Genomic DNA, 56,267 nt, shown 5'->3' with positions numbered 1-56,267 from the left:
ACGTCGCTCAAGACAGGAACGGTCTTGGCAACTGTGCGGTATCCGTCGGTCATGGAGCGTGGCACGTGGAGCGCAGTAAACGGCGGCAAGCCACGCTGGTGCGCTTCGGTGTGGACGCTGATGCGGAGTTGGCGTGCATCGATTCGCATCGTCTTCGTGAGGATGGCCAGATCGACGAGATCTTTCGTTCGGGTGGAGGCCTGGCCGCCGTAGGTCGATACGGTCGCGCACACCTTGTCGGCGATCTGGTCCTCGACCGCGATGGCCTGGTAGACCACGGCCGGTCCCAGGCGCGACATGTCGAGCCTGAATGCTGGAGTAATGATGTCCAGGGGTGCGGCAGGGGTGCGCTTGTGGATGGCCAGGTCGACTCTGAGGGGGTTCCGGGTGCCGGCGCCTCGAACGGTGACGCTGAATGTGATGGCCGCGGCGTGGAGCTCGGGCTGATTGGGGCCGCCGCTGTCGCGGTGGCTGACATAGCGGAACTCGAAATGATCGCCCAGGTCGATGCTCGCGGCTGAGGCGAGTTGGGCGATGGCGGCGTCGATACTCATCTCCGCCGTCTCGAGGTCCACATCGGTCGTGCTCCGCGATTGGGGAAGCCGAGCAAGCATGCTCGTGCCTCCTTTGAGTGCGAAGGGGCAATCGTCCAGAGAGAACACCCGGCAGAGAAAGCGATCGAAGACAGCCAGTTCGATGAGGCTCTGGACGGAAGACCCGACGCCGCTTCGGTACGCCGCGCGAGCCTTCTCCGTGATCGCGGAAAGCACCGCACGCCCATCTGGGTACGGGTCGCTGACGGTCATTGTTCTTCCCCTTCTATGCTGAGGTCTTCTGTCGCGCCGACTGTAGGAGCCGACGAGTTCCCAGTTGCGACTTGGAAGGCGATCGTGGGAGTGGTGATGTTTGGTAGCGATGCCGATATCTGCGCTGCGATGGATTTGGTGATGTGAGCCATCTGTTCACGCTGGCGCGCAAGTAGTGGGGCGAGCACGGTGTCTGTGATTTCGGACACGAGGCGACTCTGCTCCACGAGTACCGGTGCGATCATCCGCTCGATGTGTTCGCCCAGCTCGACACTCCCCGCCAGCTGGGGCTGTAGCCCGGCGACGATGGTCCTCAGCTGCTCCCGCACTGCCTGGCTGACGATTCCCTCGAGGGCAGCGCCAATAGCCGGCCGCTGCACGAGCGCACGCGCTGCGGCGATATCGTCGATCCCCGCGCTCCGGCGGAGTTGTTCCAGCAGAGCTGGGCCATCGCCTCGAGCGTGGCCGTATCGTGCGGCGAACGGGGTCAGCAGAAGGCCGAGGTGTTCGAGATCGACCGCTCGTTCACCCCGGGTCGCGTCGGCCAGCACGTCGCCGACCAGGGACAGGTCGCCGACCTCGTCGACCAGGTCGGCGACCGTTCGTTCGATGCTCGTCACCGGGAGGCCCCCGACAACCACAACGTCGCGGGAATCCAGCTGGCGCCGGCTGTAGACAATGTCGGTTCGTTGCGTTTGGCGCCGTTCGCTGGTGATCAGGCGATACGGGACTGGATTGATATCGCCGCACTCATGAACAGCTGCCGCGGCCGCCCCGCCCACCACAACTCCCGGGGTACTCACCCGATCCCACGCCAGCACCATGGGTTCGGTCGACATCCAGGCAGCGCGCAGATCATTCAGAGGAGCGACCGGCACTCCCCCGAGCCGGTACACGCCGTGGGCGAGTCGCTCGAGTCGCCCATCTCGTTCCCGATGCGAGAGATTGGCGCGACTCACACCCCTTGCCCGCGCCTGAGCTGTGGTGAATAGACCCCACTGGCCGGCAGCCAGTTCCTCAAGGATCGGTTCAACAACAACGCTCATACTTGGAAAGTATAACCTGAGTACGCTTTACAAGCAATTGCGTTCTGTAAAGACGGACCAGAAGGCGAATCCCGTGCGGGCGGGGCCTACGCGACACTGCGGCCCCAAGGTGGACTCGGGGCGATGGTTGCCGACTTCCGTCCTCGGCTGCACAAATTCCGCACTCGCATGCACAGCTCATTCACGCCACCACTGGCCTGGGCTCTGTGCCCATGAGGGTCCGGCTTGCGGGCGGCCCGCCTCAACCTGGACCGATCTAGTTGGGCTAGGTTGACTTGTGCCTCTCGTTACACTGAGCGTGTCGCTCGAACGAGCCTCATCACTATGTGCGGCCGGAGGTGCTGGCACGTTGCGCACTCCCCCCGTTGTGCTGCGATTTCCGTTCCAGGGCCGGTGGATCGCAGAGAACAGTCCGTCGAACCGTGTTCCCAGCCATGGCACCCATCTATTCGGCACGACATTCGCAATCGACTTCATCGCCATCGACGAACGAGGCCATTCGGCAAAGCACGGTTGGCGCTCCGTGCTAGCGACGGAGCCCCCCGAGGACTTTGTCGGATACGGCGCCCCGATCCTGGCGCCGGCATCGGGCACTGTCGTTGCCGCGGTCGACGGTGAGCTTGATCACGAGGCCCGGCGCTCGCAAGTGGCCTTGATTCCTTACGCGCTCTCCCAAGCGCGCCGAGTTCGAGAGGGCGTGCGCGCGATCGCGGGCAACCACGTGGTCATCGCGCTTGAGCCGGCCGGGCCTTTTGTGCTCATCGCCCATCTCCAGCGCGGATCGGTGAGCGCCGCAGTTGGATCAGTGGTCATGGTCGGCGAGAACATCGGATCATGCGGGAACTCGGGCAACAGCACGCAGCCTCACGTGCACGTGCAAGTCACGGACTCGACGACCTGGCCGACGGCGCGCGGCAGGCCGATCGTCTTTGAGCGCCCTCAGGTCAACGGTGGCAACTGGCTCCCGAGAAACGGGGAGGCCTTCACCGCCTCATGAATTGCAAAAGCACCCGGCCGATATTGTTCCCAAACGCCACTCCCCCGAAGATCGGGATCTCGGGGGGCGATGCCACCGAAGGAGCGGGCTCACTCCGACTTGGCCGGTGGCTCGAGAAGTACTGTGGAACGCATGACTCCAACGATGCCGATCGTCGTCTCTGCGACATCACCGACGTCCGCTGAAGCCAAGGACGTGTCGCTTCGGTACTACGAGGACATTGTGGGTCGCTACCACGGGCGACCCGCCTCTTGCGAGGAGACCCTGGACGCCCAGGCCGGATACCCCAGTGACGATCTGGTCGCACCACTCGGCCTCCTTCTGCTGGCCCGTCAAGGAGCGACCGTTCTCGGCTGTGCAGGAATGCGGGTGCGCCCCGGCGACATCGGCGAGGTGACCAGAGTCTTCGTGGAACCGGCGGCGCGGGGTAAGGGCGTGGGTCGCCTGCTCATGAAGGAACTAGAACGCAAATCCCGCGAACTAGGACTCGATGCATTGCGGTTGGACACACGAACGGACCTCGTTGAAGCGCGAAGCCTGTACGCGTCCCTTGGCTACGTCGAAGGAGCGCCACACAACACGGACCCATACGCGAACCACTGGTTCCGGAAAGAATTGGCGTGAATTCTGATTCTTGAAGGCCAGCGAAGGCCTTGGTCGGTTGGGACTGCCCCCGGTTTGGTTGACTCCTAACCTGTGAAGATTCGTCTTCGCTGGAAAGATGTCATCATGCCCAAGCCCTATCCACCCGAGTCCCGCCGCGATGTTGTCGCGGTCGCCCGGAAGCACGAAGCCGCGCTGAATCAGATCGCGAAAGACTTCGGGATCTCGGAGTCCTGCCTGGCGAATTGGCTGAAGAAAGCCGACGTCGAGGAAGGCGTCAAGCCGGGCGTGACCGAGAAGGAGTCCGAGGAACTGCGGGATGCCAAGAAACGCATCCGGCTGCTCGAGCAGGAAGCCGAGGTCATGCGCCGTGCTGTCGCGTATCTGTCCCGGGACGTCAACCCAAAATGATCTACCCGCTGGTCCTTGAACTGGCCGTCGACGGTGTCCCCGTCACGGTGACCTGCCGGGTGTTGCGCTTCTCCAAACAAGCGTTCTACCAGTGGAAACGCGCCCCCGTCTCCCAGCGCGACTGGGACGACGCCCACCTCACCAACGCCGCCTGGGATATTCACCGAGACGACCCCGCCTTCGGCTACCGGTTCATCTCCGACGAGCTCGGCCAGGCCGGCCTCACCGCGGGTGAGAACCGGGTCTGGCGGCTGTGCTCGCAGCAACGGCTCTGGTCCGTGTTCGCGAAGAAACGCGCCCTCACACGCAAGGCCGGCCCGCCCGTCCACGACGACCACGTCAAACGGAAATTCACCGCGACACGCCCGAACCAGCTCTGGCTCACCGACATCACCGAACACCGCACCGACGAGGGCAAGATCTACCTCTGCGCGATCAAAGACGTCTACTCGAACAAGATCGTCGGCTACTCGATCGACTCCAGGATGAAGGCGTCCCTGGCCGTCGCCGTCGCCGCCGCCCGGAACGCGATCGGCCAGCGCACCATCGACGGCACGATCCTGCACTCCGACCGAGGCTCCCAGTTCCGCTCCAACGCGTTCCTGCGGGTGCTGAAGAACAACGGCATCACCGGGTCGATGGGCCGCGTCGGCGCATGCGGCGACAACGCCGCGATGGAGTCGTTCTGCGCCCTGCTACAGAAGAACGTCCTCGATCGTCAGCGGTGGTCAACCCGGGACGAACTGCGCCTGGCGATGGTGGTCTGGATCGAGCGCACCTACCACCGAAAGCGCCGGCAACGCCGCCTCGGTAAGCTCACCCCGATCGAGTTTGAGACAATAAACGTTGCCCTCAAGGCCGCCTGAAACCACTAACCCTTTGAGTCAACTGAACTCGGGGCAGTCCCGGACGCTGGGTAGGGTTATGCCATGACTTTCGCAAACGTGGGAACACTCGGTGTAGTCCCCGGTAAACGTGATGAGCTGGTCGCTCATCTGACTCAGCGCAGCGACACCCTCAAACAGATCGGCTGCCTGGCTTATGAGGTAGGGGTCAGCGACGATGACCTCGACACGGTGTTCGTCGTGGAACTATGGGACAGCGCCGAAGCGCATCAAGCTTCGCTCGCCTTGCCCGAGGTCCAAGCATCTATAGCGACCGCAAGGCCGCTTCTGTCCGGCGCTTTTGGCGGGTTTCGCTTCAACGTCGTCGGATCACCACTACGCGACTGAACCGCGGCGCTCCAAGCGCACGTTCTGCGATCCACCGTCGGAACTCCTCAGCCTTCCCGTCAACCGTTCGGCTATCAGGCGTTCAGAGCGATCCCGGCCGCAGATCGTATGTCACCCATTTCGTCGAAGTGGCGGTCGAGTCATAAAGGCGCCGGGCACGAGTGTTGTCCTCCGCCGTGATCCAGCGGACGACTGAGCTGCCCTCACCGTCGGCCAATGAGGAGAGTTCGCTGAGTAGCGCCCGCCCGACGCCGGAACCGCGAGTGTTCGGGGACGTGAACAGATCGTCGAGGAAGATTCCCACGCTGCCAGTGGAGGGGCGGGCAAATCGTCGATAGTGCGCGAGTCCCACGAGGCGATCCCCGGAACTGGCAACGAAGGCATTGACTTCATGCGCGCCGTCGTTGATCCAAGTCCACACACGTTCAACAATGCTTTCATCAGGGGAAAGTGCGTAAAACGCTCGATATTCCCGATACAGTCCAGCCCACTCGGCGAAATCTGATGCCTGGATCCCGCGAACCGAGACCGTGTCGTCTGTACTCATCGCCCCAGAGTAGCGGCCCGCATTCTGTTCCCGATGGAGGCTAATTGCCCGGCCGCGGATCGGCGACCTAGAGATTAGTCAATCGCGTCAGCAGGGTCTCGGCTGCGCCGGTGATGCTGCCGACTGCGGAGAAGGTGAAGATACCAGCCACTCCCCAGAACCAGTAACGGTCACTCCGACCCGCTTTCATCCGGTTGAAGGCCAGCCACCAAGCCGCCACCGTCGCCAAGGTGGAGGCGATTACGGTACCGAACGCCATCCGGACGAAGTCTGCTGCGTCTGGAGCACCCCAGGAGTTGGTCGCGAGAACGATACAGAACGGAACGATGATCATCCCCACGAATCCGATGAGCACCGGAGACACAGCGCGTCGTTTCTGAGTACTCGTCTGGGTTGTCATGCGGTGAGTCTCGCAGGTCTCGCCCCGACAGACGACGCAATCGTTCCCGCGATCCGCAAGGGGTTCCCAAACGCCACTCCCCCGAAACTTCGGGACCTCGACCATTTGGTGCTGGATGTGCGTCCGTCGAGGTCCGGCTTACGGGCACGGCCGCCATCGTGAGTGATACTGCGGCAACCCGAGCGCATGGTTCGCGATTATGCGCACCCACCGCGCAGCGCCACGCACCCAGGCGGTCATTCTGAGAGTCCTGCCGGCGCTTTCGGACGCGGTCCTGTCTCCCGCGACACGTTCTTCTGCCAGGGACGACGCCCCAGCCGAATCGAAGACCTCTTGCTAACCTCAGCGCCATAGAGCAGACAAGCACCACGACCCACGCTTATCTCAGTGCTGCCACGCTCACCGGGACGGTCAGGGAATGAAGAACTCTTCGGCACGGCGGGTCTATGCGATCGTGGGCGCACTCGTCCTACTTGGTATCGGATTCGTTTTCACCGCTCTTTTTTCATACTTCATTCGCTACTCACAAGTCGACTCACTCATCGGCAGCATCGACAACGACCTCTATCTCCGACTGAGCCAGATGTTCGCAGCCGAGAAGGCGCTCCTGACTTTGGGCGGGATTGCGTTCAGCGCGGGCATCGTGTTGGCGATCTTCGGCACCGTCAGATTCCGGCACCACACCGCCGTGGGCTGAGGCATTCGTTCAAGGCCGCACGTTTCACCTCGTCCGGCCTGCAGCTCAGCCCCGCCCGTCGCCGGTTCCCGTGCGGAACATCGTTGGGAGCCCCGCCACTCGCCCCACTCGCCCAACGAGTTCAGGGAGACGTCGGCCTACGGGATGCACGTGCCCGCCGTGAGTACGATCGGGCCATGGCACATATCGAAGATGATGGCCGCTCCGGCGGGGAACCCATCCGTCCGGCACCGCAGGATCCACCCCTTCAGGCGCTACTGCCTGGCTTGGACCGACTTACAGCATCATCGTTTCGGAAGGGAACCGTCAGCCGCCGGAGAATCAATCGTGCGATTCTCTTGTTGGTCGCCGTGGCGGGCGTCACTGCTGCGCTCATCACTGCGAGCGTCGTGCTCTGAAGGTTCCCCGAACGCCTGCTTCGCAGGTGACTGAGCGCGCCTCCTGAGCAAGTGATTCGCACTAGAGCATGCTCGTAGAATCAGGTTTCCGGAGCATTGCGGAGCGGCCGAAAGCGGCGACCATCTATTGGAGCGATCACATGAAAAACGGCAAATACTGGGCGGTGGCTGCAGCCCTCACGGTAATGCTCGGAGTCGCCTTGTTCACTGCTGAATTCGACGCTCTGGGGAACGGGATCCTTTTCGCTGGCTACGGACTAGCAAGCGGACTTACATACAGGTTCCTGCACACCAAAGCACGCCCACCGGCCACCAAAGGCTGAGGATCGAAGAGGCGCATCGTCAGACTCCTCACCGCGGCGACACCGCAGGAGGTTCCCTTCGCCAAGCTATTCTCGGAGTCATGTTGAAGACTTTTGTTCGACAAGCGAGGGCCGACGATCTGGAACTTCTTGAAACGATCGAGAATGAAGCTGACGTGCTGTTCGCGACTGTGTTCTCGATAGACGGCTGGCGGCCTGCTCCTTCATATTTGAAGCCGTCACAACAGAAGGGCTTCATCCTCGTAGCCAGCGACAGCCCAGGAACGGATGCGATCGGGTTCGCACACGTCCTCGAAGTCCCTGGCAGCAGTCATCTCGAGCAACTATCGGTCAGGCCGTCCGCGGCGCACCGCGGGCATGGGCGCGCGCTCGTCGAAGCAGTCAAGAGCGAATCAAGACTGCGCGAATGCAAACGGGTCACCCTGCGAACGTTCGCGGATGTTCCATGGAACGCCCCCTTCTACTTGAGCTGTGGCTTTATCGGGCGTGATCCCGATTCTGATTTTCTTCGAGATCTGTTAGTAGCGGAGCAATAGCGAGGACTTGGGTACGGCCGGCGTGTTCAAATGAACTTCGACCTCACTGATGAGTTGCCCCGATAACCGTTCCTTTGAGGGCATTCTTCCGTTAGTTGCAGTCGGTACATTAAGTGTCCTGAGCCCCGTCGAACAGCTCCATTTTGCGGTGAAGAATCGTCGATTAATGATTAATTTCTGTCGGGGCACGTTCTAAAAAGACGTGGCGAACACTTCAGTTACAGCTCCACGTCGTCCGGCGGCATCGACGCGGGCACGATCCTGGCGGTGGTGTCCTTGCGGCGGTGGAGGTGTCCTTGGTCGGGGTCGCAGTCGCGGAAAGGCCCGTTGCTTTTGTCGAAGATCACCGCGGCGTGGCGGTCCCAGTGGTTGATCCACCAGGACGACACGGCGCCGGCGTCGCCGTCCATGACGCTGGCGTCGGCTTGCATGCTGGCTTGCCAGAGGGCCTTGAACCTGGCGACTACCTCCGGGTGTAGCCACCATTGGGTGCACCACGGTGTGGGTTTGGTGCCGACGACCTCGACGGTGGCGAGGTGACCGGTCAGCCAGTCGAGGAACATTTGGCGAACGTCGACCGCGTCCTCTTCAGGGCCGGTCGAGTCGTCGTCGTACTCAGCCATGAGCTGCGACCTCCGCTGCAGTGGTGTCGTCGGGAACCGCGACCGGTGCCGGCCTGGGGTTCGGTGTCCTGGTTGGTGTGCGGTTGATGGTGGTGGTGAGGGTTTTGTCGCGGAACCAGGGGACGGTGTTGACCATGACGGGGCGGCATTTGGAGCTGAAGACGATGGCGCGCCATTCGGGGAGGGATCCGAGGGCGGCGATGTCGAGGGTGTTGACCTTGCGGGTGTTGGTGGAGGTGGATTGGTGGCCGTCTTTGCTGGTGGAGCTGCCGTAGGTGATTTCGTCGTGTTCGCCGATGAGGGCGGCCAGAGAGCGGAGGAAGTCGTCGTCGCCGGATCCGCCGCCGAAGACGCGGGTGGCGGCGGCGTCCCAGAGGGTTTGCCAGCCGTCTTTCCCGAACGCGTCGATCGCCTGTGCGCGGGATTGGAAGTAGGAGTTGAGGATGATGCCCATCGATCCGTAGAAGGAATACACGGAGGGCAGTTCGGGCCAGCGGACGATGTTCGCGCACTCGTCGAGCTCCATCACCAGCGGGACCGGGAGCCGGCCGCCGTTTCGCTGCGCAGCGGTTTCGGCGGTTTTGCAGATGGCGCGGATGAGGGCGGTGAGGATGGCGCCGCCGGATCCTTCACCGTCTTTGGAGAGGAGCACGAGGGTGTCGGTGCTGGTGATGAACGCGGCCGGGTCGAATCGGCGGATCCCGATCGTGTCGGTCCAGGCGAGGAGGTCGTCGTCGGCGAGGGCGGACGCCATTCGCTGCGCGGTGGCGTAGACGCTGCCCTTGGTTTTGTCCGGCCAGCTCAGGATGCCCTCGATGGTAGAAGAGGGCCCGGTTTTTCCGTGGCGGGCGAGGATCTGCTGCACGCCGTACCCCTCAGCCCGGGCGATCCACGCGAACACCTGGGTGAGAGGTTCGTGCTCGAGGGCGGCCGCGTAGAAGAAGTACGCGAGCATGTCCCGCCCGGCGGTATCGAACTGGGAATCGCCGCCCCGGTCGGAGGCCTTCCGGGTGGATGCTTCGAAGATCGCGGCGAGCTCCCGGGCGTCCGCGGCGCTTCGGATGTAGTCGAGCGGGTTGAAAACGAAGTCGGGTTGCGGGTCCCGGCGGTAGATGCGGTTGGGGTCGAAGATGAATGCCTGGCCGTGGCCGGCCCGCCCGGCGAGGGCTTCGCGGACGCCGTCGACTTTGTTGGAGGTCATGATGGCGGCGCCGGGGGCTTCGAGCATGTGCCGGATCACGAGGGCAGAGGTTTTGCCGCGGCCGGTGCCGAACACGTACACGCCCAGGTCCCGCCACCCCTGAAATATCCACCGGTTTCCCCGTCCGACGAGGCGGCCGACCCGCTCCCCCGCCGGCAGGTTCACCGCGGCCGGGTGCAGCTGCGCGGCTTCCTTGGCCCGCAGCTTCTCGCGCAGCACGGCGGACTGCCGGGTCGTGGCCATGTGCCGCAGCGCCACGTTGTTGCGCTTGGTCGACGCCCACTGGGCCTGCTTGGCCAGGATGAACGCGAACAAGGCCACGGCGAGGACCAGGGCCGCCACGCTCGTCCAGGTTGCTGCGGGCGGCCAGGGTGCGTCCCGGAAGAGGAAGTCCCCCGCGAGGGCGGCGGGGTTCCAGGGATAGGTCGTGCCGGTGGGGGTGATCATTGCGCCGACGTGCACGGCCACGAGCAAGGCCAGGGCGGCGAGGAGGGCGAGGAGGCCGGTCATGATGCGGGCTTTCCAGTCGATCATCTGGTTCTCCTTGCCGACACGAACACGGTCTGTTGGTCTGTCTGGGTGGCGCGGTGCGCTTGGGTGTGGGGCATCAGTTGCTGAGTTTCATGGGGTCGGTGGTGTTGGGGTCGACGGCGATGTGGACGTGGTTGCAGTCGTCCCGGAATTGCTTCATCGACAGGTCCAGGCTCACGCCGGCGTCGGCGCGGCACTGGTTCTGGCCGGCGCCGGACCCGGCCGGCATGACTGGGCTGAGCGCCTTCAGGAGCTTCAGGGCGTTCGCGTCGGCACCGGTGGTGGGCATCCGGTCGAAGGAGTAGAAGTCGACGGCGTGCCCGCCATCGTTCGCGGAGTGCGGAGAGGAGAGGCCGGAGCCGAGTACTTGGCCGGTGCAGGCCCGGTTGATGTCCGAGAGCCCGACCGTGTCGAACATATTCGTAGCAATAGTGATCACTTGCAGGATGCGGGTGTCGATGCCGCAGTTCGGGCGGGTTTCGCCGTCGGCGATCCACCGGATCTCGCGCAGGTGATCCGGAGACAATCCGGTGATTGTGCCTGCGTCGATCTTGACCACCAGGGCCGCCGCCAACGCCCGCGCATCACTCCCAACCCCGGCCGCGCACGCTGCGTCCCCGGTCGTGAGAGCCGCCACGACCTCCTTCGCCTGGTCGTAGTAGGTCGTGTAGTGGTTCGGGTCGGCGTTGATCTGCACGGCGTGCGCCGCCTGGGTGGGCGCCAGCGTCTCCCAATTTGGGACTGTGACGAGGCGTTGGAAGAAGAACCCGGCGGCTTGGGTGGGGTTCATGCGTTCGGCAAGGGTGCCCCAGGTATCGCGTTGCTGGAACAGGCCGCGGGAGTCGGGTCCAACAGTGTCGCCGTAGCTGAGGTTGCGGAGCGCGGATTCGCCCATGGCAGTCATGACGGCGATGGTTTGCCCGTGCACGTTGACGCCCGCGGCCCGGCCGGCGTTCATGATCAGGGCAGCATTGACGAGCTGGTCGCCCTGGTACCCGGCGACCGCAGACCGTTCCGCGGCGCCCTGCGGGTTCGCCGCGACAGCCGCGCATGCCCCGGTGCCGGGGCCGCCGCCGGTGACGAGGAGCAGCCCGGTGAAGAGGACCACGAGCAGGAGCACCAGCCCGGTGCCGAGTATGCCTTTCTGCATGACGGGTTTAGGTGGTGGCGTTGCCGGCGGCCATGGCGGAGTCGGTGTTGGTGACTTCCACTTCCCAGTCCGAGCGGATGTGGCGGATGTGGGTTTCTGGGTTGGACCCGTACTTGAACACGCAATGCCCCGGATTCAACTGCATGAGGGTGGCGGCGGTGTCGGGGGCGAAGTTGAAGGTTTCTTGCGCCCAGCGGGCGTCTTCGGGGCGGTCTTGGCGGAAGGCGTACACGGTTTGGGCTTCTTGGACGACGGTGTAGCCGGGGCTGTCTGGGGGGATGTCGGTGCCTTTGTGCATGATGAAGACGTTGGAGATGCCGAGGGAGCGGGAGAGTTTCTGGTTGGATTTCACCAGTTGGGCGGAGGGGCCGCCGATCATGTGCCAGCCCTCTTCGTAGATCACGTTCGTCACAAACCCGCGCTCCTCACGCAGCCGCCCCATCAGCCACATGTTCCCGATCGCCATCACCGTCGGGATCGCGGGCCCGGCGTCGGGGAGCTGCGAAATGTCGAACGTGGTCAGCTTGTGGGACAGGTCGACTCTCCGGCTGGTTTCGCCGTCGAAGATGCCGGCGTAGGTTTCGAGGAGATTCTGCAGGCCGAACCGGATCGACAGGCCCACCTGGTGGAACCGCTCCGACGCCTCCCCCGACAACCCTTGATCCGTCGGCACCAATCCGAGGAATGGCATCAGGTCTGTGGTGGTCGCGGCCCGTCGGGTGTCCTGGAATTTCTCAAACAATAGTTGCAGGGCGTACCGGGTGGCTTTCTCTTCCCACTCCGTGGCGGGGGTGTCGCCCCGGGCGATGCGGGCGACAGCGTTGATCAGCAGCATCTGCCCTTGGAGGCCGGTGCCGCGGGCGATGAGGGGGTCCATCAGGTTGAAGCGGGTGCCGGTCCCGTCGGGGTCGAAGCGGAGGGGCTCGGTGCCCATGCGGCGGGTGACGCCGGCGTATTCGCCTTCGCCGCCCTCGTCCTTCTTGTCGAACACCACAGCCCGGTGATTCTTCAGCAGCAGGGGCCGCATCACCATGACCGTTTTAGTGAACGAGGACTTCCCGGACCCGACGGTGCCGATGATGAGGACGTTGGGTGAGGTCAGCTTCCGCGGGGTCGCGTTGTACGCGGTGGGGGCGTCGTGACTGATCATCGTCGACGAGAGCGTGTCAGTGCCATTGACGACCCCATCGATCCCGGTCGGTGCCCCAATGATGCCGGTGTTCAGGATCTCGGCCTGCCTGGTCGTTGACGGGGCCCCGGCCAGGCGGGGCGCGTACCAGCCGCGCGCCGCAGCCCCAGAAGAGGCCCGCAACACGGACCCGGGCCGCTCGAACGGCGGCACATCCACCGGCCGCCGCGACGACACAGGTGCGTCAGAAACCGCAGCGGCAGGACCAGTGGCATCCTCCTCGCCCGTGAGCACGGGCGACGTGGACACTGGGGTGAGGAAGATCTTCAGGCCGGGGACTGTCCCGTACCAGGGCTTCTTGGTGGGGGTGCGTTTGCCGTGCGCGGTGCCGGTAGCCGCGGGGGTGGCGGGGTTGGTGGGGGTCATGAGATGGCTTCCTTGTCGGTGCGGCCGGCGAGGCGGTTGATGGCCCGGGTTGCCAGGGTTGCGCCTGCTGGGCGGAGGCCCCGGCCGAGGGGCCAGGTGGTGCCGGAGGCGGCGGATTGGAAGGAGTCTTGCCAGTCGAGGTGTTCGATGCCGAGGCCGGTCGCGCACGCTTCCTCGAGCTGCCGGGAGGCGTGGCCGAGGTCTGCCCGGGTGGGGGCGGAAACAGTGACGAACCCGATCCAATCAACGCCATGATGGTGGGAACCGGCGGCGAGGTCCGCAGAGCGGCGCTGCGCAGCGGACATGCGGGTGGTGCTGTCGTCAGAGATGAGGCGCCCCTTCTGCTGGTCAGCGAGGACCCCGGCAAGGTCGCGGACGACGTCGGCGCGCGCTTTCGCTTTTGCCTGCCCGGCCGGGACCAGGTGCAGGTGGAAGGACACCGACCGGACGAAGGTCAGTTCCCTACCGATGAGGAGGTCGAGGGACCAGAGGGGGCTGCGGCCGGCGACGGCGAGGTTCTCGCCGTGGATGGCCGCGGTGCGGTGCCACCACGTCACCGGCGGCGACACCGGCCCGGCCTCGGTCATGACGAGGGAGGTGGGGTCGACGCCGTCGACGATGTGCGCGGAGAACTCGTCGCGGGACGCGATCCCAGAAAGGAGCGGGTCAACATTCCGGGTGAGGTCGATGGGCAGATGCGGGTTCTGCTGGTGCAACATCAGCGCCGTGGTCTGCTTCGCAGTCAGGGCCTGCACGTCGCCCATCCGTGCTTCGTTCAGCCCCTGTTCGGTGGCCTGAATCTGCCCGGCCATCAGCGCCCGCCAGGCATCGCGCCCTGGCCCGTATTTTGCGGCTGCGTCGGTGAATTGCTGGGTGAGGGGCCAGGACACGACCACGTAGTGGCGTTGCACCATCGCGTTGGCACTGGATTTCCGGATCACTTCGTCGTAGGAGAGCTTCTGCGCCTCAAACGACGCCCGCTGCGCCGTCGTCCAGGTTTCCTGAACGGGTTCCAGGCGGGTCTTCACCCACTGCTGTTGCCGTGCGGAGTCCGGCGGCAGAACCCGGGTGAGGGTTTGCACGTTCCGGATCAGGGAGGAGGGTGCGGCGCGGCGGGCCAGGAACTTGCCCCACGCGTTCGCCGCCCGGGTGAGGGCGGCGGCGGTTTCCATCCCCCGCAGCTGCCCGGACACGGAGAACGCGACGGACAGGTACGGTTGCTCACCGATCGGGGCGTGCCAAGCAATGCCGGGCATGTTCGAGGCGTATTGGAGCCAGCCCATGCCGTCGGCGCCGTCCGGGTTCGCCCGCATCTTCACCGCAGCCCGCTCCGCAACCTGCTTCTCGGCTTTCGTGCCGCGGAGGATGGCTTCTTGGAGCTGGTCCCACGCACCGACCTCGTAGGGCACGAACTCGTCCGTGCCGAGGCGCTTCCGGGCCCGGGCGCGGGCTCGCTTCCGGCGCCGCTCCAGGACCGTGCCGCGGTGGGTGCGGGCGGTAGTCAGCATCGTGATGCCCACCCCGGCGACGGCCACGATCAGGGCGGGGAGGCCGAGCCCTGAGACCATGCCGGCCATTCCGCCGGCGATGAACACGGTGAGGAGGATCATCCGGGTTTTGGAGGCGGTGCCGCCAAAGAAGCCGCGGTGGCCGGACTCGCCGCCGAGGTAACGGATGTGGGACTCCGGGGTGTCACTCACTAGACGGAGTCCTTTCCATAATGTTCGTCGTGGTCCTCGACCGGTGACACGGCCGCGTCGGTCACTGAATCGGTGACTTTCTTCGTCGCCTCAAACCCGGCCATCGCCCCGGCGGCGATCATCGTGGGAACCCCGATCGCAGCACCCGCACCGGTCGCGGACTCCGCTGCACCGGCGGTGGCCATGCCGCTCTCCGCAGCGACCGCGCCGCCGCCTGCGGCAGCGGCGCCGGCACCGACCGTGGCACCGCCAGCGGTGCCCACGGACGCGGCCTCAGAGATCGACGACGTCGCCGCCTCACCCTCATCGGCCGCCGACGCGCCACCGGAACTGCTGCTGCCTCCACCGCTGCTTGAGCTGCCCGCGGACGGCGAGCTGCCGCCGAAGTAGGAGCTGCTGCTGCCGCCGGAGCGTTCGGGGCCGTTGTCGCTGTATTTGGCGTCGGCTTGCTGCATGGACTGGGATCCGATGTTCGGGCCCACAGGTGCTGTTCCGCCGCCCCCGGTGGGGATGACGGGGGCGAACTTCGTCAGGGCGACGGGGGCGAGGCCGGCCATGAACAACGCCAGGATCGACACGACCAGGGTGACTGTTTTGGCGAGGCTGGGGGTGTCGGAGAACGCATCGACCTGGGCGCTCATCATGCTGTATGCGATCGCGAGTAAGAAGAACAGCAGCGGGTGGGACGCCAGGACCCCGAACCACAGGTACGCGATCTTCGACCCGAACTTCCGCTTCTGCGGGTCCACGATCCACACGAACCCGAGGGGGAAGAGGACGCCGGAAAAGTACAGAGTGATGAGTTGAACGATCAGCATCAAGAGCACGACGAGCAGGCCCAGGATCATGAAGAACATCAGAATCACGCCGAGGACAGCGCCGCCGGCCAGTCCCGATCCGTCTTCCTCGGAGAGCATCGTGGAGAACTTGGCCACGATGGTTTCGGAGTTGCTGGTGATGCCCCACTCGATCAACGAGTCAGACAGGGCGCCGAAGAACTTGACCAGGAACGCGCCGAGTGCGGGACCGAACATGGCACCCAGGATGAACGCGGGCCCGTAGAGGGTGAGGGACTCCCCCAGCTCACGGCCGGACTGATGACCGCGCGCCGTGCGCACGATCTGCGGAATCAACAGGGCCACGAACACGAAGATCGCTAGGGCAAACGACACCTGATAGGCCTGAATGAACCAATCCGCCGTCAGGTCCGGAAGCGTCGCCTGGGTCAACGCCGGTAACACCGTATCGGAGAGACCCTTCGCCGCCCCTTGCAACAGTTTGAAGGAGTTCCCGGCCGGGTCGGACCAGAAGTCAGCCACCCCCGCGACAGTCTTCACAGCGCCACCGACGCCATTGGCTATGTCTGCGACACCACAAGCGATTAGGCCGCCAGCGCATGGTTCGCCTGCTGCCGCGAGGACAGCCACTGCTTGCATCAGCACCCTGCCGTGTAGCGCGTGCCACCGGCCGCTAGCTTCGTCTGATCAACGGATGTGCCGGACTCGATACGCCATGCGTCGTCCTCCCAGACCAAGACGAGGCCGATACCCGTTGACCTGGTGGGGCTGAGCGCACCATCAATCACGTAGCCAAGGGCCAACTCAACGTTCACACGATCGGCGGTCGAGTCTTCCGTGATGCGCCACAACCCATTGGTGCTGGAAGTATGGAACGACCCGCCGGTTGCTTTGTAGTCAGCGATGATCGTGTTCCACTCGTCCGACTCATACTGGACGGCCACGTCTTTCCAAGCGGCAGACGCCGTGGAGGAGACGACCTCAGACCCGATGGTGTCGCTTTCCGAGGCCGGTGGGTTCGGGTATTGCCAGAGCCACCGGTAGACCGCTGTGGCGACTTCCACGGCCCCGTAGGTCGTGTGTTTGGCGTCGGTTTGGGCGGTCAGGACCATGTTGACGTTGCGGTCTTGTCCGCCGAGGCAGCCGGTGGGTGCGACGTCGTCCCCGATACCTCCGGGGCCAGCGGTGCCCGCAGGGATCGGTGTGGGGGTGGCCGTCGCGGTGCTGGGTGCGGCGTTGGGTGTTGGGGTGGGGCGGGTGGCGGTGTAGGCGATGCCGCCGCTGATGACGACGACGAGGACGGCGGCCCCGATGACGATGGGCCAGCGGCTACGGCCGGATGCTGTGACCATTCGCATGGTGGGACTCCTTGGGGTGCGCGTTGGTTGTGTGGGTTAGCCGGCGAATGAGAGGACGGCGCCGACGATGATGGCGAGGCCGGCGAGGGCGGCGAGGGAGATGCCGGCCCAGACTGCTTTGCGTCGGCCTTGGGCGTGGGCTTGTGGGTTGGGGTTGGTGTCTCCGGAGGCTCCGGCCATGGCGACGATTCCGAAGATCAGGTACCCGATGGAGACGAGGATGCCGATGGCCCAGAGCGCGGCGATGAGTTTTTGCCAGAGGGCGGTGAATTCGGCGCCGCCGAAGGAGAAGTCGGGCAGGATCCCGTCGAGGGGGTTCTCGATCGCCGCGTGGAGCAGGAGGTCGCGCATGGGGGTTAGGCCTTCCGGTTCTGTGTGGGTGCGGCGGAGACCGCGGTTTGCAGGTACCGGACCACGCTCGCGGCTGCTGCCACAAACGCGTCCCGGGTTGCAGGGTTGAGGCGGCTGAGGGTGAGTTGTCCGCGTTCGGCAATGTGTACGTCGTAGGGAATCTCGTGCAGGGCAGACACTCCGGCCTGGCTCAGGAGCCGTGCGACTTCTTCTCGGACGGCGTCGTTCTCGGGGCGGCCGTCGGTGAGGCGGATGGCGATGGCCCGGTTCGCAAGCTCGGCGGAGGGCCCGCCTTCTGCCCGGAGCTCTTCGAGGAGTTGGATTGCTTCGAGGACGGAGTCGCCGGCGTTCATCACGGGGATCACGAGGACGTCGGAGACGGACACGGCGCCGCGGAATGCGGAGGAGGTGGGGACGTTGCCGGAGTCCATGACACGGATGGAGTAGAAGTCGTCGATGACGTTGGAGACGGCGACGACGGATTCGCCGGTGAGGCGGTCGCGGCGGCCGGTGGATCCGATCACGGATGCGAATGATGTTTGTGGGGCGGTGTATCCGGCGAGGCGCCCTGCGGTTTGGACGTGGTCGACGTCGCGGACAAGTTCGCCGAGGCCGAGGAGGGGGTTGCCCTCGGCGCGGAAGTTCAGGGCGCCGGGGTCGTCGGAGACTTCGAGGATCGCAACCGACCCGCCGCGGATCGCGGCCAGCACTCCCCCGAGGAGCAAGGCGGTGGGAGTCTTGCCCGTTCCGCCCTTGGGGTTGTTCACTAGGACTGAGACCGCACGGGTCCAGGTCGCCTGCCGCACCGTGGTCTCATGAGCAGTCCGCAGCTCCGTGCGGCGTCGCTCCCCTAGCTCGGCGGTGCCCGGGCCGACCGGGAGTCCCAGGCTGGCCAGAGCGCCACGGAACCCTGTGGTGGCCTTGGTTGGAGTGCTCGACGCGGAAGCCAGGCCAGCGGCTGAGCCACCAAAGAGGACAGAGGTGCTGGCCAGGTCGGTGGGCGTCACGGGAGGCACCGACGGGGCCTCCTTCACGGCAGAAGCCTTCCCCGGGACTGGCGCCTGGGCTGGTTCATCGAGGACGGTGCCGAGAGCAGATGCGGTGCTCGTGGCCTTGCGTCGTGGGGGCGTGGGGATCGTGTGGATGGTGTCTTCCTCGATGTAGTCCCCGGCGCGGTCAGCCTCTCCAAAGACCTCGCTGGGGGCGGTGCGACCGGTGTCACTCATGGGCGGTATGTCCTCTCGAATTTCCACTAACTGGCATAGGGAATTAGGGAACCCCCGAGACCTTGACTAGTCTCTCGTCTTTTTTCTCATGGCCTCACCTGAACGGGGGGCGTGTTCCCTCTGCGCTTGTGGTCATAAACGCCTAAAACGCCGGGAATATGGATCGAATGGGCGGATCGCATGAAGCTTCGAACCTAACGCCAGCCACCGACATCAGCGGACCATTACAATTCGCAAAGGTAAATAGATGCATTTGCATTAACTTGATTCCGATCGTGGCGCGCCTGCGGGAGGGGTGATCCACGCCAGAATTGGGCGCATGGCCCGCGACGACAATTTGATGAGACATGCCCCTGAACGGGTGGCGTTGTTCCAGGAGTTGTTTTCCGCGCCGTCCCGCGTCCTGGTACTCCGCGCCCTGCTCCGCAAGCCACTCAGCTACGCCGAGTTGTTCGACGTCATCGGCGACACCATGAGTCGGCCCGCGGTGCATGCGGCCCTGATCGATCTCCGGGGTATGGGCTATATCGAGGACGATGCCCCTGATGGGGTCGTGCGCCGGCCTCAGGCAACGGTATTCACCGCGCGGCGAGATCTTGTGACCCGCGACTTCGGGCAGGTCCTCGAGTTCGTCCTGGGCTGACCACTCCCCCCTCGAGCACGAGCATCGGGCCAGCGTGGTGCACGACTTCGTCATAAGCTAATCATATAATGATTAGGGTTGACAGAGTCAACGATGGAAGAGGGCGGAGGTCGGGCAGAATGGCAGGATGCCCCGCTACGTGCGTCCCCCTCACGATGAACTCGTGGAGGCCGCGATCGACGCATTTGGAAATCGAGCTCGAGTGGCAATCCTCAAGCACATCCGCGAAAACGGGCCATGCACCCGCGCCGATGTCGCAACAGCGCTCAGTATCGCCCCGCCGACGGCGTCAAACCACCTGGCTGCCCTTGAGACTGCGGGACTCATTGAGTCCACTCCCCCGCGCAGCGAAGCCAGAAGCGGCCAGTGGGTGCGCTATACAGTCATCCCAGAACGCGTCACGGAGCTCTACGTCGCTCTTGGCGAGTTCCTCGGACAGTCAAGACTTTAATCAAGCCGCTCCCGCGCGTCGCGCACTCTTGAATGGGTTTAACGACAAGATCGTTTCCATGGCCGTTGCAAAGGGAAGCAGGATTCGTCGGGACCACACCCCCACGGTGTTGTTCCAAACACGAGTCGACCCCGCGATCCGCGCGGAAGTCAATCAAGCCGCAGCCGCAAGCGGCGTGTCCACCGGTATCTACCTGGAAGCGTTGCTGCGCCTAACTCTCGCGGAACAGGGCCAACTGCCTGTCCTCGACCTCATTCGCGACCCCAAAGAGGAGTTGCTCATCCCAGCCGCTTAAACGAAAGAGCCCGTCGCTTTCGCGACGGGCTACTGCAAGTTTCGTAGCTCAAACCCTCTGTGCTTGCCGGCCCGAGGTTCAAGCTAATCCAGATCAACAGCCCTCACGGGAGGTTTCTCTATGTCCCAGAGCATAGCGCACGTACCCCGAAATGCACCCGGAATTGTGTCCGGCGTGTCTGGCGTGTCCACTGAAGTGTGGACAGCGTGGGCTTTGACGCGCCGGATGAGTCCGCGCGATCAGGTGCGCGTGATGAAGCGCGACGCGTACGGGCGGGTGGACGAGAATAGTTACCCCCTGATCTACCGTGTTGGGCCGGCCGAACCCACGACGCCGTGGGCGATGAACCTGGCCGATGAGACCGGGTTGTTCCGGGTGCTGTGTTTTGACTTCGACGGTAAAGATAAGCACGGCGTCGATGCCGAGCTGATGGAGGAAGCCGTCGATGAGTGCGACGTGCTCTCCCGCACCCTGGATTCCCTCTCGATCGAGCATGTCGTGTGCCAGTCGTCTGGGACGGGTGGCCGCCATATTTGGCTCGCCCTCCACGGCGGTGCCCCGAAACTCGCTGTCGCCCCGGTGGCCAGTGCAGCGCGGGCGAACTTCCGCCGCTTGGACCACGGCATGCTCCTTAACGCTGTCACTGGTGCCGCGCGGCCGCCCTTGTCTCCGCACCGGGACGGCAGCTACTCCACGGTCCTCCGCGGCAACCTGAACACCCTGATTACCCCGTCGACCACGATTGCCGACTTGGCAGCCTTGGCCGCGGTGCTCGAGGCGCGGAAGCCTTCCCTCCGAGCGGAACACAGTCCCCCGTCGGGCCCGATCGCCACACGTCACCAGGCGCACCGGCCCCTCAGCGTGGCCGGCACCGCCCATATGGCCACCATCGATGGCGGCAGCAACCCGAGCTGGACCGGGTTCATGTGCCTGCTCTCGGCCGCGAACGCCGGCTGGCAGCTGGTCGATGTCGAGCACGCCATCAAGACGGCCCCCGGGCTGGAGCACTTCCGGACGAAGAACACCGGTCGCGGCGACCGCCGCCCCCGGACCGCAGCGGAGGCCCGTGCCCGGTTGGGCCGGCAGTGGGACAAAGCCCAGCAGTACGCCGCGCTCCAGCGCCCACTGCCGGCGGTGCGGGAGCCGCAGGACTTGTCGGAGTTGGACGCCATCGTGACCGACGTCGAAGCCCTCCTTACGCGCTTCCGGGTCAGTCCCGGACGGTGGGGCCGCACCGAAGCGTCCTCGAATCAGCAGACCATTCTCCGCGCCCTGGCCTACCTCACCCTGCAGACCGGCAAACGCACCGTCGCCGCCGCCATCCGGGACCTGGGCCCGATGGGCGGCCTCGGCCGCACCACCGCAGCCGACGCCCTGACCGCCCTCGCTGCTGCCGGTTACATCGAACGGGTCAGTGCGAGCGACGACGGCAACGCCGCCGAATGGCGCCTAGCCTCCACGTTCTCCACAGCTCCCAGTACAGTCCGGTCACAACCATTAAATAACCCCCGCCCCCCGCAGGAAATCCCGTCGTCGATAGGACGTTCTGCAGCTGAGCTCTTCAACACCCGCACCCATCTCGTTGCTTTACTCGAGGAACAACTCACCGACCAACGCCACGACCTCTTCACCCGCCGCGGCTTGGGACACCTTGCTGGCAAGCTCTACGCCCTGCTGCGTCAGCACCCGTCCCTCACCATTGATGCCGCTGCTCGTCTCCTGGGCGTTACCGCCCGGCACACGGCCACGATCCTCAGTCGCCTCCGGTGTCACAAGCTCCTCGTCGTTCACCGTGACGGGTGGGCGAGGTCGAAGCAGGATCTCCGGAACCAGGCGGCCTTGCAGCTCAACGTGCTGGGAACTCTCCTGGCTCGGGCGGAGCGTTATCGGATCGAACGAGAGGTGTGGGCGTGGTGGCAAGCCGAACTAAGCACCATGATGTCAGCGCCCCGGTCTCGGCCGCGGCGCCCGCATGTGTCGAGCCGGCCGTTGTTTGAAGCGAGCTCACCGGGTGAGCGGGTGTGGCCGAAGTATCCGCGGTCGAGTGATCAGCGTGGTGATCATCGTTCTGCGCGTGAGCTGGTGAATCTGGGTGTGTTGAGCCCGCAGAATCGTTGGCAGTATCTCGGAAACGCCGCCTAACCGCTAGGTGCAGCTTCGGAGGTTACAAACCGGTGTTCTTTGGCTGGACAGGGCGCATGGATGAGTCTGGATGGCCTTGTGTGTGGAGTTTCGAGGTGTGGTGATTAGGGGTGGGTAGGTCTCCCACAAGCTGTCTCTTGGTTGCGGTGAGCACGGTTGTGTCGGCTAGAGACGTTCGAAGCTGCATGGCAGCAGTGATGGTAGCGGACCCGAGCGTTGGTCCGGCGTCGCTCGGGATAGATGAGGGAACCGCTTTACGAGTGCGATGGGATACCTGGAATCTGCGTTCATGTGGTGGCATGGCAATGGGGATGAGGGTAGTCCCGCAGCTTTCCGCAGTGAAGACGTCAAGTGCGTCCCTCTCGGAAACGTCGAGCATCCCGGCTTTGGCTGCACGGTGGAGGGGACCGGCGAGAATGGTTGCTGCCGCCTCAGCAGCGGGAGTGGTTTGACCTGGTCGCGATCCTCGATACGTCAGCGAATGGAGGGAGGGGTTCGCGTACCGAAATCTCCATGAAGATTCCACGCGCGCCGCAGGCCGGTGGTGGGATTCACGGCTACCTGCCTGGCACGGCTCTCCGAGTGGTGCGCCGCGAAGCCAGCGGCGGCGACAGCGTCACGTAGGCCTTGCTTGTCGCCAATCGGCGGTATACGGCGGGTGGCTGCACACCGGCCGCGCGGCTGCCGGCGGAATTTGTCAAGGAGAATGAGGCCAGTGAAAGTTGCGGCGACTCGTTTCGTTTCGGTGTGGTCTTCATAGACTGCTGGGCCGTTGATCCGGACGGTAAGGCATTTGATAACTTCAGTGAGGACGTAACGGTGCAATAGTGTGCGTCAGGGAGGCTGGTGGTCATGCCGACAATGTCTGCTCTCGAAGGTGCGTTCTGCCGCAGTGCACCATGGCGTCTGGCGGCGGGCCGAGTTGTCTTGTGGGCGACACAGGGTGTTTCGTTCACCGGTGACGTTCTTGAGATCGGAGGGGGTAGTGGTGCGACGGCCGACAGGTTAGCGCGGGCAAATCCGTCACTGCGCCTGACGACGACCGATTACGACCCCGTGATGGTTGGCGTCGCACGAAAACGTCTTGCAAAGTATCCACACGTGGCGGCGCGCCAAGCCGACGTCACACAGCTTCCCTTCGATGACGAAACTTTTGATTTCGTTGTAAGTTTCCTGATGCTGCACCACGTTGTCGACTGGGAGAAGGCAATCGCAGAGGTTGCACGTGTGCTCCGGCCCGGCGGCATTTTCACCGGTTATGACCTCACTGCTTCTCGAGCCGCTTCGTGGGTGCATTCGACCGATCGCTCCCCACATCGGCTCATCGAACGCGGGGCCTTTGAACCTGTTCTCGGACAAGTCAGACTCGATGCTAACGGGCTGAGGTACACCTTCGGCGGTCGAGTGATGCGATTCACTGCACGCAAGCTTGCATTGCCCACCTGAAATGAGTGGACGCGTGTCAGGCAGGTCCAAGCAGGTCCCATCGACCGCGACCAGACGTCGTCCGGTCGTGAGTTGACCCCAGATTGCATGGAGTCGCTCGCCGATTAGGATGTGATCGACGAGTGGCATCTTAGACTGCCGGGCGCTCGGGTGTTCAAGATCCACCAGTAGGCGGGCAGGTTCGAGCGGTGAGAGCCCGCACTGGACGAGGTGTGGGGCCGCTAGCAAGCGCAGCAGTTGTATGCGGGCCAGGCTATTGGAGTCGAATTTTGCCCCGCCGCGGGTGGAGCTGATAGGAACTTCCGCAGCGGGGAGACGGCGATGATCGGTGCGGCCAGCGCAGTCTCCACTCTATGAAGGGGCGGCCGTTTTGCAGTGTTCTAGACTGTGCACGGGCCGAATGTGCCCTGCTGAGGGTTGATGGTTTCCTGCTGCGGTTCGCAAACTCTTCCCGGCACACCCAGTTAATAAATCTGAGCGAGGACGTTGAATGAGGCGTTTCACGGCGGATGATGTTTGCCTGCTGCTGGCGCGGTTGCGGGAAAGAACACCTCTGGTGCAGTGCCTGACCAACGCGGTGGTGACGAACTTCACCGCTAACGCGTTGCTGGCGATCGGGGCTGCGCCGGCGATGACCGATATCCCCATCGAGGCCGACCAGTTCGCCCGTATTGCTTCGGCCACGCTGGTGAACTTGGGCACTCCGCATGCGGAGCAGCGTGTAGGCATGCAGGAAGCGGCCCGGGCGGCGCACGAGATCGGCACGCCGTGGGTGCTCGACCCGGTGGCCGTCGGCGTCCTTTCGGTGCGCACCCGGCTGGCCGCCGATCTGCTGGCATACGCGCCCACTGCAATCCGCGGCAACGCCTCCGAAGTGATTGCCCTGGCCGGCCTAGGCCACGGTGGCCGGGGGGTGGACTCGGTCGATACCGCGGAGCAGGCGTTGGATGCCGCTGTCCGACTTGCCGACCGGTACGGCTGCATCGTCGCGATTTCTGGGGCCACCGATTTGATCACCGACGGAACCGATGTCATCCGCCTGAGCAACGGCCATCCCTACCTCACCCAAGTCACGGGTGGAGGGTGCGCGCTTGGCGCCGTAACCGCGGCTTTCCTCGCGGTCGGCGACGATCGTCTTGTTGCAACTGCCGCCGCGACGGCCGTGTATACGATCGCGGCCGAACGGGCGGCGGTGGGCGCCGGCGGTCCGGGCAGTTTTGCCGTCGCGTTCCTTGACGCATTGGCGAGCGTTGACGGGTCCGCGATCCGGGCGTCGATAGCAATTTCATGACTGAGTTCAGTAGGGAGACTTTCACGCCAGGCGTGTATCTGGTCACCGACACGGCGTTATGTGGCAGTCGCGGGGTGGTCGAGACGGTGCGGGCGGCGGTAGACGGTGGCATCCAAACGGTGCAGATCCGGGAGAAAGATGCGTCCGCTGCCGACTTCTATCAGCTCGTGTTGCGCATATCCGAGGCTGTCGGTGGCCGGGCCGCTATTCTCATCAACGACCGGATCGACGTGTTTCTGGCTGCCCGCGCTGCGGGTGCCCGCGTGCATGGTGTCCACGTCGGCCAAAGCGACCTTCCGGTTACGGCAGTGAGGATGATCGTCGGCGACGACGCGATCATCGGGTTGACCGCCAATACTGTCGATCACGTCCGCCAGGTGGCTCTCCTGCCGGATAGAACGGTCGACTACCTGGGTGTTGGTGTGATCCGGGCGACGGCCACGAAGGTGAACCATCCGGCGCCGATCGGCGTGGACGGTTTCGCCGGGGTCGCCGCCGTGGCAGGCCTGCCTTGCGTGGCCATTGGCGGAGTCATGCTGGACGACGTGGGCGAGCTGCGCCGGGCGCGGGCGGCAGGTGTTGCCGTGGTGTCCGCGATCTGTGCCGCGGCAGACCCGAAACGGGTGGCCGAGGATTTTGTGGAGGAGTGGAACCGATGATCCGTCCCGTCTTGGCGCGCACAGTACCCCGAGTTCTTAGCATCGCTGGTACTGATCCAACCGGTGGGGCCGGCATCCAGGCGGACTTGAAGAGCATCGCCGCGCAGGGCGGCTACGGGATGGCCGTCGTTACCGCACTGGTTGCCCAGAACACCCACGGGGTGAGGTCGGTGCATATTCCGCCGGTGGCCTTCCTTCGCGAGCAGCTCGATGCCGTCAGCGACGACGTCACTATCGATGCGGTCAAGATCGGGATGCTCGGCAATGCCGAGATCGTTCAGGCCGTCGATGACTGGTTGGAGAAGGTGAAACCGCCGGTGGTGGTGCTTGACCCGGTGATGGTTGCCACCAGCGGCGACCGGCTGCTCGAGCCGGCTGCAGAAAGCGCCATGATCCGGCTGCTCAGCCGGGTCGACTTGGTCACACCGAACCTGGCGGAATTAGGGGTGCTGTTGGGAGAGCCGACCGCTTCGACCTGGCCGCACGCACTCGAGCAGGGCACGCGACTCTCAGCGGCGCATAACGTCATTGTGCTGGTCAAGGGCGGCCATCTGGAGGGTGCCGTGTGCCCGGACGCGCTGGTGGATGCCACCGGACAGCTTCCCGCCGGCCGGCAGATGATTGAGGTTGCAGCCGATCGGGTGGACACCACCAATACCCACGGAACCGGATGTTCAATGTCGTCGGCGATGGCGACATTGCAGGCCCGGCTCGGGGATTGGAGCGCCGCATTATCGATGACCAAGTCCTGGTTGCAGGAGAGTCTGGAACACGCCGACGAACTCGAGGTCGGTACCGGGCGTGGTCCTATCCACCACTTTCATCGGTTGTGGGCAGGCGGGCCGACCCAAGGCTGACCCGCACTGTTTCGGGGCCGGCCAGCGCGCCGGTTAGCACGAGCACTCCAGCCAGTGCGAGCAGCGCCGCGACGGCACCGTGGGCGCCGAGCACATTCTGCAGGGCCGGCAGATAGTACGGGTAGAGGGCTGGAATGACGATGGAAAGGCTGTAACCGACCCCGTAGCCGCTGGAGCGCACGGCAGTCGGGAAGCGTTCGGCTAGGTAGGCGCCGACCGGGCCGTAGCCGGAAACCGTGACGATCTGCAGCGCCACGACCAGCAGCACCAGAACCGTGGTGCCGGCGGCAGCGAAGATCGCCAGGAAGATTACCGGCCCTAGTACCGCTGCGATCAGGCCGAAGCCGATGAAGAAAGCGCGTCGGCCGGTGAACGTCGACAGGTGCCCGCAACCTGCCATGGTGACGGCGCTTGCGGCGGTGCCGCACATCATCGCGAACGATATGGTTTGTGCGCCCAGGTCAGCATCGACGCCAAGTTGCCCAGTCAGCACCGGGATGGCCATGTAAGTCAGCAACCACATGCCGCTCATCAGAATGAATACCTGCCACAGCGCTCGGCGGTGTTCGCCGATGAGAATTTCCTTCAGCGGGTTCGTGCGGCGTGGGGGGTGGGTCCACGTCGGGGAATCCTGAACCCGGGCACGATAATAGGCGAGCATTCCAAAAGCGAGCACGGCGCCGAGCAGGAATGGGATGCGCCAGCCCCATACGTTGTAGCTGGCGGCGTCGAGCGTGCCGTGGAGTACGAACACCAGGCCGGCGATGGTGGCGTTGGCCCAGGGAGACATCCACATGATCAGCCCGCTGACAAGCCCTCGCCGTTCAGGCTCGGACCATTCCATCGCCAACGGAACAGCCGAGGTATATTCACCGCCAAGAAAAATTCCGCCGAGAAAACGCAGCGCCAGGATCAACAGGAGCGATCCGCCACCGAACACGGCGTGGCTGGGAACCAGTGCGATCAGCAGTGTCGTCAGCGCCACACCGGTGAGTGCGACCTTGGTCGTCGCCGTGCGGCCGATGCGGTCGGAGATCGGACCGAAGATCGCTGCTCCTATCGGCCGCCCGAACAGCGTCGCGACAAAGACCAGCCCGGCGTTGTTGACCAGGTTTTCCGACCCGAAGAGATGCGCCGCTGCCGGCGTCAGGGCGATGACGGGCAGGAAGATGTCGAATTGGTCCACATAGTTGCCGAAGATCCCGCCCCGTATGGCGCGGCGCATGCCTGGCAGTGCGGACGGCGGCAGTCGGGCGGGGGCAGAGGCGGTGCTGGGGTGGGCGTAACGCATCAACTTCACTTCCTTTGCCGGCATTACCCGGTAGGTTCAACGGTCGAAGCTGCCTCAGCTTCCTCTCAGCCCCTGCAAAAGGGCTCCCGTGTAGACGAAAAATAACATAGCACCCTGTGTCAGAGGCTGCGTTTAGCCATGTTCTGGCCCTTTTTTCTGGTTGTGATTGTCTGCAAGCGCGCGCCGAGAGTGGGGATCCGGCGGCGACCTCGGCGGAGTCGTAATGGTGATGTTCGATGACTTGGTACGCACTCATTGAGTGTGAACCAACACGTTGTTCGCCCAGGCTTGGCTGCTTCTTGGTTACACTCGTCTTGAACACGGGAGTCCGGTGAGCCGGGCTGAGAGGAAGATTATCAATCTTCGACCGTCGAACCTGATCTGGATCATGCCAGCGCAGGGAGGCAATTTTCTCACATCCCGTGCCCTGATATTCCTGCAATCAAGGAGGGCACGACAGTGCAACTATCCCTACTCAAAAGTACGCCCTCGCCGTGGATAACGGTAGGTGCGCTCGTTCTTGCCGCAGCGACAGTTCTAAGTGGCTGCGCCTCAGGCTCGGCGACTGGCACCGCTTCGTCAACCGCGTTGACTCCGGTGGCCTTCGCCTTGGACTGGACACCGAATACCAATCACACCGGACTGTATGTCGCTCTTGAGAAGGGCTACTTCACGCAGGCGGGGCTTGAGGTGAAGGTGCTCCCATACAGCCAGTCATCCACCGACGCACTCATCAACGCCGGCTCAGCTGACTTCGGTATCAGCTTTCAGGACACGGCCACCTTCGCGGCGGCAGCGGGTGTGCGCAACATCTCAGTGATGTCGGTGCTGCAGCACGACGCGACGGCGATCGGGGTCCTGGCCAGCCGCGACGACATTCGCAGCCCGAAGGACCTCGACGGCAAGACCCTCGGCCTGGCAGACCCCAGCGCAACCTTTCCCACCGAGGCGTCGGATGTCATCAAGAACGACGGCGGAACGGGCGAGTTCAGGAAAATCACGCTGGGCACCTCCGCCTATGAGGCCCTCTATGCCGGCAAAGTTGATTTCACCTCGGCATTCACCACCTGGGAGGGCATCGATGCCGCTCTTCGTGGCACCCCGATGAAGTTCTTCGCTCTGCACGACTATGGCCTACCGGACCAGTACTCGGTGATCGTCGAGGCAAACCGGGCCTGGACTGCCAAACACCCTGCCGCCACTGCTCAGTTCGTCCAGGCCCTGCAGAAGGGGTACCAGTACGCCGCCGATCGTCCGGATGCCGCGGCGAAGATTTTGATCGACGCCAACCCCGGTGCCTTCGAAAACACGGAACTCGTTTACCAAAGCCAGAAAAAGCTGAGTGCTTCCTACCTCAAAGATGCCAACGGTAAAGTAGGCACCCAAACGGCAGAGACCTGGCAGCAGCTGGCCGATTTCCTCTACCGTGCCGGCCTCTTGGCCGACGAAGACGGCAAACCACTCACCACGGCGCTGGACACATCAACACTGTTCACCGAGCACTACCTCAATGAAAAATAGCATCACCGTGAAGCGGGCTACAGCGCCCCGCACGACGGCATTCTCGGCGCTAGCACCTCCCGCCGCGATCCTCGTCGCGCTCGTGATCACCTGGCAGGTGGCGGTGATGGCAGCCGGAGTGCAGCCGGCGATCCTGCCCTCCCCGCAGCGCATTCTTCAGCAGGGCTGGGAGGCCCGCACCACGATCTGGGACAATACGCTCCCCACCCTGCAGGAGACGTTTCTCGGCTTCGCCGTCTCTCTGACCGTCGCTTGGACGCTGGCGATCCTGATCGACTTTTCGCCATGGCTGCGGCGAGCACTGGTGCCACTGCTGGTGGCATCCCAAGCCATACCCATCATTGCGATCGCGCCGCTGATAGTCATCTGGTTCGGATTCGGTATGCTGCCCAAAACCATCGTCATCGCCCTGGTGACATTCTTTCCAGTCACGGTCGGCCTGATTGACGGCTTCAACCGCACCGATCGAGAAGCGATCAATCTGCTGCGCAGCATGGGGGCCAACCGGTGGAAGCAGTTCGTGTATGTGCGTCTTCCGTCGGCGCTTCCCTCGTTCTTCACCGCACTTCGAATCGGAATCGCCTACGCCGTCACCGGTGCCATTTTTGCCGAGTACGTCGGCGCCGAGCGGGGCCTGGGCATTTATATGGCGATGATGAAGAACTCGTTTCGCACCGATCTTGTGTTGGCTGCCGTTGCGGTGACCGCGCTCGTGAGCGTGTGCCTGTTCCTGTTGACCTACGTCGCCGAACGGGCAATCATCCCTTGGCATTCGAAGGAACGCAGGAGCTGGCATGGCTGAGGCGACTCCCCCGAAGATCGAACTGCGCGGAATAGGTAAGTCTTTTCCGCTCGGCCGCGGGCAGGTGAGGTCGGTTCTCGACGACATCGCCTTCTCGGCGCAGCCGGGCGAATTCGTTGCCGTGATCGGTCCTAGCGGATGCGGGAAGAGCACCATGTTCAACATCATGGCCGGCCTGGAGACGGCCAATTCCGGCGAGGTCTTGGTCGACGGGGATGTCGTCACCGGTCAACACAAACACTTCGCATACATGCCGCAGAAGGATTTGTTGTTCCCGTGGCGCAGCATTCTGGAGAACACTTCCCTCGGCCTCGAGGTTGCGGGGGAAACCAAGAAGACCGCCCGAGCACGGGCGGGCAGTTTTTTCGCGGCCTTCGGCCTGTCCGGTTTTGAAGATGCACATCCTTACGAACTCTCCGGGGGCATGCGCCAGCGCGCGGCCTTGCTGCGCACCGTGGTGCAGGGCAGAGATGTCCTGTTGCTGGACGAACCGTTCGGGGCCCTGGACTCCCTCACCCGCACCGACATGCAGTCCTGGTTGCAGGGGGTGTGGTCTCAGAACGCCTGGACTGCGGTGCTGATCACCCACGACATCCGTGAGGCGATTTACCTCGCCGACCGGGTAGTCGTTCTCAGCGCGCGGCCGGCATCCGTGCGGCTGAACCTGACCATCGACTTGCTCCGGCCGCGCGAGCTGTCGATGACCACCTCGGCAGAGTTCGCTGGATACGAACGCACGCTCCTGGCGACCCTGCACAAGGAAACCCTCCCGCCCAGAGGACCCTAAACCGCAGCGCCGACCGTGGGGCGTTCCAGCCCCAGGTGCCCACGCAAGGTATCCGCGGTATAGCAGGTGCGGAACAGACCGCGCCGTTGCAACACAGGGATCACCCGGTCCACGAACTCATCCAATGATTCCGGCAGCAGCGGCGGCATCACATTGAAGCCGTCCGCGGCACCGGAACGAAACCACAACTCGATTTGGTCGGCGATCTGCTCCGGCGTTCCGACCATGGTGCAATGCCCACCGCCGGCGGCGAGCCGGCCCAGCAACTGCCTTACCGTGGGCTGCTCAGCCTCGATAATTCGTAGGATGGTCGCATACCGACCCTGCGGCCCAGTGAAGCCGGCCAGCGACGGCAGCGCCGGCACCGGCACATCCAAATCCCAATTGCTGCAATCCTGTTGCACGAACGTTCCCAGCTGCGCGAGCGACTGCTCGGTCGGCAGGAGGGCATCGACCTCCGCCTGCTTCGCACGCGCCTGCGCCTGTGTGGACCCCACATAAGTGACGAGACCGGGCATGATCAACACCGCATCCGGATCGCGTTTGGCTACGGCAATGCGCCGTTTCACATCCTGGTAGTACTCCTGCCCGCTGGCGAGGTCATATGCCACCGCATAGATACCTTCGGCATAACGGGCGGCCAGCTCCCGGCCAGGGACGGAGGCGCCGGCCTGAAACAGCACCGGTCGACCTTGCGGCGGGCGCGGCACCGTCAGCGGGCCATCCACCCGGAAGTGTTCACCGGAGTGGCCGATCGCTCGCACCCGGGCCGGGTCAGCATAGAGACCTCCGCGGTCCAGGATCAGAGCATCGTCCTCCCACGAATCCCACAATTTCAGCGCCACCTCGATGAACTCGGCCGCCCGGCTATAGCGCTGATCGCGGGAGGGCAGCATGTCCATTCCATGGTTGCGGGCTTCGGCGTCAAACATGGAGGTCACCACGTTCCAGCCGATGCGCCCTTTACTGATGTGATCCAGGGATGCAAGCATGCGCGCAGCGTGGAAAGGGGTGTAAAAGGTCGCCGAGACGGTGCTGACCAGCCCGATCCGGCTCGTCGCCCGCGCCATCGCTGCCATCGCCGTCAGCGGCTCAAGAAACCACCGCGGGCCGGTACTCACATCGCCGACGGCATGCCCGTCGGCGAAGAAAACGGCGTCAAAGAGGCCACGTTCAGCGCTTCGGGCGAGCCGTTCGTAGAAACTGATGTCTCCCAACTGCTCGATGGGCGACTGCGGCCGCCGCCAAGCGGCGCCGTGGTGGCCACAACCCATGAGGAACGCATTGAAGTGAAGCTGGCGCGGGGCAGACATGACCGGCGCGGCCCTAGTTCATCACCAAGCCGCCGTCGACTATCAGGTTCTGCCCGGTGACCGACCGCGCCCAGGGGGAGGCGAAAAAAAGTACCGCATCCGCAAATTCGGCCGGGGTTGTCACCTTGCGTAGCGGGGTGGAGGCGGCGATGAAGTCAAACACGTCCTCGGGGGTGGCCGCGCTGGCATCCGTGGTGCGCAGCAGCCCGCCGGAGACCATGTTCACGGCGATGTTGTGCAGGCCGAGCTCCGAGGCAAGGGTGCGGGTCAGGGAGAGCATGGCTGCCTTGGCGGCAGTGTAGTCGTGGTAAGGCACCACCGGGTTTTGGAAAAGGTTGGTGCCGATGTTGATGATGCGGCCGAACCCGGCCTCGCGCATGCCGGCCAGTGCCTGCTGGGTCGTGTTCAGGGCACCGCGGACACTGCCGGAGAACTGCGCCTCGAACTCGTTCCAGCTGATGACGGCAGCGCCGGAGCGGGCATCGCCGTTGAAGCTGAAATCGGCCAACGCGTTATTGACCACCGTTGTCACGGTGGAGCCAAAATGTGCCTGAGCCTGCGTGAGCATTGCCGCGACCTGGGCCGGTTCGGTGACGTCGGCCCGTACGGCAAGAGCATGTTCAGGCCCATAGCCGGCAGCCAGGGTTTCCGCCGCTGCGGCGCTGTTGCGATAGTTGATGACCACCCGGGCGCCCTGCGCCGCGAAAGCGTTCACGATGCTTTTGCCCAGGCCGCGTGCGCCGCCGGTGACCAGGACAATCTGCTCTGCTATTTGCATGATTTTCTTCACCTTGGGTAAGGCGAAAGGACCAGATCCGGCACCAATGCGGTGCACGTAATTCTCCGTGACATCCCTTCGCTAGTTCGAACTAGATCAGGTTCAACGGGTGTCATCTCAGCCGACCGTCATGCAGTCGGCACCCCGTGTCGCTGGAGACGAGTATACGCAACGGCCTGGTACTTGGGAATTTGCGTCCTAAACTCAGAGACTGCCGGGCTGGTCGACTTTGTAAGATCACTGTCGTCATTTATGAGTCCATCGGCTCCGACAGCTCACGCGTATATCGCGGCCTTAAGACTGCTCGTGAATTCACGGACGCCGGCGATGACGTCGTGGTTGTTTGTGACGGTTTGGGTGTTGAATCTCTCGCCGCCATCTCAGACCCCAAGCATAGGATGAACCCTCTCGCCGTTGCCCTACACGACAACATCCGGGTCGCGTGCGCATTCTGTGTCGCATCCCACGGGACGCGGTCGAGGCCGGTGGGTGGCCGCTGGGAGTACAACGGCGACGCCAGTATCCGCAATCTCGTAGTCGAGGGCTACCAGATCCTCAATTTCTAAGCACTACGCCCGACCTTCTACCCTGATGTGAATTGGAGTTTTCATGGCCCTGATAGTTCTTCTTGACCTTCGCCTAAAACCAGAGGCCGTTCTCGGGGCGGAGGCCATGCTGCGAGACATTTTGGTCGGGACCCGTGCATTTGAGGGGTGTCTGGGTGTTGATGTGTTGCTTGATTGCGATGATCCCGCCCACATGATCTTGCTGGAGCGGTGGGCGTCGGCCGAAGCTGACGCGGCATATCGTCACTGGCGTGCGGGTGCGGGTGCGACCGACCTGGGCTCATTGCTGGCCAGTATCCCCCAAATCTCCATGTTTGAGATCGCCAGCGACATCTGACCGGGCACTATGGCGCATGCCCGAGATCATGCTCATGTCCCTGGTTGTGCGCCGTGATGTGTTCCCGGTTAGGGAACTGGGCCAGGTAAGCCGCCTACACTCGGCGCAGTTGCGGGTCAGCCCGCACACAACGCTCAGTCGGCCATGTATCACGCAGTTTGAAATGATGTCGTGGTGGCAAAGTCGGATACGACCATCCTGGTTGAGGGCAACCAGTACTTCCCGACTGAGTCGTAAAAGTCTGCGTACTTCTCCGGCGAAGAAATTCTTCGCCAATAGATCCCTCTCGCCGGCGTCGCAAAAGATGTCGGTATCTTCATCCCAACGCTGCATCGGTGGTTTTAGCCTCCACGGCTAACCACCGCGCCAACGAGAGTTTTATCCGTTTCGTGAGCTGGTACCGGGGCCGGCGCCACGTATTTCAGGCTGCGAGTTTTTTGAGGTACCGAGCCAGGGCACGTGGAGCCGAACGAGGGGCTTCGGCCTCAACAACCGCGTTGTAGTTCGTATTGGTGTTCACGTCGTAGGTGAGCACTCGGCCATCTTCGGCTTCGATGAACTCGATGCCGCAGACTTCCAACCCGGTGCGGCGCGCGAACTCGAGGTATTTCTCGATAATCGAGTGGTCGAAGTCTTCGCGCAGGCTGAACAGTTGCTGACCGGCTACGGGTGCGATGGTGGCGCCGGGAGGCATGATCAGCTCGCGCGTGATCGGGTCGATGGCGCAGGCATCCGCCGGGCACAGCTGGAAGCCGCCGCGTGCGGTGTCGGCTTTGACGGCGTAGATGAACTCGCCGCCCACGATCTCAACCCGGGTGATGAACGGTTCCGCAGCCTGGATATATTCCTGAATGAGTGTGATGCCATCTTGCGGCTCCTCGAACTCGGAAGAGGCAACGTACGCGGCGAGCTCTTCGTGACTCGTGAACTTGCGAACGCCGAGGCCCTTGCCGCCCTGGTTGTGCTTGGTCATAAACGGGGTGGGAAAGTCGTGTGCGGCATCGAGAATTTGCTCACGGCCCACCGCGCCTTGCTCATCTCGAGCTCGAGAACGCGCCGGCCATTCACCGTGCGGCGGCCGTGGGCCTCGAGCCAAGCCAACACGGCGCGCGCGTAGTCTTTCGACTTTCCGTGGTCGCGTGTGTGAGCGGATGCGCTGATGCGCGACCAGAAGATTCCCTCCGGCGGTACCGAATCCAGGTCGAGAACGCCGTCGGTGAGCAGCCATTCCTTCACCTCCATACCCTCTGCTTCAAAGGCCCGGGCAAATGGCGGAAACCATTCAGGGTTCTCGTGCAGGGCATAGATCGTGGTCTGGCTGGAAGTCATAAAAATCCCTTCGGGTTGCACTGAACTTAAGGAGGCCCCCGTGCGGGGTATTCCTCCGGTCTTGCGCAGTTACTACTGCGGGATCATGATGCCGTTGCCCGGGCCCATCGGTAGGTCGAAGAAGTAGAAGACGCTCAGCACGGCTACCCAAGCGATCCAGAACGTGACTGCGAAGGGCAGCATACGGGCGATCACGGTGCCAAGGCCCGCCTGTGGCTCGTACCTACGCAGCATCGTAAGTAGCACGATCATGTACGGGTTGAGGGGTGTGAGTACCTGGGTGGCCGAATCTCCCACCCGGAACGCACCCTGGATGAATGCAGGTTCGTAGCCAAGTAATACGAACAGCGGCACGAACACGGCGGCCATCAGCGTCCACATGGCCGAACCCGAAATGATGAAGAGGTTTAGCAGCGAGGCAAGCAGTACGAAGGCGACGACGGCCGGATATCCGGTGAGGCCGATGGACTCAAGGCCCCCGGCTCCTGCAACGGCGAGCCAGCTTCCGATTCCGGAGAAATTAAACAGGGCGACGAACTGGCCGAGGATGAATGCAAGCACGAGAAATCCGCTCATGTCCTTGATGGCCTGCCCCATCACGCGAGGCACGTCGCTGCCCCTGGCGATGGTTCCGGTGATCTTGCCGTACACCAGTCCTGGAATCACGAACATAACGAAAACGATGAACACGATCGAACTCAACAGGGGTGAGCGCGGCAGAAACTCGCCGTCTTCGTTTCGCCAGGAGGATTCCGGCAGGAGCACGCCAACCAGAATCACTCCGGCGACCACGATGCCGGCCACGAACGACCAGAACAGGCCGCGGTTCTCGGTGTGCGTGAGCCGCGTGTTCATCACGGAGGGAACCAACACGTCGTCGTCAGTGATCTCGTCGCGCGCAATCTGCTGCCGCCCCAAACGCGGTTCCAGAATTTTGTCGATGATGAAGCCGGCGAGTGCGATGAGTACGAGCGCGGAGACCACGTTGAAGAAGTAGTTCGATACCGGGGTCACGACGGAACCGGCGTTCGGCAGGTTCTGTGTGACCGACGTCGTGATCCCGGCGAACAGCGCGTCGAGGCTCGTTACAAACAGCGAGGTTGAGTAGCCGGCGCCCACCGCAGCAAACCCGCCGAGCAGCCCGGCCACGGGGTGCCGGCCAGCAGCCTTAAACACCAGGGCGGCAAGCGGGGGGATGACCACAAAGGCCGCATCAGACATGATCGACCCTACGACTCCCACGAATGCCACGGCGTAGGGCAGCGACCAGCGTGGTGCCGAGCCGAAGGCCTTACGGATCAGCGCGGCGAGCAGGCCGGACTTCTCGGCAACACCGACCGCGAGCAGGATGGGCAGCACTGTCGCCAACGGCGGAAAACCCAAGTAGTTGACCCCAATGTTCTGGGTGAACCAGGTGAGCCCTTCGGCGGTGAAGAAACCCGTGATCACCGTGATCTCGTCGGTTCCGGGCAACTGCACCGTGACGTTCGCCCAGGCCATCGCGGTCGACGCCACCGCCGTGATTGCGAACAGCAGAAGGAAGAGCATGAACGGGTCGGGCAGCTTGTTACCGACGCGTTCGATTCCACCGAGAACACGATCAATCACGACGGTGCGCCGGGTGAGGGACTGTGCTGAAGACATGGAGCCTACCTTGCGTCGGATCGAACAAAACGATCGGTGTGTCAGGAGTTAGATCGTGCGCTGTCAGACAGGAAACGGAGTTAGGAATCAGTCGAAGAAGTGCGGCACATCGATCGCGCCGCCCTGCTCCGCGAACTCTTGAGCCATGCTGCGGCGCAATCCGGCGTCGCAGAGAAAATCAAGGGCGGTGAGGGCGAGCCCGCAGGCACCGTCGAGGGCGCCTGACTCCGCGGCATCCGTTGCGGCGGCCGCCGCGAATTCGCGGGTGTGCAGGGCAACGTCTGGTGCCGCAATCTTGATGAGTGGGTGAATACCGGGGATGCGATGGCTTACGTTGCCGAAGTCAGTGGACGCTGCGATGGTTTCCGACACCACGCTAAGCGGGAGTGGCTGGCGCCCACGGCGCTGCTGGGCGGCGACCCAGCGACCGGTGAGCACACCGTTCGTGCGCACCGGAAGGGTGGGGGCGTGCTCGTCCCAGTCGATCTCGACACTCGTTCCAGTCATCAATGCTGCGCCGCGCGCGATGTCGTCCAGCCGCACGCTGAGGTCTTTGAGCGTGTCCGCAAACTTGGATCGGGCGTAGAGCTTGAGTACCGCGCGCTCTGGAATGATGCTCGGCCGTGTTCCCCCCTCACTGATTACGGCGTGCACGCGGTCTACCGGCGGTAACTGTTGACGCAACAGGCCAACGGCCTGGTACGCCAGGGTTGCGGCGTCGAGAGCGTTGCGTCCCATAAAAGGTTGAGCGGATGCGTGCGCCGCGACGCCCGTGAACGTCACGGTTAGCACGCGGCGGCCGAGCCACACCTGGTCGGCGAGGTCGTAGCCATAGGGGTGCACCATGATCGCGGCGTCGAGGCCGTCGAAGGCGCCGTGCCTGGCCATCACTTCTTTGCCGGAGAAACCTTCCTCGGCGGGAGTACCGAGGAACACCACCCGGCCTCTGAATGCGTCGGGATTCTCCTTGAGCGTGTTAGCCAACGCGAGGAAGGCGCCGACGCCGGCGGCGGCGATCACGTTGTGCCCGCAACCGTGCCCCACGTCGGGCAAGGCGTCGTACTCGCTGAGAATCGCGATTGCCGGGCCGCAGTCCGACCCGATCTCGGCACGAATTGCGGTGTCTACCCCGTGCACGCCGAGCTGTGCGCTTATCCCGTGGCGACCGAGCAGCTCCACCAGATAAGCGGCGCTTCGATGCTCGGCGAAGGCGGTCTCCGGGTCGGCGTGCAGGGTGTGAACAACGTCGTTCAGGTCCCGGGCGAGTGCCTCTACCTGGGCTTCGACGGCGCTTGCGAGCTCGTCCGGGGCCCCGGAGAACGGCGACGGCACCGACTCATAGCTCTGTATCCTGCGGGCCGTTTCGGCCTGAAGCTTCTGCAGATACGTGGTGCTCGGCACTAACGAAGGGCTCATATATCCACCCTAGATAGGAAGATTACCTCCTAGGGCCGTCCTGACCTGCGCCGTCATCTCCAGAACCTGTGCTGGGTCAGCATCGCACTTGGCAGTGAGGAATTCCCCTCGCACTCCCCTAGCGGAATATCAGAGTGATATCACTCCGAAACCGCGACGGCCAAGCCTTCAGAAGCGATATGGAGCCGCTGTGCGGCACTGCTTGTTGAGCATTTTTGTCCTATCTGGCCAATCATCGTAGCTCCCTTGCGTGCCTGCGTCACCCGCAGTGCCGGACGCGCCCTGCGGGCTTATTTCGCCCGGCACTGCGGGCACTTCGGCACTCCCGGTCGCTCTCGATTTCTCTTGCCAGACAGGCCAAAAAAACAGTTGTCCACGAGGGAGAGAGAACCCATGAACACGCTCGCCAGCATCAGCACCCACGTTCCCACCATCCAGCGATTCACTACCGACGCAGCTGCGCGCGGAATCTGGACCATCATCAGCGAGCCCGGAGACAGGGACACCGGCAACCTCATCGCCGCCCTGGGCGCGGAAGAAGCCCTGAACGTGGTCCTGCACGGCACCGGCGACGCGGCAGGACTCGACCTGGCCACACTCCGCGCGCGCACCCGACCTCGCGCGAGTGCGGGCAACATCGCCGCAGCTTTCGCGGCCGCAGACACCGGGTCGGCAGAACTGATCACCCCCGCCCACCCGCACTGGCCCGCCGGTTTCAACGACCTCGGCTCCGCCGCCCCCTATGCGCTCTGGGTCCGAGGCGCCACCGAGATCCTGGCCGACCCCCTGAACACAGCCGTCGTCGGGGCTCGAGCCTCCAGCGGTTACGGCGAACACGTCACCATGGAGATCACCGCGGGCCTGGTCAGCCGGGGCCACGTGATCATTTCCGGTGCAGCGTACGGGGTAGACGGAATGGCTCACCGGGCAGCGCTGGCTAGCGGCGGGCGCACCGTCGCGTACCTTGCAGGCGGACTCGACCGGTACTACCCCACGGGCCACGACGCTCTGCTCACCCGGATTGCTGAGACGGGCGCGGTAGCTTCCGAAATCAGCTTCGGACAGAGCCCCACCCGGTACCGGTTCCTGATGCGAAACCGGTTGATCGCGGCCGCCGCCCGCTCAACTGTCGTCACAGAAGCTGGCTACCGATCGGGATCGTTGAACATCGCAACCCACGCCTTCACAATCGCCCGCCCCGTAGGCGCCGTCCCCGGCCCGGTCACGTCCCCGACCAGTGCCGGATGCCACCGCCTGATTCGCGAATTCGGTGCACAGCTCGTCACGAACGCTGAGGAAGCCGCCGCACTCTAGACCGGGCAGCCAGCCAGCTCCCGAGCTGGCCGGCGAGGGGGGGAAATCCCCCTCGCACTCCCCCGCCACGGAATATCAGAGTGATATCACTCCGAAACCGCGACGGCCAAGCCGTCAGAAGCGATATGGAGCCGCTGTGCGGCACTGCTTGTTGAGCATTTTTGTCCTATCTGGCCAATCATCGTAGCTCCCTTGCGTGCCTGCGTCACCCGCAGTGCCGGACGCGCCCTGCGGGCTTATTTCGCCCGGCACTGCGGGCACTTCGGCACTCCCGGTCGCTCTCGATTTCTCTTGCCAGACAGGCCAAAAAAACAGTTGTTCACGAAGAGAAGAGATTCCATGGTCGAGTCCGATTACCGGTACGAGAACACCTACCCGCGGGAGCGCTACGCGGACGGGTGCGCCTGCAGCGGGTGCACCTCGGAAGGGGCCGTAGATACCCAGCCCGGAGAAACCTGCACCGCGACCCGCTACGCCGACAGCTTCGCCTAATCGAGGAAACAGAAATCATGCTCATCATCACCCACAGCCACGCCGCCGGAACCATGATCGACGGCACCAGTAAAGGCGACGGAACCGCAGACGTCCTCAAGACCGTCGGTTGGCGTTGGGGGCGCAGCATCAGCGCCTGGTTCGTCCCCCAGTCCCGCGACCGCCTCCCCCATCTCCACACCATCACCCGCACCCAGGAGGCCTTGGAAGCGGCCGGATTCGAGGTCGAAACAGACATCGACAGCACGCGACGCACGACCGCCGAGGTCGAGGCCGGAAAGATCGAACGTCAGGCCGACCGGGTCGACGCCCTGGCCGCCACAGCCGACCGCAAGGCAACCGCAAGCGACGACGCGTGGACGCGCGCCCGGAGCGCGCTTGACCGCCTGCCCGAAGGAGGAGAACCGATCAAGATTGGCCACCACTCCGAAGGACGCCACCGCAACGCGATCGCCAAAGCAGATAACGCCATGCGTAAATCAGTTGCAGCCAGCGCCGACGCCACCCACGCCCAGGCAAGGGCCGACGCGGCCACGCACACCACCGACGCCCGCTACCGGCCCGTCACGGTGGCTAACCGCATCGACACTCTGGGGGCCGAGCTCCGCAAGTTAGAACGACGCATCATCGCCCCGCGCTACGACGACGCACAAGGCTACATCGACGCCACCGACGCCCAGAAGCAGGCCCGAGCAGACCACCTCGCACCCATCCTCGCCGAAAAGCGCGACCAGATCGCGTACTGGGAAGCCGTGCGCGCCGCCCAGATCGAGAGCGGAACAGTCACCGGCTACGACCGCAGCACCGTCAAGAAGGGTGACCGGGTGAAGATCCGCGGCCAGTGGCGCGAAGTCGTCCGCGCCAACCCCAAGACGGTCAGTGTCAGCACCGGCTACACCTGGACCGATACCGCCCCGTATGCGGAGATCCAGCAGCACCAGCGGCCCGAATAGCCGCCGCGTAGGCCGGCCCGCCGAGGGGCCGGCCGCCGTGAGGGGGACGGTGCCCCCTCACACTCCCCCACCAGGTGAATCCGGCCCGGAGGCCGGACCCACACGGAGCCGGCTGCGCCGGCCTGACTCTTTCAAAACATTTCTTCCCTTGGTGGCCAATCATCGTAGTTCGCTCCGTGCCTGCGTCACCCGCACTCTCGCACGCGGTCGCGGGCTCCCTTATTTCGCACGAGAGTGCGGGCACTCCGGCACTCCCGCTCTCAATCGATTTCTCTTGCCACCAAGGGCAGAAAAACGGTGGACGACAACTCAACCACTGCCCACGAGAAAGCTCGGGACCCCGCGCACCTCACCAACCTTGGAGAGAGAACCCCATGACCACCAGCATCCGCAGCGTCAAGATCAACCCGACCGAAACCATCACCACCCTGGACGTGGACGCGGCCAGCATCGGGGCGGACATCGTCGCCGCCATCGGCTGCCGGATGTTTGACGTCGTCGGTCTGGAGGACGACATCGACCTCTTCATCGATGATGAAGGACTCATCAACGGGTCAACCCTGAACCTGCCCGCGACCTTGCTCGCACACCGCCTCGGCCGCCGCACTGTCATCTTCGGCACTGCCGTCGCCGTCAGCGTCACCGGAGACGGTGAGACCGTCGGCCTCACCGACGCCCAGTACGCCCGGATCCAGGAGTCTTTCGCGCAGAAGCCCGACGCCGGGACCGTCGACGCCCTCGTTGAGAGCCTGTCGCCGTTCCCCACCGTGGTGAGCATGCTCCGCAACATCTAGCCGCAAGCACCGGCTGGCCCCGGGCGGGCCGGCCGGTGAGGGGTGTTCCCCTCACACTCCCCCACCGGGCGCGGTAACGGAAGCCTCCGCAGCGTAGAGCGACGCCGAAGCGCCTGTACTCACCGCCCCAAGCACGCCGCAAAGCTCGGGATAGCTGGACTGTCCGCTGTCATTGCTTGTAATGCTGCTATTGTTTGTAATACAGGCATTGTAGGTAATAGCGCTAATACAATTAATACCTGTAAAGACAGTAAAAGCAGCAAAGACAGCATAAGCAGCAATGATGCTTATGCCATTAATGACAGCATTAGCTGTAATGTCACTAATGACGACAAGAGAAACGAGAACGATGCCTCCGGCACTCAATCGCACCGCGTTGGAACGGGTCATCGCCGTCATCAACGGCAAGGGTGGCGTCCTCAAGACCACACTCACCGCCAACATCGGCGGCATGCTCGCTAACAACGGCTACCGCGTACTCCTGGTAGATCTCGACCCCCAGGGCAACCTGGCCGAGGATCTCGGCTACACAGACGACGACCGGGACGACACCGGCCGCGCACTGGCTCAGGCACTCATGTTCGGTGGGGGAGCGGCCCCCATTCGCGAAGTTCGACCAAACCTTGACGTATTCGCTGGAGGTCCGGCCCTCGACCAGGCCACGGCCGGTCTCGCTGCCAAAGCGAACAAGGACCCAGATGGGGCCAAGCTTGCCGTCGCTCATCTGCTGGAGCCCATTGCGGGCGACTACGACATGATCCTCATCGACTGCCCACCAGGCGATGAAACGCTCCAGACAGCGGCCGTTGCGGCCGCGCGATGGGCACTCGTCCCCGTCAAAAGTGATAAATCAAGCCGCAAAGGACTTGGTGCCGTCGCAGCGCGACTCGACGCGGTCCTCGGAGTGAACCCCACCCTCGACCTCCTCGGCGTGGTCCTGGTAGACGTCGGGACCTCTGCCCACGTCGTCCAGCGCGAAGCACGCGAACACATCGCAGAGCTCTTCAACGCCGACAACAACGTCGTCTTCACTGCCACGGTTCGCCACAGCGAAGCGACCGCCCAGGCCACCCGAGAACGGGGACTTCTGGTGCACGAACTCGACGCACAAGTCCGCAAGGGGCCGAAATGGTACGAGATCCGGCGGGGTGACGCGCAGGCACAAACATTTGCACCACGCACAGCATCGTCGGTCGCTGACGACCTGCAGGCAATCACCCAAGAAGTCGTGGCCAGGATTACGGCAGCAGAGAACCAGGAGGCCCTCGCATGAGCGACGAAACCCCCAACCGACAGATCGGCGGCCTCACGCCACGCGCCGGGGCTCATGACCTGAGCCGGCTCCAGGCCCGAAATCGCCCTGAACCAAAACCGGAAACCAGTGAGCAGCCCAAAACCGTTGCCTCTCCCGCTGCAAAGCCCTCGCGCACACCAGCCAAGAAGTCGGCAACCGTTGTGGTCGACACGACTGCGCGGATGACCACCTATCTGTCAGTAGCCACACGTGATCGGGCCCGTGCAACGTACCGGGCGACGAGCCACATCGAAGGCGATAAGAGCTGGTCAGACTTCGTGGAGCGAGCCATTTTGGCAGAGGTAGAACGTCGTGAACTCTCACACAACGCAGGGGAGAGATACCAGGGTGATAGCTCGCCGCTCCCCGCTGGACGACCACTGAGCTAGGGTGGACTCCCCGCCCGTAGCTCGGCGTGAGGGACGGCGCCGCAGGCGGACAGGAACACGCCCAGTACGCCTCTGGCCGAGACGGGGAGTGGGCCGGCGTTCTACTTCTGCTTGGGGCGTGGCGCCTGCGCTTCGGCGCGGGTGCGCTGTTCGCGTTCACTGGTGCGTGCCTGGTCCAGGTCGGCGCGTAGCTGGGTGAGTTGGTGCTCGAGGGCGGCCCGCACGTCGGTGACGCGCTGCTCGGCGTAGGAACGCTCCCTGCCGGCCTCGGCCGTGGCACTGTCTCGTTCACTGCTGACTGTGGCCAGGCGCCCGGTAAGCACGAGCGCTTCCGCCCGGGCGCTCTCGCGCTCCGTCCGGGCCTGATCGAGCAGGTCCCGGGTGCTCGCAGCATCCGTCTCGGCCCGCTCCGAGCGGCTGGCCGCGGCGGCGGCCTGCGCGATCGCGTCGCGCGCGGAGGCCAGGGCCTCGTCCTTGGCCTCAGTGGCCGCCGTGACGAGCTCCCGGGCCTCGGTGAGCTGTACGGTCGTGGCCGCGTTCTCAATGCTCAGAGCGGCCACCTGGTCTGTGAGGGCGGTGATCTCGGCGGTCGCCCGTGCATTGTCCTCGCCCGCAGTGACCAGATCGCCCTCGAGGGTGGCGGCACGCTGCTCGAGCGCGGCCAGGGTCGTGCGGAGCTCGTCGACCAGGGCCGCTGATTCCTCGGCTGCCGCGTCGGCTTCGGCGCGCTCGGCCTCGGCCTTGCGGGTGGCGGTCTCGGCGCGGTTGGCGCGCGCGGCCGCCGTGGCGACCTGCTCGGCCGCGTCAGAGGTGACGGCCTCGATCTGTGCCTCGGCTGCGTCCGGGTCCGCGACGGTGCGGAGCTCGTCGACAAGGACCACCTGTCATTTTCCGTTCACGATTGCACAGATGTCCGTTCACGCCTGCACAAGTGGTTCGGAGATGAACTGACGAGGTCCGTTCGGCTCTGTTGGGTCTCTCGAACGGTCTGGCATGTTCAACTTGATCCCCGTCACCTCCTCCGTGCAGGGGTGAACGGAAATACCAGTGCTCAACTCTCGCCTGCACAACCCCGAAAACACGCGACCCCTTGTGCAAGCGTGAACGGAAGATGACAGTGGAACTGTCATTTTTCGAAGTCGTCTTCACAAACGTTCCTACTCGCGTGCACAACTGACTCGGTGACTGTCCGCCGAGGCCGCGTCGCTCAGATGGTCTCTGGAGTCGTCGCCCGTCTCGGCGCAAGGACTGCAATCGCATCCGGACCACCCCCTGGCCTATTCGGCGTCCGCCCCCTCTTACCTCCTGCTTGTGCAGGCGAGTACGAACAAAAGCGACACTCGTGCAGAGGAGTACGGAAAAGTCAGACGTCACACTCGGCTGCACAACCCCCGAAAACACAGGGGTCGTTGTGCAGACGACTTCGAAAAGGGACAAGGGCGTGAAACCCTCCCTGCAGGTCGGTGCAGTCCGGAGCACGGATGACCGGGGCGTGCCACCCGACTGCGAGCACTGCCCCATCCCGAGGCCGCCCACCGGGACGGTTCGTGCTCGAGTGGCACTGTCGTTCGGGCGACCTGGTCAACAGGATTGAGCCCCACGGGCGCGGGGGAGCGGTGTCGGAGATTCTGGCCGAACCGTGTCGAGAGGTGGCCCTGCCCGGTGACGGACCGGATTCATCGAGGGTGTCCGGGGCGGTGCCCGGCGTAGTGTGGCCGACATGGACGACCTTGGTGTGCCGAACTGCGAACGATGCATGGTACGCATGGTGATCGAGGGCACCGCTGACGGCCCCTACTGGTGCTGCCCGGAGTGCGGTGTCGTTCGACTCGTCTGACGCCCTTCGTCTTGGCGATGCGCAGAAGGTCGACGGGTTGATTCCATTGCTGGTGAGGTCGGGGGAGCGGTAGCTTCAACAGCATGTGCGGCAGATTCGTGGTCCCCAGCTCCGCCGACGAGCTGCTGAGCGTCTTCGACGCCACCGGCGACAATGCCACTGACTGGCAGCCCTCGTACAGTGTTGCCCCCACGGATCCGGCACCCATCGTGGGCGAGTGGAACCACGACGAAACCGTTCAGCGCGACCTGGATTTGGCATCGTGGGGATTGAAGCCAGGTTGGGCGAAGCCGGGAGGTCCTGCTCCAATCAACGCACGCCTGGAATCGGTGGCCAGTAATGGCATGTTCCGCAGCGCGTTCGCCTGCCCAGGCCGGCTACTACGAGTGGCAACAGAAGCTGGTGTCCATGGTTCATTCGTCACGAACTGACCATATCGACCTCGGCCGACACGCTCAGTGATTCAGGACGTATGAGTTCAGGTCTTCCGTGGGTGAAGCTCCACGTCGTTTCGTTTTCTTCTCAGGTGCGAGCAAGCCCTGAGTTAGGTCTGCATACATGCCAAAGAGAAGTTCCAGCACCCCAGCGTCGGTTGCGTTGGCTTTCAGGCCGTAGGCGTTCAGCACTGCCTTGTCCAGCGAGGTGTGAGCCTTGCGAAGGTCACTGGGCATAACGCTTCGGTTGTACAGCACTGCGAGCGAACTTGTTGGGAACTGTTCTCGTGCTGCAAGAACGCCCTCAGCTGCCGACTGAACTTTCTTCAAGGTCGCTTCGTTGCTCAGATCGGGGAATGGGAAGTTGTTGTAAGTGACCTCAGCTGAGAGCGAGAAGTCGGACTTCAAACGACCTGATATAGCTCGGTTCCAAATGTTGAAGACGCTGCTGGTCATGATTCCGAAAGTCTCAAGTGAGGCGTTCGGGATGTAGAGGAGTTTGTTGTTCGGCACCACCTCAGCGGGCATCACCGCCATCGGTACATACTCTCGCTCCTGAGATGAGACGAGTGGAACAGCAAGGTATTCAGTTGAGGGCTGACGGAGAGCCTGCTGCCATTCCCAAGCTCGGGTTGCCGACTTCTGTGTATCCAGTTTCGTTGAAGCGAGTCGCATCTCACGGACACGCTCAATTCGGTCTTTCAACACAGGGGAAGAGAGTAAATCGGCGGGATCGGCGTCCTTCAGCCAGAGACCAAAACGAAGCGTCCCGTTGATGAGTTCTGCACTGCCGATTACTCGTCGGAGGTATTTGGCTGCGGTCAGGTCAGCAGCACGAATCTCTTCTGCCTCTTCAGGGGAAATGTTTGATAGCAGCCCACCGTCCACGGGCTTGTTGCCATTGGTCATCGACTGAACTTCGGACTGAATCGGCTTGCTGCGACTGGTTACGAGAGCATCCGTGGCGTCAAGCAAATAGGCGTTGATATTCCGCACCCGCACGAGGACTGGTTCAGCTTTGAGGCTCGGGTATGACCAAAGAGGACGCAATGGCGGCTTCGGGTTCGCTGAAATTCCTACGATCACGCAGTGGACGGCGGCAACCTTGCCTCCCTCGTTGTTCCAAGCGAAAGTGCGATGAGCAAAATCTATGCCCATCCCAAGCTGGTTCAAGGCACCCCAAATCACTGGTGGCTGCTGCCCTTGCGTGATTGAGCTTGTGGAGACAAAAGCGGCACGTGCTTTTGTGTTCTCCATGTGGCGAGCTGCAATCAAGTACCAGCTCGCTACATAGTCCAGAATTCCAGCACTGCGAGTCTTCGCCCACACCAATGCCTGATCGTCTTTCTGGTCTGCACTCAGCCAAGACGACCCATAGAAGGGAGGGTTTCCCATAATGATCGTGTCGTCGTTCATTGGGCACACTTCAGCCCAGTCAATCCGTAGAGCGTTACCTTGACGAATTGTTGCAGCGTGGGAGAGCGGGAAGATCGTCGGAGCGGCGCCTGTCAGCTCGTCCAGCTCCTGATTCGCCTGATGCTCAGCGAGGTACATCGCAACCGAAGCAATCTGCGAACTCCACTGCTCAAACTCGATGGCGTGGAACTGCTCAAGGCTGACGGTAAGACCAATGGTTCCCAAGCCATCCAGACCGACTTGCAGCTCCTCGCCGTCGCGTCCTGTGGTGACTTTGCCTTCAAGCTCAATAAGGCGGGCGATGATCTTGTGTTCTATGTCCCTCAGCCGTTTGTAAGCAACGAGAAGGAAGTTACCCGAACCAGCGGCAGGGTCCAGGTAGTTTTTCGTTCCCAAGTCTTTGCGGAGCTTCCTAAGTCCTGCCCGGTCATCCCAGACCTTCCGAAGTCGTTCCAGATATTCGTCAAGGAAGAGCGGGCGGATAACTTTCAGGATGTTCTGTTGCGAGGTGTAATGCTCACCCAACGCACGGCGATCTTCTTTGCTCTTGATGGTTTGAAACATGGCCCCGAAGATGGCGGGGCTGATTTTCGACCAGTCATAAGAGCTTGACGCAATCAGTGCTGTTCGCATCTCAGCGTTGAAGGAGAAGACAGGAATGACTTCTTTGAACAGCCCTCCGTTTACGTAAGGGAATTCTGAGATGGAGGAAGGCAAGTTGTGCGGTCTCTTGTCTTTGTGGGTATTCAGAAGCTGGAATAGCTCCTGAATGCTGCCGCCCAAACCAGCTCCAGAATCAGCGGACTCAGCCAAGAAATCAGCGAAGAGTCCCTTCTTCCACATGCGGGTGTCGTCACCGAAGTTCAAGAAGAGGATACGAACCATGAACACGCTGGCGGCATGTCCTTCGTAACCGTTCTTCTCGAATTCGACGTAAAGGTCTGCCATCAGGTTGACGGCTTTGATGTCTGCGTCGATCTCTTGTGCGGTGGCCTTTGACCCGTAGACCTTGAAGATCGAATCAAGGTGGTCGAGGTGCTTCGGTAGGTCTGTGAGCGGGAACTGCACGCTGGTGCCAAGCAAAACGTCAATGATGCGAATGTTCGCAAAGTCGGAGACGATGAGAACGGGAGGTCGCAGATGAGGGATGAGCGACACCATGTACTGACGTGCCTGCACCTCCGCTCCGTCCAAAGACTTTCCTGCGGATTTGTGTTCAATCAGAACTACGCCGCCCCACAGGACGTCGATGAAATTCGTCGTGCCAGTAGCAACGTTCTTGATGGGGAATTCGAAGTCCACGCCCGTTGCCAACAGGTCTTCAACGCCGATGATCTGGTGGAAAAAGTCGCTCCAGAAAGACTGTGCGAATTGCTTCTCATTGGTCACCGTCGCCCATTTATCGGCAAAGATACGAGCTTTTTGGCGTGAGAGCTCAACGCCTGTTTTTACATCCCCGGAAGTCACCCGCTCAGTTTACGGACCGAGCGATACTCAGCACGGGAGCGTCAGTCGAGTCGGGAAGAATGAGCGTATGGACGATGCCCGCAAGCAGCAAGTTGAAGAACGTCACAGCGCTGTTATATCTGCGTTCGTTTTGCGAGCAAGGCGGGTCGAGGCTCATTCCCTTGCCGCTGACAAGGTATTCCTTCACAAGCTCTCCACAATGGAGATGACGTACCAATTCGTCGCTGCCGAGAATCAGGGATACCTCATTCAGGTTCTCCCTCCGGAGGAACAGGTCGAGTCCGCAGCTGCACGTGTGCGTCCCTTGCTCTTGCAGGAAGATAGCGTTCACTACATAAAAGTCCTCAACGCTCTTGGGTACTTTGCGAAGGACAGCCCTGATGCAAAACTGCGGAATGCCCTCGCTGCGATTCGCTTAGATTGGGATCGGATACAGCCAAAGGGAAAGGACATTCTCGGGGCCAGCACGCAGATCGAGGATGCTGATGGCAACAAGAGCGAGTTCCTGAGTGACACCGAATTGGCGTTCGCGTACATATATGGGGATGTAGTTCATAACGATTTGGACCGTCTCGCCTCAACGAAGATGCATGGCGTGAAGGAGCGGTTCAAGGCGGCAGCACCAATCGTCTGTTTCATCATGGTGCTTACGATCGCGACGTTGAATGTCACCCGTAACATGCGGAAGGCAGGGCTGCTGGATCTGCCTGAGGAGCTGTACACGGAAGATGTTGTTGTTACCGAGACTGTCTTTCGGAACGAAGCACGAGCGTGGTCGGCTCCAGGCGATACGCCGCTGCCTGAGGAGTTCGGGGGAGCGGGTGAGAGCGTAGACAGCGCGACTTCTCCAACTGATGCTTGGCAGGAGCAGAAGACGAGCGGAGAGCCTACGCCGTAGCGAGTGCAGGAGCCGCTGGCTCGGGGGCAGGGTTTGCTCAGCTGGGGTACACCCCAGCTGGACGTCCGGTCAGAGAGCAGGACTGCCGTCAGATAGCGTCGGTTTCTTCATTCCTTGACACTCGCTGGCAAGGCTCTTGGAGGTTCCCTGACACTGACGGGGGTGGACGATGGCGGGACGGGCCCGGGTGGCTATTGGCCTGAACTTGATGCCGCCGCTGCGGTGACTATCCACAGGAAAGTCGTGATCACGGAGATACCGAGCGTGATGTACCCCAGGATGAGCCCTGTGAGTGAGGCGCCGCGTCCGATGCCGCCGAGGCGGGTTGCGTTTCGCAATCCAACGTGGCCGAAGATCACAGCGAGCACTGCAGGCAGGAAGGCCAAGAACATCATGAACAGCCCGAGGATCGGGATGGGTATCCAGATCCCAGTGATGATGGCGACTATGCCGAGAACAAGTGAGGTGATCGCCATGCCGTTGGTGGGCGCCTTGATGACCTGCTGATAGATGATCTGCTGCTGCGGGTAGGAGGACATCTGCCGGTTACTCATTTCGTTTTTGGAGAAGTGCGTTCGGAACCGTCCGTCGTTGTTGATAAGAACGGCTTCGTGTGATTGGCGCATGCTGACCAGGCGTCGATGTGCACCGGGCTGGCGCTTGTCGCGGAGTTGTAGGGATGGCGCTTCCCGCGGTTGCATTGTTCATCGTGGGGTCAGTTGTTGGTCATGAGGCCAGTTGCGGAATCGAAGGTTACGCCGGCACCGGAGGAGTCGTCGGTGATCGTGAGGCGGTAATTCTCACCACTAGTGCTCCGTGCGTATCCGCCTGTTGTGCCCACAGGGATTTGAAAGAGCGCCTGGCCCTCTGGTGTCGAGACCATGTTGTCCGCGTTGATGAGGAGTTCAGTCGGCCATGGTTGTCCAGGCGTTTTTAGATTCTTGAGGACAAAGGAGATCGTGCCGGCTGCCATTTGCATGGCTGCACGGGTTTCTTCCGGAGAACGTGGCGCGGTGGCCAGCGGCGTCGTAGCGGGGGCGTCTGGAACTACTTGAAGTGTCGGTGCTGCCGGGTTTGCCTGTGGGAGAACATCAGGCGCGGTGGCCATGGGCTGGGTCAGAGCGGTCAGCGACGCCAGGCTCGGCATGGGGGGTACGGCGTTTGGTGCGTAGAAGAACGCCAGGCTCCAAATGGACAGCAGTGTCCCGGCGACACCGAGAGTGCCGCCGAGTGCGGGCAGTAGCCGGCTCGTCGCTCGTCCTTCCCGTCGGAGCTGCGTTGCTCGAATGGCGAGTGAGATCGCTGTGATGCCGGCAGTTGTGAATGCGAATCCGCGGAACCCTGTGCTGACGTCCGGATGCGCGAGAGGCAAGAGAGTGGCGAAGAGGCCTAAAGCGACCGCCAGCAAGCCAGTCAAATTGCTCGACCGGGCGCGCGGCTGGGTCGCAACGTACCTACTGCGAGGGCGTGTGATTGTGTTGGCCGCCGGTGCGTCCCAATATCCCGGCGGGTTCCAGTCTCTAGGACCATGCCCCATGTCGCCCCACGTCAATTCCCCCAAGCGCCCATCCATTCAGGCGCACTTCTGTCTAGCAGCCGGGAGACCAGTCCGACAGACCCCCGAACAAGTGGGACCAACGGGGGCTTGTGGACTCGTCGGATATCCGACGCCAGGGTGAGTATTCAGCCAGGGAGTGTGCCGTACTGTAACGATCGTTCGCGAGTTACTTCAGAACAGGTTCAGCACGGCGCGGAAACACAGCGTTATTCGTGATGCTCGTCGTGTACGCATCTACGTAACGCGCTACCTGGTTGGTGATGTCTTGCTCGGTAATGGTTCCAGTCAATCGCGCCGAGGTCCCGCCCTCGAAGAGCTCAATAGATCACTGAATTTTGTACTTATTGCGCCGCTTCTGAAATGCTTCCTCTCCGCCGTCGAGAACTTCGCAGGCGTGTTCCCGGACGCCAAATCTTCCAAGAGCGGTGGGACTTGATGCATTCAACGGCTGAGAATGCTCGAGAGCGCCAGTGAAGTACTCGAAGGTCTGAGCATTCTTGTTCTTTCGGTCGTCGCCGTGCCGGTTGGCGACAATGATCTGCTCCGAGTCGGCGCCGATGACTAGGTTGGCATTGTGGCTGACCATGATGATCTGCCTCTCCTTCTTGCCGTCGACCAAGTAGGGAACGATGGTGTCGTAGATCGATCGGCTGTCAAGATCGTCCTCAGGCTGGTCAATGAGAAGAGGCCATGGCTCTTGCGACTCGTTCAGGATTAAGGTGAGGGCAAATAGAGCTTGCTTGCCCGGTGTCATTGAGGATCGCCTGAAGCCGCCGATTCGGTCGGAGTCCAGTTCAGCTGAAAAGCGAACTTCTGAGGAGACGGTCAACACATCTGCCGCGACTGCGCTCGGCTCGTAGCTCTTATTCAGTGCAACCTCTCCGCTTCGAAGGGCTTGCAAGAACTTGGCCGGGTCAGCGTGGGCGGATTCGTATGCGACGGAGTCGCCCTTGCTCTTGATGTACGCATTGGTGCTTCGCTGGTTGAATCCGATCGAGGCGTGCTCAACGGTGTTGGTCGTGATGTCGGTTTCTATGCCGAAAGTGAGATCTGTTAGCAGGCGCTCTTCGTCACTGAAGATTTCTACCAAAGCCGAAAGCGCCTCGGCGCGATCGGCGACACCTTTGGACGCTTTGGCCGCGGCCGCCACTTGCTCGATGATGAGCTGGTCGCGGGCCTTCTCGCCCTTGGCGATATTTGCCAGGATAGTTACTTGCTTCTTGTGGTCTTCGACCACGCCTGAAAGTTCTGCATTCGCTTCGTGCTTCTCGATGAGGTCTGCGTTAGTACTTCTGATCGTCTCAATTTCGGCACGGAGCGATTCTTCTTCGTCATCAAGGTCGTTCACCGCCTTGACTAAGGTCGCCTCGACGCTGGAGACAAGATCTCTCAGCACGTTGGCCTTGAGCTCATCGAGATTCACGGCAACAGATTCCGGCACTTCTGCAGACGACGGGCGCAGTGTGACTGTGGCTTGAACGGCCTGCGGCAGGATTGAGGCGACGTTGAGGCCCTCCGCTGGTGCAACATACGAGCCCAACTGGTCAAGCTCAACAGCAACCTCTTTGACGCGGGTCTCCATGCCGTCGAGTTGTTCAGCCACTGCCTGATACTTGCGGACTTCGTCGTCAGAGAGTCGGGCTGCGGTCTTGATCCGATCAATCTCGCCTTGCAGCCGATCTCGTTCCGTCGCGATGGCGGCCTTGTCGCCTAGGTCTTTGACTTCTTGTTCTCGCTCATCTATCCGGTCGGCGAGTCCGAACCACTCACCGACCGCGCTCCTGATGTCGGAGTTCGCGGCGGCAACTCTGATGGCCGAATTGTCAAAGGCGGTTTTCACGAGGGGGTAGATCCGAAAGAGCGCTGGCGCAATCTTCTTGGTGATCTCCTCGGGTTGTTCGCTTAGTTTGTAGAGCGCATTTTGTGGGATGTAGATGACTTTTCCGATTGTGTCCTCACCCGAAGCCCACTCGACCTTGCATGCCACGCCAGCAACCTCCGCCCAAGTCAAGCCGGCAGCAGGTCCCGCCTCCTTGGCATCGCGAAGGCCGTGAGCCTCGACTTGCAGACGCAAAGTTTCAGCGGGGTCGACGGCGTGAGCCATATAGGCGAGAAGTGCCGATTTGCCGGACGATCTGCTACCAATAATTGCGTTCAGATTACGGTTGAACGACACTTCGTGAGGAAATTCATCGGTACCCGAAAACCGCACTTTTGAGATGACCTTGTACGGCTCCTTCTGGTCTGGTTCGGCGGCTTGCAGTGCAACTCGTTCTGCCGGCTCAATGAGCGTCTGTTGCAGGCCCGCAAAAGTCGGGTCCGCCTTGACCCAGGTCGCCACCTGTCTCGTGCTCTTATCCCTCAGGGTGTTACCGAGCCATGCTTCGAGATCCGCAAAGCTGTGGGCGTCACATCCGCCAAAGACGGGCTTGGGCTGGGAGGGCTGGGACGTATCCTCGTAGCGATCTCTCAGTAGAAAGTGGCTCGAATTTTCTGGTCCCTTGCCGAAGACGGCGTGGATGTCTTTGTCGATCTCGTCGGCAATGTTTGCCTTGCGCTGCTGACCTGATTGCGCGCGGAAACCATTGTTGTTCGCGGGTGCAACGAAAATCAGATAGTCCGAGACTTCGGCTTTTTCCCCGAAAGTATCTCGAAAAGCTTGCTTGATGTGGGCTCGAGTCACCGTTGCGGTATTGAAGTCGTTGCCTGCTAGTTCAGAGCAGGGTTTTTGCCGCCCTTGCCTATCGGTGAGCTGTGTTGTGAGGCGCGAGAGGAACTCGCTGATTTTGGCGCCGGCGATGGAGTCTCGGAATATGACATGGAAGTCGACCATTTGCACGTCGCGGTTGACGGTCTCATTTAGGCGAAGCTCCACGTTCACAAGCAATAACTTCTCAGAATCCGGGAACCGTTCCTTGAAGTGCTGGATGAAGGCGAGCGACTGGTCGGCGGAGAAGTAATCGGTGATCCCAATAACGCTGACATCTGAGTTTTCAAGATTGTCCGCGAACCTGTCGAAATCGGGGAGGCCTAAGTTTTTCTCGTAGGCGTCGTTCAGTTTTGTCCCCGGAACGTGGACGTGAAGGTCCCATTTGCGCCACTGGGATCCCGCTGGATATTTGTTCACACCTTCTCCTGTCTAGCGTTGCTCAGATAGAGACAAACAGTGAAGGCTTGCAACCCCCCTCGCTCCTAGCGAGTGTGCTCTAGCTCCAATGCCGAGCGACTCTCGCTAATCCCCATCGCCACATTATCTGCTGGGCGGATCTTGGCGGTGACTCTTGGCGCTCTGTGGCGGCGCTCTGTGATGCTGCTCTGCGTATCGAGCCGGAGCCGGAGCCGGAGCCGGAGCGGAGTCGGTGTCTTGTACCTCAGGGGTTGAAGGACAGCCAGAATGCCGAGACGCTCTAATGTAGAGCGCTCATAACGGCGTTGTGGTGGTAGTGGCTTCGCTCACAACAGCAAAGATCTCTTCGGCAATCTCGGCGATGGTATCGACGGCGGTGTTGCGAGCGATCTTGTCCACCAGAGACGGCGACAACTTCGCGATCTCGTCACGAGATATCTCATGCCAAATGGGCAACATACGTTGGTCCCCATTCACGCTGAGCCCGATTATGCCGTCGAGCTCGTATTGCGGCCATCCTTTTGCAAAGAATGAGCTCGACAGCACAACGATGCCGAACGCGCTATGCGCGAGTCCGTAATCGATTTTTCTCCGCAGGCTGTCACCTATTCGCAGCTCAGTTTTGTCCAGCCACACCTTCAACCCTCGCTCTCTGAGGGCGATCGCTAACGGCTCAGCAACCGAAGCCTTATCTTCGCTTGCGTGCGAGACGAACACATCCCAGGTCTCACCATCATCGTCAGGGACCACTGGCGGACGCTCGTGCCGAATGCCGCTGAGCGACTGGGGCGGCGATGACTTGGCGACATGAAGAGCGGGAGGTTCGACAGCGACCGACGATCGCACTTTTGTTGCTTTCAAACCCATCAGATCGACAGTCAGGTACCAGCTGCCGCTGCGAGGGACGGTGAGACGGAAAGGAGACGTCTTGACCAGGCCCCCGAAATGCTTGTGCGCTCGGCCGTTCTTGTAAGAGGTGAAGTTCGAACTGTCCATCAGGCGGACATTGGCCGCTGTCGTCAACGTCACAACCACCGTGGCGCCCTTATCCAGACGATTCCAGTGGTACTTCGTGAATGGCAAACCTGACATTGCGCCCCCGCATCTGGCGGGCTCGATCTTGAGTCCCCGTGACTACATCGAACCATGGACCACTGACCCAGCAGCTCCGAGTCAATCAATCCGGCGCGGGCGGGCATCCCAGTCGAGAGCTCTTGAGAGCCTGTCGTGTGAGCGTCATCATCCAACCTGGAGCCGTAGCCTTTGCGGGACTTAGAATAAATGACGGGATAAGTGGCTCCCCTGCTGCTTCTGTGGGTTAATCCCGGCCGGGGAGTGCGGGTTTGTGGCCGCCGAGGCTGAGCATGGCGAGGGCGATGAGGGCATCGGGTGATTTGAAGCCGAAGGCGATGCGGGTGAGTAGTCGGATCTTGGTGTTGACGGATTCGATGCGGCCGTTGGAGAGGCCGTGCTCGATCGATGCAAGGATCGCGGCCCGGTGCTTGACGATGGAGCGTTGGAGTTTCACGAACGATGGGATTCGGCTGCGGCGGGCCCATCCGACCCACTTGTCCAGGGCCTCGGCGGCTTCGTCGCGGGGCAGCTTGAAGACCAGCCGGAGGCCTTCTTTGAGGTAGTAGGCCCGGCCCAGGGCCGGGTTGGTGTGAACGACCCAGGCCAGCTTGATCTGTTGTTTCTCGGTGAGGTTTTCGGGGTTTTTCCAGAGCGCGTAGCGGGAGTTCATCATCAACTTCGCGTGCTCGCTGTGAGGCCGGGCCGGGGCGTCGTGCACGGGCCGGCCAACCGTGCGGGACTCGTTTAGGCGGGCCTGTTTGCGGGCCTCGGTCCAGGCGGCCTTGCGAACTTCATCGAGGGCTTCCGTGGCCCACTTCACGACGTGGAACGGGTCCGCGCAGCGGACTGCGTTCGGGCAGCGTGCTGCGACGACCGACGCGATCCACGCAGCCCCATCCGCGGAAACATGCGTGATCAGAGCTGATCGTTCCGCGCCGAGCGCATCGAAGAACGTGCCCAGGGTGGCCTTATCCTGGCCGGGTGCGGCCCAGACCAGACGCCCCGAATCGTGGTCGACGACCACAGTCAAGAACTTCCGGCCGCGCTTGAAGGAAACCTCATCGATCCCGATCCGGGTGAGCCCGGCGAAGGGATCATGGAGCTTTTCCGTGTCAGCCCACACCCGGGTGATGATCGCCCCGACCGTGCGCCATGCGATCCGCA

Annotated in this window: 54 protein-coding genes and 2 riboswitches (1 of these 56 running past the window's edge); of the genes, 26 read left to right on the top strand and 28 right to left on the bottom strand. The window is 62.6% G+C overall.

Annotated elements, in window-relative coordinates; genetic code table 11:
* Both E3T25_RS04535 and E3T25_RS04530 read right to left on the bottom strand, forming a co-directional pair.
* Positions 1-806, bottom strand: partial view of a nucleotidyl transferase AbiEii/AbiGii toxin family protein gene (locus tag E3T25_RS04535; protein ID WP_134372501.1) — the 5' portion only. The gene continues 118 nt to the left of window position 1, outside the view; only the first 806 of its 924 coding nucleotides appear in the window; it begins with the start codon at positions 804-806; its stop codon lies off the left edge, out of view.
* Positions 803-1,852: a type IV toxin-antitoxin system AbiEi family antitoxin domain-containing protein gene (locus tag E3T25_RS04530; protein WP_134372498.1), complete on the bottom strand. Its 1,050-nt coding sequence runs from the start codon at positions 1,850-1,852 to the stop codon at positions 803-805. Before E3T25_RS04530 ends, E3T25_RS04535 begins: the two co-directional genes overlap by 4 nt.
* Before the next feature lie 523 nt (positions 1,853-2,375).
* Between E3T25_RS04530 and E3T25_RS04525 the strand changes: the two genes are divergently transcribed.
* From E3T25_RS04525 to E3T25_RS04510, 4 genes are all read left to right on the top strand, one after another.
* Positions 2,376-2,849: a M23 family metallopeptidase gene (locus tag E3T25_RS04525; RefSeq protein ID WP_241980619.1), complete on the top strand. Its 474-nt coding sequence runs from the start codon at positions 2,376-2,378 to the stop codon at positions 2,847-2,849.
* A gap of 132 nt (positions 2,850-2,981) precedes the next feature.
* On the top strand, positions 2,982-3,473 hold the full coding sequence (locus E3T25_RS04520; protein WP_134372492.1) for a GNAT family N-acetyltransferase: 492 nt from the start codon (positions 2,982-2,984) through the stop codon (positions 3,471-3,473).
* A gap of 105 nt (positions 3,474-3,578) precedes the next feature.
* Positions 3,579-4,729 (top strand): IS3 family transposase gene (locus E3T25_RS04515; protein ID WP_134372489.1). Its coding sequence is split into 2 segments (ribosomal slippage): positions 3,579-3,858 and positions 3,858-4,729, totalling 1,152 coding nucleotides; the frame shifts between segments, so codons are not numbered across the junction.
* 63 nt (positions 4,730-4,792) lie between these two features.
* Positions 4,793-5,095: a putative quinol monooxygenase gene (locus E3T25_RS04510; RefSeq protein WP_134372486.1), complete on the top strand. Its 303-nt coding sequence runs from the start codon at positions 4,793-4,795 to the stop codon at positions 5,093-5,095.
* An 82-nt stretch (positions 5,096-5,177) separates the two neighbouring features.
* Here the strand turns inward: E3T25_RS04510 and E3T25_RS04505 are convergent, their stop codons facing one another.
* Both E3T25_RS04505 and E3T25_RS04500 read right to left on the bottom strand, forming a co-directional pair.
* Positions 5,178-5,642, bottom strand: a complete 465-nt coding sequence (locus E3T25_RS04505) for a GNAT family N-acetyltransferase (RefSeq protein WP_134372483.1) — start codon at positions 5,640-5,642, stop codon at positions 5,178-5,180.
* 67 nt (positions 5,643-5,709) lie between these two features.
* Positions 5,710-6,042, bottom strand: coding sequence for a hypothetical protein (locus tag E3T25_RS04500; RefSeq protein WP_134372480.1), 333 nt, complete (start codon positions 6,040-6,042; stop codon positions 5,710-5,712).
* 418 nt (positions 6,043-6,460) lie between these two features.
* Between E3T25_RS04500 and E3T25_RS04495 the strand changes: the two genes are divergently transcribed.
* Together E3T25_RS04495 and E3T25_RS04490 are read left to right on the top strand one after the other, a co-directional pair.
* Positions 6,461-6,739, top strand: coding sequence for a hypothetical protein (locus tag E3T25_RS04495; protein WP_134372477.1), 279 nt, complete (start codon positions 6,461-6,463; stop codon positions 6,737-6,739).
* Positions 6,740-7,540: 801 nt separating this feature from the next.
* Complete coding sequence (locus E3T25_RS04490; protein WP_134372474.1) at positions 7,541-7,996, top strand: GNAT family N-acetyltransferase; 456 nt, start codon at positions 7,541-7,543, stop codon at positions 7,994-7,996.
* A 218-nt stretch (positions 7,997-8,214) separates the two neighbouring features.
* Here the strand turns inward: E3T25_RS04490 and E3T25_RS04485 are convergent, their stop codons facing one another.
* From E3T25_RS04485 to E3T25_RS04445, 9 genes are all read right to left on the bottom strand, one after another.
* Positions 8,215-8,619 (bottom strand): DUF4913 domain-containing protein, encoded by a 405-nt coding sequence (locus E3T25_RS04485; RefSeq protein ID WP_134372471.1) that lies wholly within the window; start codon positions 8,617-8,619, stop codon positions 8,215-8,217.
* Positions 8,612-10,354, bottom strand: a complete 1,743-nt coding sequence (locus E3T25_RS04480) for a type IV secretory system conjugative DNA transfer family protein (protein WP_134372468.1) — start codon at positions 10,352-10,354, stop codon at positions 8,612-8,614. Before E3T25_RS04480 ends, E3T25_RS04485 begins: the two co-directional genes overlap by 8 nt.
* 73 nt (positions 10,355-10,427) lie before the next feature.
* Positions 10,428-11,501 carry a hypothetical protein gene (locus tag E3T25_RS04475; protein WP_134372465.1) on the bottom strand — a complete coding sequence of 358 codons (1,074 nt, stop codon included), beginning with the start codon at positions 11,499-11,501 and terminating at the stop codon, positions 10,428-10,430.
* 7 nt (positions 11,502-11,508) lie between these two features.
* Positions 11,509-13,056 carry an ATP/GTP-binding protein gene (locus tag E3T25_RS04470; protein WP_134372462.1) on the bottom strand — a complete coding sequence of 516 codons (1,548 nt, stop codon included), beginning with the start codon at positions 13,054-13,056 and terminating at the stop codon, positions 11,509-11,511.
* Positions 13,053-14,756, bottom strand: a complete 1,704-nt coding sequence (locus E3T25_RS04465) for a hypothetical protein (protein ID WP_134372459.1) — start codon at positions 14,754-14,756, stop codon at positions 13,053-13,055. The genes E3T25_RS04470 and E3T25_RS04465 overlap by 4 nt, the downstream gene beginning before the upstream one ends.
* The gene (locus tag E3T25_RS04460; RefSeq protein ID WP_134372456.1) at positions 14,756-16,075 is read right to left on the bottom strand and encodes a hypothetical protein; all 1,320 of its coding nucleotides are present in this window, start codon (positions 16,073-16,075) and stop codon (positions 14,756-14,758) included. Before E3T25_RS04460 ends, E3T25_RS04465 begins: the two co-directional genes overlap by 1 nt.
* Positions 16,076-16,191: 116 nt before the next feature.
* A complete protein-coding gene (locus E3T25_RS04455; RefSeq protein WP_104170613.1) occupies positions 16,192-16,911 on the bottom strand; it encodes a hypothetical protein in 720 nt (239 codons plus the stop codon).
* A 36-nt stretch (positions 16,912-16,947) separates the two neighbouring features.
* On the bottom strand, positions 16,948-17,262 hold the full coding sequence (locus tag E3T25_RS04450) for a hypothetical protein (protein WP_241976942.1): 315 nt from the start codon (positions 17,260-17,262) through the stop codon (positions 16,948-16,950).
* 5 nt (positions 17,263-17,267) lie between these two features.
* Entirely contained in the window at positions 17,268-18,488 is a 1,221-nt protein-coding gene (locus tag E3T25_RS04445) for a nucleotide-binding protein (protein ID WP_134372453.1), read from the bottom strand.
* A gap of 319 nt (positions 18,489-18,807) precedes the next feature.
* On the opposite strand from E3T25_RS04445, the gene E3T25_RS04440 reads away from it, so the two are divergent.
* From E3T25_RS04440 to thiD, 8 genes are all read left to right on the top strand, one after another.
* Positions 18,808-19,131, top strand: coding sequence for a helix-turn-helix domain-containing protein (locus tag E3T25_RS04440; protein ID WP_134372450.1), 324 nt, complete (start codon positions 18,808-18,810; stop codon positions 19,129-19,131).
* Positions 19,132-19,258: 127 nt separating this feature from the next.
* The gene (locus tag E3T25_RS17875; RefSeq protein WP_104170610.1) at positions 19,259-19,582 is read left to right on the top strand and encodes an ArsR/SmtB family transcription factor; all 324 of its coding nucleotides are present in this window, start codon (positions 19,259-19,261) and stop codon (positions 19,580-19,582) included.
* A 58-nt stretch (positions 19,583-19,640) separates the two neighbouring features.
* The gene (locus E3T25_RS04430; RefSeq protein WP_134372447.1) at positions 19,641-19,877 is read left to right on the top strand and encodes a hypothetical protein; all 237 of its coding nucleotides are present in this window, start codon (positions 19,641-19,643) and stop codon (positions 19,875-19,877) included.
* Positions 19,878-20,102: 225 nt separating this feature from the next.
* Positions 20,103-22,019: a hypothetical protein gene (locus E3T25_RS04425; RefSeq protein WP_241980618.1), complete on the top strand. Its 1,917-nt coding sequence runs from the start codon at positions 20,103-20,105 to the stop codon at positions 22,017-22,019.
* A gap of 852 nt (positions 22,020-22,871) precedes the next feature.
* The gene (locus tag E3T25_RS04420) at positions 22,872-23,465 is read left to right on the top strand and encodes a class I SAM-dependent methyltransferase (protein ID WP_134372444.1); all 594 of its coding nucleotides are present in this window, start codon (positions 22,872-22,874) and stop codon (positions 23,463-23,465) included.
* Positions 23,466-23,955: 490 nt separating this feature from the next.
* Positions 23,956-24,756 (top strand): hydroxyethylthiazole kinase, encoded by an 801-nt coding sequence (gene thiM, locus E3T25_RS04415; RefSeq protein ID WP_134372441.1) that lies wholly within the window; start codon positions 23,956-23,958, stop codon positions 24,754-24,756.
* Positions 24,753-25,415, top strand: coding sequence for a thiamine phosphate synthase (gene thiE / locus E3T25_RS17870; protein ID WP_134372438.1), 663 nt, complete (start codon positions 24,753-24,755; stop codon positions 25,413-25,415). The genes thiM and thiE overlap by 4 nt, the downstream gene beginning before the upstream one ends.
* Positions 25,412-26,272, top strand: a complete 861-nt coding sequence (thiD, locus tag E3T25_RS17865) for a bifunctional hydroxymethylpyrimidine kinase/phosphomethylpyrimidine kinase (protein WP_134372435.1) — start codon at positions 25,412-25,414, stop codon at positions 26,270-26,272. The genes thiE and thiD overlap by 4 nt, the downstream gene beginning before the upstream one ends.
* Here the strand turns inward: thiD and E3T25_RS04400 are convergent.
* Positions 26,223-27,563, bottom strand: a complete 1,341-nt coding sequence (locus E3T25_RS04400; RefSeq protein ID WP_134372557.1) for an MFS transporter — start codon at positions 27,561-27,563, stop codon at positions 26,223-26,225. The two genes, thiD and E3T25_RS04400, sit on opposite strands and share 50 nt — an antisense overlap.
* 310 nt (positions 27,564-27,873) lie before the next feature.
* Positions 27,874-27,983: riboswitch (TPP riboswitch) on the top strand.
* A 189-nt stretch (positions 27,984-28,172) separates the two neighbouring features.
* Between E3T25_RS04400 and E3T25_RS04395 the strand changes: the two genes are divergently transcribed.
* From E3T25_RS04395 to E3T25_RS04385, 3 genes are read left to right on the top strand one after another with little or no spacing between them, the layout of a single operon-like run.
* On the top strand, positions 28,173-29,084 hold the full coding sequence (locus E3T25_RS04395) for an ABC transporter substrate-binding protein (protein ID WP_241980617.1): 912 nt from the start codon (positions 28,173-28,175) through the stop codon (positions 29,082-29,084).
* Positions 29,074-29,886 carry an ABC transporter permease gene (locus E3T25_RS04390; protein WP_134372432.1) on the top strand — a complete coding sequence of 271 codons (813 nt, stop codon included), beginning with the start codon at positions 29,074-29,076 and terminating at the stop codon, positions 29,884-29,886. Before E3T25_RS04395 ends, E3T25_RS04390 begins: the two co-directional genes overlap by 11 nt.
* Positions 29,879-30,673 (top strand): ABC transporter ATP-binding protein, encoded by a 795-nt coding sequence (locus tag E3T25_RS04385; protein ID WP_134372430.1) that lies wholly within the window; start codon positions 29,879-29,881, stop codon positions 30,671-30,673. The genes E3T25_RS04390 and E3T25_RS04385 overlap by 8 nt, the downstream gene beginning before the upstream one ends.
* On the opposite strand, the gene E3T25_RS04380 is transcribed toward E3T25_RS04385, so the two are convergent.
* Positions 30,670-31,986 (bottom strand): LLM class flavin-dependent oxidoreductase, encoded by a 1,317-nt coding sequence (locus E3T25_RS04380; protein ID WP_134372428.1) that lies wholly within the window; start codon positions 31,984-31,986, stop codon positions 30,670-30,672. The genes E3T25_RS04385 and E3T25_RS04380 overlap by 4 nt on opposite strands.
* 13 nt (positions 31,987-31,999) lie before the next feature.
* Complete coding sequence (locus E3T25_RS04375) at positions 32,000-32,764, bottom strand: 3-oxoacyl-ACP reductase (protein ID WP_134372426.1); 765 nt, start codon at positions 32,762-32,764, stop codon at positions 32,000-32,002.
* Between the two features lie 56 nt (positions 32,765-32,820).
* Positions 32,821-32,921: riboswitch (TPP riboswitch) on the bottom strand.
* Between the two features lie 452 nt (positions 32,922-33,373).
* Here E3T25_RS04375 and E3T25_RS04370 point away from each other — a divergent pair.
* Positions 33,374-33,667, top strand: coding sequence for a putative quinol monooxygenase (locus E3T25_RS04370; protein WP_134372424.1), 294 nt, complete (start codon positions 33,374-33,376; stop codon positions 33,665-33,667).
* A 421-nt stretch (positions 33,668-34,088) separates the two neighbouring features.
* Here the strand turns inward: E3T25_RS04370 and E3T25_RS17795 are convergent, their stop codons facing one another.
* From E3T25_RS17795 to E3T25_RS04355, 4 genes are all read right to left on the bottom strand, one after another.
* The gene (locus E3T25_RS17795; protein ID WP_338145465.1) at positions 34,089-34,640 is read right to left on the bottom strand and encodes an ATP-grasp domain-containing protein; all 552 of its coding nucleotides are present in this window, start codon (positions 34,638-34,640) and stop codon (positions 34,089-34,091) included.
* Entirely contained in the window at positions 34,637-34,996 is a 360-nt protein-coding gene (locus E3T25_RS17790) for an ATP-grasp domain-containing protein (RefSeq protein ID WP_338145464.1), read from the bottom strand. Before E3T25_RS17790 ends, E3T25_RS17795 begins: the two co-directional genes overlap by 4 nt.
* Before the next feature lie 72 nt (positions 34,997-35,068).
* Positions 35,069-36,640, bottom strand: coding sequence for an AbgT family transporter (locus tag E3T25_RS04360; protein ID WP_134372422.1), 1,572 nt, complete (start codon positions 36,638-36,640; stop codon positions 35,069-35,071).
* A gap of 87 nt (positions 36,641-36,727) precedes the next feature.
* Positions 36,728-38,056, bottom strand: coding sequence for a M20 family metallopeptidase (locus tag E3T25_RS04355; protein WP_134372420.1), 1,329 nt, complete (start codon positions 38,054-38,056; stop codon positions 36,728-36,730).
* A gap of 393 nt (positions 38,057-38,449) precedes the next feature.
* On the opposite strand from E3T25_RS04355, the gene dprA reads away from it, so the two are divergent.
* From dprA to E3T25_RS04340, 4 genes are all read left to right on the top strand, one after another.
* Positions 38,450-39,370, top strand: coding sequence for a DNA-processing protein DprA (dprA, locus tag E3T25_RS04350; RefSeq protein ID WP_134372418.1), 921 nt, complete (start codon positions 38,450-38,452; stop codon positions 39,368-39,370).
* A gap of 339 nt (positions 39,371-39,709) precedes the next feature.
* The gene (locus E3T25_RS16645) at positions 39,710-39,862 is read left to right on the top strand and encodes a hypothetical protein (protein ID WP_166785797.1); all 153 of its coding nucleotides are present in this window, start codon (positions 39,710-39,712) and stop codon (positions 39,860-39,862) included.
* 17 nt (positions 39,863-39,879) lie between these two features.
* Complete coding sequence (locus tag E3T25_RS04345) at positions 39,880-40,815, top strand: DUF3560 domain-containing protein (protein ID WP_134372416.1); 936 nt, start codon at positions 39,880-39,882, stop codon at positions 40,813-40,815.
* Positions 40,816-41,189: 374 nt separating this feature from the next.
* Positions 41,190-41,609, top strand: coding sequence for a DUF3846 domain-containing protein (locus E3T25_RS04340; RefSeq protein ID WP_134372414.1), 420 nt, complete (start codon positions 41,190-41,192; stop codon positions 41,607-41,609).
* A 51-nt stretch (positions 41,610-41,660) separates the two neighbouring features.
* On the opposite strand, the gene E3T25_RS04335 is transcribed toward E3T25_RS04340, so the two are convergent.
* The gene (locus E3T25_RS04335; RefSeq protein ID WP_206750253.1) at positions 41,661-42,008 is read right to left on the bottom strand and encodes a hypothetical protein; all 348 of its coding nucleotides are present in this window, start codon (positions 42,006-42,008) and stop codon (positions 41,661-41,663) included.
* On the opposite strand from E3T25_RS04335, the gene E3T25_RS04330 reads away from it, so the two are divergent.
* Both E3T25_RS04330 and E3T25_RS04325 read left to right on the top strand, forming a co-directional pair.
* Positions 41,986-42,882, top strand: coding sequence for a ParA family protein (locus E3T25_RS04330; RefSeq protein ID WP_198415636.1), 897 nt, complete (start codon positions 41,986-41,988; stop codon positions 42,880-42,882). The genes E3T25_RS04335 and E3T25_RS04330 overlap by 23 nt on opposite strands.
* The gene (locus E3T25_RS04325; RefSeq protein WP_134372410.1) at positions 42,879-43,292 is read left to right on the top strand and encodes a ParB family protein; all 414 of its coding nucleotides are present in this window, start codon (positions 42,879-42,881) and stop codon (positions 43,290-43,292) included. Before E3T25_RS04330 ends, E3T25_RS04325 begins: the two co-directional genes overlap by 4 nt.
* Before the next feature lie 101 nt (positions 43,293-43,393).
* Here the strand turns inward: E3T25_RS04325 and E3T25_RS04320 are convergent, their stop codons facing one another.
* Positions 43,394-44,173 (bottom strand): hypothetical protein, encoded by a 780-nt coding sequence (locus tag E3T25_RS04320; protein WP_134372408.1) that lies wholly within the window; start codon positions 44,171-44,173, stop codon positions 43,394-43,396.
* A gap of 1,039 nt (positions 44,174-45,212) precedes the next feature.
* Here E3T25_RS04320 and E3T25_RS04315 point away from each other — a divergent pair.
* A complete protein-coding gene (locus E3T25_RS04315; protein ID WP_134372406.1) occupies positions 45,213-45,560 on the top strand; it encodes an SOS response-associated peptidase family protein in 348 nt (115 codons plus the stop codon).
* A gap of 24 nt (positions 45,561-45,584) precedes the next feature.
* Here the strand turns inward: E3T25_RS04315 and E3T25_RS04310 are convergent, their stop codons facing one another.
* Positions 45,585-48,446: a class I SAM-dependent DNA methyltransferase gene (locus E3T25_RS04310; protein WP_134372404.1), complete on the bottom strand. Its 2,862-nt coding sequence runs from the start codon at positions 48,444-48,446 to the stop codon at positions 45,585-45,587.
* A 67-nt stretch (positions 48,447-48,513) separates the two neighbouring features.
* On the opposite strand from E3T25_RS04310, the gene E3T25_RS04305 reads away from it, so the two are divergent.
* Positions 48,514-49,344 carry a hypothetical protein gene (locus E3T25_RS04305; protein ID WP_134372402.1) on the top strand — a complete coding sequence of 277 codons (831 nt, stop codon included), beginning with the start codon at positions 48,514-48,516 and terminating at the stop codon, positions 49,342-49,344.
* Between the two features lie 191 nt (positions 49,345-49,535).
* On the opposite strand, the gene E3T25_RS16980 is transcribed toward E3T25_RS04305, so the two are convergent.
* From E3T25_RS16980 to E3T25_RS04280, 5 genes are all read right to left on the bottom strand, one after another.
* Complete coding sequence (locus E3T25_RS16980) at positions 49,536-49,970, bottom strand: DUF4190 domain-containing protein (RefSeq protein ID WP_174843925.1); 435 nt, start codon at positions 49,968-49,970, stop codon at positions 49,536-49,538.
* An 89-nt stretch (positions 49,971-50,059) separates the two neighbouring features.
* Positions 50,060-50,491: a hypothetical protein gene (locus E3T25_RS04295; RefSeq protein WP_134372400.1), complete on the bottom strand. Its 432-nt coding sequence runs from the start codon at positions 50,489-50,491 to the stop codon at positions 50,060-50,062.
* Between the two features lie 736 nt (positions 50,492-51,227).
* Positions 51,228-54,029 carry a TrlF family AAA-like ATPase gene (locus tag E3T25_RS04290; protein ID WP_134372398.1) on the bottom strand — a complete coding sequence of 934 codons (2,802 nt, stop codon included), beginning with the start codon at positions 54,027-54,029 and terminating at the stop codon, positions 51,228-51,230.
* A 294-nt stretch (positions 54,030-54,323) separates the two neighbouring features.
* The gene (locus tag E3T25_RS04285; RefSeq protein WP_134372396.1) at positions 54,324-55,121 is read right to left on the bottom strand and encodes a DUF1883 domain-containing protein; all 798 of its coding nucleotides are present in this window, start codon (positions 55,119-55,121) and stop codon (positions 54,324-54,326) included.
* A gap of 226 nt (positions 55,122-55,347) precedes the next feature.
* Positions 55,348-56,267: ISL3 family transposase (locus E3T25_RS04280; protein ID WP_134372394.1), on the bottom strand; the 920-nt coding region annotated here is incomplete at its 5' end.

Origin of the sequence: Cryobacterium sandaracinum (assembly GCF_004403415.1) — a bacterium.
In the GTDB taxonomy this organism is placed as follows: Bacteria; Actinomycetota; Actinomycetes; order Actinomycetales; family Microbacteriaceae; genus Cryobacterium; species Cryobacterium sandaracinum.
This window is presented reverse-complemented; position numbering and strand designations above follow the sequence as displayed.

Excerpts from the sequence above, each read along its gene's own strand:
- E3T25_RS04530 (WP_134372498.1), bottom strand. The coding sequence starts at position 1,852 with ATGAGCGTTGTTGTTGAACCGATCCTTGAGGAACTGGCTGCCGGCCAG.
- E3T25_RS04520 (WP_134372492.1), top strand. The coding sequence starts at position 2,982 with ATGACTCCAACGATGCCGATCGTCGTCTCTGCGACATCACCGACGTCC.
- E3T25_RS04510 (WP_134372486.1), top strand. The coding sequence starts at position 4,793 with ATGACTTTCGCAAACGTGGGAACACTCGGTGTAGTCCCCGGTAAACGT.
- E3T25_RS04505 (WP_134372483.1), bottom strand. The coding sequence starts at position 5,642 with ATGAGTACAGACGACACGGTCTCGGTTCGCGGGATCCAGGCATCAGAT.
- E3T25_RS04500 (WP_134372480.1), bottom strand. The coding sequence starts at position 6,042 with ATGACAACCCAGACGAGTACTCAGAAACGACGCGCTGTGTCTCCGGTG.
- E3T25_RS04495 (WP_134372477.1), top strand. The coding sequence starts at position 6,461 with ATGAAGAACTCTTCGGCACGGCGGGTCTATGCGATCGTGGGCGCACTC.
- E3T25_RS04490 (WP_134372474.1), top strand. The coding sequence starts at position 7,541 with ATGTTGAAGACTTTTGTTCGACAAGCGAGGGCCGACGATCTGGAACTT.
- E3T25_RS04485 (WP_134372471.1), bottom strand. The coding sequence starts at position 8,619 with ATGGCTGAGTACGACGACGACTCGACCGGCCCTGAAGAGGACGCGGTC.
- E3T25_RS04480 (WP_134372468.1), bottom strand. The coding sequence starts at position 10,354 with ATGATCGACTGGAAAGCCCGCATCATGACCGGCCTCCTCGCCCTCCTC.
- E3T25_RS04475 (WP_134372465.1), bottom strand. The coding sequence starts at position 11,501 with ATGCAGAAAGGCATACTCGGCACCGGGCTGGTGCTCCTGCTCGTGGTC.
- E3T25_RS04470 (WP_134372462.1), bottom strand. The coding sequence starts at position 13,056 with ATGACCCCCACCAACCCCGCCACCCCCGCGGCTACCGGCACCGCGCAC.
- E3T25_RS04455 (WP_104170613.1), bottom strand. The coding sequence starts at position 16,911 with ATGCGAATGGTCACAGCATCCGGCCGTAGCCGCTGGCCCATCGTCATC.
- E3T25_RS04450 (WP_241976942.1), bottom strand. The coding sequence starts at position 17,262 with ATGCGCGACCTCCTGCTCCACGCGGCGATCGAGAACCCCCTCGACGGG.
- E3T25_RS04445 (WP_134372453.1), bottom strand. The coding sequence starts at position 18,488 with ATGAGTGACACCGGTCGCACCGCCCCCAGCGAGGTCTTTGGAGAGGCT.
- E3T25_RS04440 (WP_134372450.1), top strand. The coding sequence starts at position 18,808 with ATGGCCCGCGACGACAATTTGATGAGACATGCCCCTGAACGGGTGGCG.
- E3T25_RS17875 (WP_104170610.1), top strand. The coding sequence starts at position 19,259 with ATGCCCCGCTACGTGCGTCCCCCTCACGATGAACTCGTGGAGGCCGCG.
- E3T25_RS04430 (WP_134372447.1), top strand. The coding sequence starts at position 19,641 with ATGGCCGTTGCAAAGGGAAGCAGGATTCGTCGGGACCACACCCCCACG.
- E3T25_RS04425 (WP_241980618.1), top strand. The coding sequence starts at position 20,103 with ATGAGTCCGCGCGATCAGGTGCGCGTGATGAAGCGCGACGCGTACGGG.
- E3T25_RS04420 (WP_134372444.1), top strand. The coding sequence starts at position 22,872 with ATGCCGACAATGTCTGCTCTCGAAGGTGCGTTCTGCCGCAGTGCACCA.
- thiM (WP_134372441.1), top strand. The coding sequence starts at position 23,956 with ATGAGGCGTTTCACGGCGGATGATGTTTGCCTGCTGCTGGCGCGGTTG.
- thiE (WP_134372438.1), top strand. The coding sequence starts at position 24,753 with ATGACTGAGTTCAGTAGGGAGACTTTCACGCCAGGCGTGTATCTGGTC.
- thiD (WP_134372435.1), top strand. The coding sequence starts at position 25,412 with ATGATCCGTCCCGTCTTGGCGCGCACAGTACCCCGAGTTCTTAGCATC.
- E3T25_RS04400 (WP_134372557.1), bottom strand. The coding sequence starts at position 27,563 with ATGCGTTACGCCCACCCCAGCACCGCCTCTGCCCCCGCCCGACTGCCG.
- E3T25_RS04390 (WP_134372432.1), top strand. The coding sequence starts at position 29,074 with ATGAAAAATAGCATCACCGTGAAGCGGGCTACAGCGCCCCGCACGACG.
- E3T25_RS04385 (WP_134372430.1), top strand. The coding sequence starts at position 29,879 with ATGGCTGAGGCGACTCCCCCGAAGATCGAACTGCGCGGAATAGGTAAG.
- E3T25_RS04380 (WP_134372428.1), bottom strand. The coding sequence starts at position 31,986 with ATGTCTGCCCCGCGCCAGCTTCACTTCAATGCGTTCCTCATGGGTTGT.
- E3T25_RS04375 (WP_134372426.1), bottom strand. The coding sequence starts at position 32,764 with ATGCAAATAGCAGAGCAGATTGTCCTGGTCACCGGCGGCGCACGCGGC.
- E3T25_RS04370 (WP_134372424.1), top strand. The coding sequence starts at position 33,374 with ATGGCCCTGATAGTTCTTCTTGACCTTCGCCTAAAACCAGAGGCCGTT.
- E3T25_RS17795 (WP_338145465.1), bottom strand. The coding sequence starts at position 34,640 with ATGACCAAGCACAACCAGGGCGGCAAGGGCCTCGGCGTTCGCAAGTTC.
- E3T25_RS17790 (WP_338145464.1), bottom strand. The coding sequence starts at position 34,996 with ATGACTTCCAGCCAGACCACGATCTATGCCCTGCACGAGAACCCTGAA.
- E3T25_RS04360 (WP_134372422.1), bottom strand. The coding sequence starts at position 36,640 with ATGTCTTCAGCACAGTCCCTCACCCGGCGCACCGTCGTGATTGATCGT.
- E3T25_RS04355 (WP_134372420.1), bottom strand. The coding sequence starts at position 38,056 with ATGAGCCCTTCGTTAGTGCCGAGCACCACGTATCTGCAGAAGCTTCAG.
- dprA (WP_134372418.1), top strand. The coding sequence starts at position 38,450 with ATGAACACGCTCGCCAGCATCAGCACCCACGTTCCCACCATCCAGCGA.
- E3T25_RS16645 (WP_166785797.1), top strand. The coding sequence starts at position 39,710 with ATGGTCGAGTCCGATTACCGGTACGAGAACACCTACCCGCGGGAGCGC.
- E3T25_RS04345 (WP_134372416.1), top strand. The coding sequence starts at position 39,880 with ATGCTCATCATCACCCACAGCCACGCCGCCGGAACCATGATCGACGGC.
- E3T25_RS04340 (WP_134372414.1), top strand. The coding sequence starts at position 41,190 with ATGACCACCAGCATCCGCAGCGTCAAGATCAACCCGACCGAAACCATC.
- E3T25_RS04335 (WP_206750253.1), bottom strand. The coding sequence starts at position 42,008 with ATGACGGCGATGACCCGTTCCAACGCGGTGCGATTGAGTGCCGGAGGC.
- E3T25_RS04325 (WP_134372410.1), top strand. The coding sequence starts at position 42,879 with ATGAGCGACGAAACCCCCAACCGACAGATCGGCGGCCTCACGCCACGC.
- E3T25_RS04315 (WP_134372406.1), top strand. The coding sequence starts at position 45,213 with ATGTGCGGCAGATTCGTGGTCCCCAGCTCCGCCGACGAGCTGCTGAGC.
- E3T25_RS04305 (WP_134372402.1), top strand. The coding sequence starts at position 48,514 with ATGGACGATGCCCGCAAGCAGCAAGTTGAAGAACGTCACAGCGCTGTT.
- E3T25_RS16980 (WP_174843925.1), bottom strand. The coding sequence starts at position 49,970 with ATGCGCCAATCACACGAAGCCGTTCTTATCAACAACGACGGACGGTTC.
- E3T25_RS04295 (WP_134372400.1), bottom strand. The coding sequence starts at position 50,491 with ATGCCGAGCCTGGCGTCGCTGACCGCTCTGACCCAGCCCATGGCCACC.
- E3T25_RS04285 (WP_134372396.1), bottom strand. The coding sequence starts at position 55,121 with ATGTCAGGTTTGCCATTCACGAAGTACCACTGGAATCGTCTGGATAAG.